The sequence below is a fragment of the Lysinibacillus sp. GJ-1 genome (assembly GCF_021166035.1).
Taxonomy (GTDB): domain Bacteria; phylum Bacillota; class Bacilli; order Bacillales_A; family Planococcaceae; genus Lysinibacillus; species Lysinibacillus sphaericus.
In genome coordinates this window covers 3,571,742-3,629,412 of record NZ_CP088912.1, presented here as the reverse complement: position 1 = coordinate 3,629,412, position 57,671 = coordinate 3,571,742, and the positions used below count along the sequence as shown (strand labels likewise).

The 57,671-nt window shown below is 37.1% G+C and carries 46 protein-coding genes and 3 pseudogenes (1 of these 49 cut by a window edge); 31 read left to right on the top strand and 18 right to left on the bottom strand.

Translation table 11 applies throughout. The features are described from left to right. Positions 1–419 precede the first annotated feature (419 nt). Together LO754_RS17885 and LO754_RS17880 are read left to right on the top strand one after the other, a co-directional pair. The gene (locus LO754_RS17885) at positions 420–941 is read left to right on the top strand and encodes a sigma-70 family RNA polymerase sigma factor (RefSeq protein ID WP_024363713.1); all 522 of its coding nucleotides are present in this window, start codon (positions 420–422) and stop codon (positions 939–941) included. Continuing rightward, the gene (locus LO754_RS17880) at positions 928–1,866 is read left to right on the top strand and encodes a hypothetical protein (RefSeq protein WP_229387428.1); all 939 of its coding nucleotides are present in this window, start codon (positions 928–930) and stop codon (positions 1,864–1,866) included. The genes LO754_RS17885 and LO754_RS17880 overlap by 14 nt, the downstream gene beginning before the upstream one ends. 73 nt (positions 1,867–1,939) lie before the next feature. Here LO754_RS17880 and LO754_RS17875 read toward each other — a convergent pair whose 3' ends face one another. The 7 genes from LO754_RS17875 to nikC are packed head-to-tail and all read right to left on the bottom strand — an operon-like array spanning position 1,940 to position 8,586. After that, positions 1,940–3,205 (bottom strand): cation-translocating P-type ATPase, encoded by a 1,266-nt coding sequence (locus LO754_RS17875; RefSeq protein WP_231784941.1) that lies wholly within the window; start codon positions 3,203–3,205, stop codon positions 1,940–1,942. 5 nt (positions 3,206–3,210) lie between these two features. Continuing rightward, the gene (locus LO754_RS17870) at positions 3,211–3,909 is read right to left on the bottom strand and encodes a response regulator transcription factor (protein ID WP_231784940.1); all 699 of its coding nucleotides are present in this window, start codon (positions 3,907–3,909) and stop codon (positions 3,211–3,213) included. Positions 3,910–3,927: 18 nt separating this feature from the next. Then, the gene (locus LO754_RS17865) at positions 3,928–4,695 is read right to left on the bottom strand and encodes a sensor histidine kinase (protein WP_024363717.1); all 768 of its coding nucleotides are present in this window, start codon (positions 4,693–4,695) and stop codon (positions 3,928–3,930) included. Between the two features lie 36 nt (positions 4,696–4,731). Next, positions 4,732–5,724: an ABC transporter ATP-binding protein gene (locus LO754_RS17860; protein ID WP_024363718.1), complete on the bottom strand. Its 993-nt coding sequence runs from the start codon at positions 5,722–5,724 to the stop codon at positions 4,732–4,734. Then, positions 5,721–6,734 carry an ABC transporter ATP-binding protein gene (locus LO754_RS17855; protein WP_231784939.1) on the bottom strand — a complete coding sequence of 338 codons (1,014 nt, stop codon included), beginning with the start codon at positions 6,732–6,734 and terminating at the stop codon, positions 5,721–5,723. The genes LO754_RS17860 and LO754_RS17855 overlap by 4 nt, the downstream gene beginning before the upstream one ends. Before the next feature lie 13 nt (positions 6,735–6,747). After that, positions 6,748–7,668, bottom strand: coding sequence for a nickel ABC transporter permease (gene nikB, locus LO754_RS17850; protein ID WP_108029988.1), 921 nt, complete (start codon positions 7,666–7,668; stop codon positions 6,748–6,750). Positions 7,669–7,683: 15 nt separating this feature from the next. Next, positions 7,684–8,586: a nickel transporter permease gene (gene nikC / locus LO754_RS17845; protein ID WP_024363721.1), complete on the bottom strand. Its 903-nt coding sequence runs from the start codon at positions 8,584–8,586 to the stop codon at positions 7,684–7,686. Between the two features lie 181 nt (positions 8,587–8,767). Here nikC and LO754_RS17840 point away from each other — a divergent pair, with 181 nt between their 5' ends. The 4 genes and pseudogenes from LO754_RS17840 to LO754_RS17820 all read left to right on the top strand — a co-directional run bounded on the left by LO754_RS17840 (position 8,768) and on the right by LO754_RS17820 (position 13,969). Beyond that, the gene (locus LO754_RS17840) at positions 8,768–10,327 is read left to right on the top strand and encodes a glutathione ABC transporter substrate-binding protein (protein ID WP_029747345.1); all 1,560 of its coding nucleotides are present in this window, start codon (positions 8,768–8,770) and stop codon (positions 10,325–10,327) included. Positions 10,328–10,363: 36 nt separating this feature from the next. Continuing rightward, positions 10,364–11,614, top strand: a pseudogene (locus LO754_RS17835) (amidohydrolase family protein). Then, positions 11,611–12,822 (top strand): amidohydrolase, encoded by a 1,212-nt coding sequence (locus LO754_RS17825; RefSeq protein ID WP_231784936.1) that lies wholly within the window; start codon positions 11,611–11,613, stop codon positions 12,820–12,822. The pseudogene LO754_RS17835 and the gene LO754_RS17825 overlap by 4 nt, the downstream one beginning before the upstream one ends. A 238-nt stretch (positions 12,823–13,060) precedes the next feature. Continuing rightward, the gene (locus tag LO754_RS17820; protein WP_231784935.1) at positions 13,061–13,969 is read left to right on the top strand and encodes a DMT family transporter; all 909 of its coding nucleotides are present in this window, start codon (positions 13,061–13,063) and stop codon (positions 13,967–13,969) included. A 30-nt stretch (positions 13,970–13,999) separates the two neighbouring features. Here the strand turns inward: LO754_RS17820 and LO754_RS17815 are convergent, their stop codons facing one another. The 6 genes from LO754_RS17815 to LO754_RS17790 form a co-directional block, all read right to left on the bottom strand. Next, positions 14,000–15,268: a TRAP transporter large permease subunit gene (locus LO754_RS17815; protein WP_231784934.1), complete on the bottom strand. Its 1,269-nt coding sequence runs from the start codon at positions 15,266–15,268 to the stop codon at positions 14,000–14,002. After that, complete coding sequence (locus LO754_RS17810; protein WP_024363727.1) at positions 15,249–15,746, bottom strand: TRAP transporter small permease; 498 nt, start codon at positions 15,744–15,746, stop codon at positions 15,249–15,251. The genes LO754_RS17815 and LO754_RS17810 overlap by 20 nt, the downstream gene beginning before the upstream one ends. A 153-nt stretch (positions 15,747–15,899) precedes the next feature. Beyond that, positions 15,900–16,946, bottom strand: a complete 1,047-nt coding sequence (locus tag LO754_RS17805; RefSeq protein WP_024363728.1) for a DctP family TRAP transporter solute-binding subunit — start codon at positions 16,944–16,946, stop codon at positions 15,900–15,902. A 56-nt stretch (positions 16,947–17,002) separates the two neighbouring features. Then, a complete protein-coding gene (locus LO754_RS17800; protein ID WP_229387416.1) occupies positions 17,003–18,046 on the bottom strand; it encodes a DctP family TRAP transporter solute-binding subunit in 1,044 nt (347 codons plus the stop codon). A 374-nt stretch (positions 18,047–18,420) separates the two neighbouring features. Beyond that, positions 18,421–19,089, bottom strand: a complete 669-nt coding sequence (locus LO754_RS17795; protein ID WP_024363730.1) for a response regulator — start codon at positions 19,087–19,089, stop codon at positions 18,421–18,423. Continuing rightward, a complete protein-coding gene (locus LO754_RS17790) occupies positions 19,086–20,573 on the bottom strand; it encodes an ATP-binding protein (RefSeq protein ID WP_231784933.1) in 1,488 nt (495 codons plus the stop codon). Before LO754_RS17790 ends, LO754_RS17795 begins: the two co-directional genes overlap by 4 nt. A 981-nt stretch (positions 20,574–21,554) precedes the next feature. Between LO754_RS17790 and LO754_RS17785 the strand changes: the two genes are divergently transcribed. Next, positions 21,555–22,826 (top strand): L-lactate MFS transporter, encoded by a 1,272-nt coding sequence (locus LO754_RS17785; protein ID WP_024363732.1) that lies wholly within the window; start codon positions 21,555–21,557, stop codon positions 22,824–22,826. 354 nt (positions 22,827–23,180) lie between these two features. Next, complete coding sequence (locus LO754_RS17780; protein ID WP_024363733.1) at positions 23,181–23,873, top strand: AIM24 family protein; 693 nt, start codon at positions 23,181–23,183, stop codon at positions 23,871–23,873. Positions 23,874–24,082: 209 nt separating this feature from the next. On the opposite strand, the pseudogene LO754_RS17775 reads toward LO754_RS17780, so the two are convergent. Further along, positions 24,083–25,336, bottom strand: a pseudogene (locus LO754_RS17775) (BaiN/RdsA family NAD(P)/FAD-dependent oxidoreductase). A gap of 197 nt (positions 25,337–25,533) precedes the next feature. Between LO754_RS17775 and asnB the strand changes: the two are divergent. The 4 genes from asnB to LO754_RS17755 all read left to right on the top strand — a co-directional run bounded on the left by asnB (position 25,534) and on the right by LO754_RS17755 (position 31,661). Continuing rightward, positions 25,534–27,381: an asparagine synthase (glutamine-hydrolyzing) gene (asnB, locus tag LO754_RS17770; protein WP_024363735.1), complete on the top strand. Its 1,848-nt coding sequence runs from the start codon at positions 25,534–25,536 to the stop codon at positions 27,379–27,381. A gap of 255 nt (positions 27,382–27,636) precedes the next feature. Next, positions 27,637–29,250 (top strand): putative polysaccharide biosynthesis protein, encoded by a 1,614-nt coding sequence (locus tag LO754_RS17765; protein ID WP_229387414.1) that lies wholly within the window; start codon positions 27,637–27,639, stop codon positions 29,248–29,250. An 8-nt stretch (positions 29,251–29,258) separates the two neighbouring features. Continuing rightward, the gene (locus tag LO754_RS17760) at positions 29,259–29,972 is read left to right on the top strand and encodes a pseudouridine synthase (RefSeq protein WP_231784932.1); all 714 of its coding nucleotides are present in this window, start codon (positions 29,259–29,261) and stop codon (positions 29,970–29,972) included. A 168-nt stretch (positions 29,973–30,140) separates the two neighbouring features. Continuing rightward, positions 30,141–31,661, top strand: coding sequence for a GGDEF domain-containing protein (locus tag LO754_RS17755; protein ID WP_024363738.1), 1,521 nt, complete (start codon positions 30,141–30,143; stop codon positions 31,659–31,661). Positions 31,662–31,723: 62 nt separating this feature from the next. Here LO754_RS17755 and LO754_RS17750 read toward each other — a convergent pair whose 3' ends face one another. Continuing rightward, entirely contained in the window at positions 31,724–32,887 is a 1,164-nt protein-coding gene (locus LO754_RS17750; protein ID WP_231784931.1) for an MDR family MFS transporter, read from the bottom strand. Between the two features lie 140 nt (positions 32,888–33,027). Continuing rightward, entirely contained in the window at positions 33,028–33,249 is a 222-nt protein-coding gene (locus tag LO754_RS17745) for a DeoR family transcriptional regulator (protein ID WP_025220342.1), read from the bottom strand. 358 nt (positions 33,250–33,607) lie between these two features. On the opposite strand from LO754_RS17745, the pseudogene pepV reads away from it, so the two are divergent. The 8 genes and pseudogenes from pepV to LO754_RS17705 all read left to right on the top strand — a co-directional run bounded on the left by pepV (position 33,608) and on the right by LO754_RS17705 (position 42,457). Beyond that, positions 33,608–35,004, top strand: a pseudogene (pepV, locus tag LO754_RS17740) (dipeptidase PepV). Between the two features lie 175 nt (positions 35,005–35,179). Then, complete coding sequence (dat, locus tag LO754_RS17735) at positions 35,180–36,031, top strand: D-amino-acid transaminase (protein WP_108029982.1); 852 nt, start codon at positions 35,180–35,182, stop codon at positions 36,029–36,031. A gap of 209 nt (positions 36,032–36,240) precedes the next feature. Then, positions 36,241–37,248 carry a nuclease-related domain-containing protein gene (locus LO754_RS17730; RefSeq protein ID WP_024363742.1) on the top strand — a complete coding sequence of 336 codons (1,008 nt, stop codon included), beginning with the start codon at positions 36,241–36,243 and terminating at the stop codon, positions 37,246–37,248. 3 nt (positions 37,249–37,251) lie between these two features. After that, positions 37,252–38,205: a diacylglycerol/lipid kinase family protein gene (locus LO754_RS17725; RefSeq protein WP_231784930.1), complete on the top strand. Its 954-nt coding sequence runs from the start codon at positions 37,252–37,254 to the stop codon at positions 38,203–38,205. A 76-nt stretch (positions 38,206–38,281) separates the two neighbouring features. Beyond that, on the top strand, positions 38,282–38,929 hold the full coding sequence (gene trmB, locus LO754_RS17720; protein WP_024363744.1) for a tRNA (guanosine(46)-N7)-methyltransferase TrmB: 648 nt from the start codon (positions 38,282–38,284) through the stop codon (positions 38,927–38,929). A gap of 21 nt (positions 38,930–38,950) precedes the next feature. Further along, positions 38,951–39,814, top strand: a complete 864-nt coding sequence (locus LO754_RS17715) for a YtnP family quorum-quenching lactonase (protein ID WP_025220337.1) — start codon at positions 38,951–38,953, stop codon at positions 39,812–39,814. 288 nt (positions 39,815–40,102) lie between these two features. Then, on the top strand, positions 40,103–41,131 hold the full coding sequence (locus tag LO754_RS17710; protein WP_024363746.1) for a PTS sugar transporter subunit IIC: 1,029 nt from the start codon (positions 40,103–40,105) through the stop codon (positions 41,129–41,131). 99 nt (positions 41,132–41,230) lie between these two features. Beyond that, entirely contained in the window at positions 41,231–42,457 is a 1,227-nt protein-coding gene (locus LO754_RS17705; protein WP_108029979.1) for a carboxylate--amine ligase, read from the top strand. Between the two features lie 440 nt (positions 42,458–42,897). Here LO754_RS17705 and LO754_RS17700 read toward each other — a convergent pair whose 3' ends face one another. Continuing rightward, complete coding sequence (locus LO754_RS17700; RefSeq protein WP_231784929.1) at positions 42,898–43,212, bottom strand: hypothetical protein; 315 nt, start codon at positions 43,210–43,212, stop codon at positions 42,898–42,900. 166 nt (positions 43,213–43,378) lie between these two features. Between LO754_RS17700 and LO754_RS17695 the strand changes: the two genes are divergently transcribed. The 9 genes from LO754_RS17695 (at position 43,379) to LO754_RS17655 (ending at position 53,590) form a co-directional block, all read left to right on the top strand. Then, positions 43,379–44,455 carry a M42 family metallopeptidase gene (locus LO754_RS17695; protein WP_024363749.1) on the top strand — a complete coding sequence of 359 codons (1,077 nt, stop codon included), beginning with the start codon at positions 43,379–43,381 and terminating at the stop codon, positions 44,453–44,455. A gap of 58 nt (positions 44,456–44,513) precedes the next feature. Then, the gene (locus LO754_RS17690) at positions 44,514–45,035 is read left to right on the top strand and encodes a DUF84 family protein (RefSeq protein WP_024363750.1); all 522 of its coding nucleotides are present in this window, start codon (positions 44,514–44,516) and stop codon (positions 45,033–45,035) included. A 94-nt stretch (positions 45,036–45,129) separates the two neighbouring features. Then, entirely contained in the window at positions 45,130–45,648 is a 519-nt protein-coding gene (locus LO754_RS17685; protein ID WP_025220334.1) for a hypothetical protein, read from the top strand. Between the two features lie 70 nt (positions 45,649–45,718). Then, the gene (locus tag LO754_RS17680; protein ID WP_081769926.1) at positions 45,719–46,543 is read left to right on the top strand and encodes a DUF1444 domain-containing protein; all 825 of its coding nucleotides are present in this window, start codon (positions 45,719–45,721) and stop codon (positions 46,541–46,543) included. After that, on the top strand, positions 46,540–47,154 hold the full coding sequence (gene ytpR / locus LO754_RS17675) for a YtpR family tRNA-binding protein (RefSeq protein ID WP_024363753.1): 615 nt from the start codon (positions 46,540–46,542) through the stop codon (positions 47,152–47,154). Before LO754_RS17680 ends, ytpR begins: the two co-directional genes overlap by 4 nt. 207 nt (positions 47,155–47,361) lie before the next feature. After that, positions 47,362–50,793, top strand: coding sequence for a DNA translocase FtsK (locus tag LO754_RS17670; RefSeq protein ID WP_231784928.1), 3,432 nt, complete (start codon positions 47,362–47,364; stop codon positions 50,791–50,793). 222 nt (positions 50,794–51,015) lie between these two features. After that, positions 51,016–52,329: a UDP-N-acetylmuramate--L-alanine ligase gene (gene murC, locus LO754_RS17665; protein WP_024363755.1), complete on the top strand. Its 1,314-nt coding sequence runs from the start codon at positions 51,016–51,018 to the stop codon at positions 52,327–52,329. Positions 52,330–52,442: 113 nt separating this feature from the next. Further along, on the top strand, positions 52,443–52,949 hold the full coding sequence (locus LO754_RS17660) for a DUF948 domain-containing protein (protein WP_025220330.1): 507 nt from the start codon (positions 52,443–52,445) through the stop codon (positions 52,947–52,949). Positions 52,950–53,080: 131 nt separating this feature from the next. Continuing rightward, entirely contained in the window at positions 53,081–53,590 is a 510-nt protein-coding gene (locus LO754_RS17655) for a YtxH domain-containing protein (RefSeq protein WP_024363757.1), read from the top strand. Positions 53,591–53,815: 225 nt separating this feature from the next. Here LO754_RS17655 and LO754_RS17650 read toward each other — a convergent pair whose 3' ends face one another. Beyond that, on the bottom strand, positions 53,816–55,972 hold the full coding sequence (locus LO754_RS17650) for a cell division FtsA domain-containing protein (protein WP_231784927.1): 2,157 nt from the start codon (positions 55,970–55,972) through the stop codon (positions 53,816–53,818). Between the two features lie 172 nt (positions 55,973–56,144). Between LO754_RS17650 and LO754_RS17645 the strand changes: the two genes are divergently transcribed. Together LO754_RS17645 and ccpA are read left to right on the top strand one after the other, a co-directional pair. Beyond that, the gene (locus LO754_RS17645) at positions 56,145–57,230 is read left to right on the top strand and encodes a bifunctional 3-deoxy-7-phosphoheptulonate synthase/chorismate mutase (RefSeq protein WP_024363759.1); all 1,086 of its coding nucleotides are present in this window, start codon (positions 56,145–56,147) and stop codon (positions 57,228–57,230) included. 176 nt (positions 57,231–57,406) lie between these two features. Further along, positions 57,407–57,671, top strand: partial view of a catabolite control protein A gene (gene ccpA / locus LO754_RS17640; RefSeq protein ID WP_024363760.1) — the start only. It continues 740 nt past the right edge of the window; 265 of the gene's 1,005 nt are visible here — the first part of the coding sequence; its start codon is at positions 57,407–57,409; its stop codon lies off the right edge, out of view.

The window sequence follows — 57,671 nt, the reverse complement described above, 5'->3', positions numbered from 1 at the left end:
ACGAGCCACGTATACAGGGATTGAGCGGAAAGGAAGCAAACAGTATCTTGCTAACAATGAAGAGGTCGACACGTAATGGAAGAAATAGTGGCAGGAATTCAAACGTATGGTAGATGCTACATCGAAAGTAGCACAATTATAAAGTACAAGCATCAACGCCAACAGATAAATCATATCGAGCGAAAAATATGGCACAAGCATGTAACCTAAAAGGCAAATGTTTAGGAGTTAATGTTAGTTATGGACGAAATAGAAAACAGCTCTAAGCAAATTAGAATGTAAGAAATAGGGACGATTCTAAAGTTTTAAAACGATGCTACGAAAAAAAGTGTCCGAAGCGGGGGCACTTTTTTTGTTAAAGTGAAACCAACTTTAAAAATTTTACGACTATAGGATGAATGAATAAAGGAGGGGCTCAAGTGAGTGAGCATTTAACAGCCATTATGGAAGAGCACGGCGAGTATTGCCTTCGTGTGGCCTATTTATATGTACGAGATTGGTCGATTGCAGAAGAAATCGTACAAGATGTATTTCTCGCCTACTATTTGCAACAGCATCGCTTTGAACAAAGAGCTTCGCTTAAAACTTATTTAGTAAAAATTACAGTACATAAAAGTCATGATTATTTAAGAAGCTGGAAAAATAAACGTCATCAATTACTTAGCAAATTTCATTTTGGTATTAGTAAAAGAACGCCAGAAAGCGATGTCATTAAAGCGGCGGAACGAGTTACATTGCAAGCGGCATTATTTGAGTTACCTATTACTTATCGGGAAGTATTGATTCTTTATTATTATCAGGAATTAAAAGTACGTGAAATTGCAGATGTACTAGGTAGTACAGAAAATACAGTGAAAACGAGGTTGCGTAGAGCGAGACAACTGTTACAAAACAAACTCGAACGAAGCGATTGGGAGGTGCTAGGCGATGACATCTTTTAAAAAGAAGCTGAATGAGGAAATAGGCGAAACACCACGTTTTACAAAAGGATTAAAGGAGCGCATTGTGCACCAAGCCGCACAACAACAGTACAAACAAATTAGCAAATGGCAATATCCAGCAATAATTGTAGGGATAATGGTGACACTACTTTTTTTGATTGCGAGTGGGCCATGGCAGCAAACGGAATATGTACAGCATGCCTCAATTGTTGAACTAGCGCAAAATGAAGAAATACAGCAATTGTCAATTGCACAAAATTGGTATGAAGATTCATTTAAAGCGGGGAGAACAGGTTGGGTAATAGGGCAACAAGAGTACGTAAAAGGGACTGAGACAAAGCTGTTTGAGAACATGCTTCAAAAGGCAGTGGTAAGACAAAAATCAGAGGAGTATTACTTAATTAATAATTTATGGATAGAATTTAGTAATGGGCAAGTGGTAAAGCTCCAGATGTTTAAAAGTGATGACAAATTTGCCTTTCTCGATCTAAAAACCAATAAATTTTATGAGGTCAATGATGGGGAGGCTATATCCGCATTTACAGACTTTAATTTTAAGAAATTGGACTTTAACTTTTTGGTCTTTCTCGTATGGATTGGTTTCATTTGGCTAGGGGCTTGGGTAGCAGAGAGAGCCGTTCGCTGGAAATTCCATATTCCAAAAGAGCCGAAGTATGTAAGTGACAATCATAAGAAAGTCGTATATCTTAATAAGTTTATCAATGTGATTGTGCTATGTATATTTAACTTAAAATCATGGATTATATTTATTGCTGCTGACTTTGTGCTCATTTTAGTTATATTGTTACCTAATTTAGCAATCGAATATTATTTTGGCAGACATGAAAAAAGACATTACGTAGCATTAACAACTACAACTTACACATCTATTATATTTATCGCTTTCCTTATTTGGATTCAATAAGTAAAAGGATGTTTCGCCTAATTTGCGAAACATCTTTTTTGTAAATGTAAAGTTTGATAGAAAAGTGTTGGTGCTAATCGTCTACTATGGGTATACGATTTGCCTGCTGAAGCGATAATTGAAAGATGCATGATACTGTAAAGCTAACGGCTAAACCATTTAAAAGATTAAACTGTACGCCAACACCAATACCAATCGCAATAGAGAGCAATATTGCTAACCAACTAAGCTTATGAATAGTTCGGTTTACAAATAAAAGAATGATCATAAAAGGTAACATTGTAATATGGATAAAGGCGAAAGTATAAATCACACCTAAAATTGTTATGTTGATTGATACAAATAGACTGAATAAAAGCACCATTAAGCCGATTAAATAGTAATAATAAGGTTTTCTTGTAGAAAAAAAGCGTTTTGTTGCGCGCATCTCTACTAGCAATGTAGTTATAATTGCAAAAAGTGTAATCATAAGAAAAGCGAATGTAAGAAAACCTGGCTGTACTTCATACAAAAAAGTAAGTAATAAAATTTGGAATTCCCCGTAAGAACCACTATATAGCGCAATCATTAGAATGGCTGTAAAGGATAACGTTAATAAGGCTAAAATCACACCTGATGAAAATAAGCTACGGCGTACTTTTTTCGGTTTTACAAAGGCAATCAAATACCATGTAGATTTATCCACCAACACTTGCCCTAAAATAGCTAATTGAATCACAATATAGAACAATAGAATTTCGCTGTTTTTAAAATAAAATAAATAAGGATGGTATAAACGAATTCCTTCATAAACAGTGCTAGCGCCATTTTGCACAAAATAAAAAATAGGAATAAAAATGAGTAGAGAAAATAGCATCATGATAAATAGTGCATCTAACCATAATATCCCTTTTAAAGATATGAATCTATCCAATACTAACATACCGATTAGAAATATAGCTATTGTAATGGGGACTGGTATATTTAACATAATAGTGGATAATACACTAATACTTATTAATTGAATTAACCAAATTTCAATACCAGTTAATAAGTAAAATAACTGTACTACTTTTAAATTCATGCCATTTAATTTTTCTTGCATTTTCATTATTAAAAAGCTTTGTTTGTGTTGGCTTTGTGAATAGCCATTTCTATTTAAAAAGAATCCAATAATGATAAACGATAGGGCTATTGCTACCGTATAACAAATACCAGCCATAAAACCATAAGAAATAAGTGCTGATGGAGAAGATAATAAAAAATTGCCACTAATCCATCTTGCTAGTAGTATGATGACGCCGGCTGTTGTACTTAAACTGGCAAGCGGTACAAGAAGTGAACGTTTGTTAAAATACATAGGTTTTACGATCCTTTATACATTTGTGATACTTTATATTGACGTGGCGACTGATTATATTTTTTCTTAAAAGCGACACTAAAATAATGCTGGCTATTAAAACCACAGCTTTCTGCAATTGTGGACATACTTGCCTCCATGTTTTCATTCATCTTTTTAATCGCCATCTCTAAGCGATAATTATTAATATACTCGTTAATGCCAATCGATTGTTCTTCTAAAAATTTACGGCTTAAATAACTTGGATTTAAATGTATTTTTTCAGCAATGATATTGAGCGTAAGTTTTTCATGATAATTTTCATGAATAAATGAAAGTGCACTTTGTATCGCATCATGGTTGGAACTCCATGCTTTATATTTTTCAACGATATCGTTTAATTCACTAGCAATAACAGGCTTCGTTAAATAATCTGTCACCCCGATGCGCAAAGCTTTTTGTGCATATTCAAAGGTTTGAAATGCAGTCACCATAATAATATCTAATTCATAAAGTTGTTTTAATTCCTTGCTTAACGTAATGCCATCTTTTCCAGGCATTTGAATGTCTAAAAAGGCGATTGTTATGCGATGCTTTTTGGCTAATTGTAATGCTTGAGAAGCATCGAGAGCAGTGTGAAATTTCCAATTTGGAAAATGGGGCTTTAATAAATAAATCATTTGTTCAAGCTCTAAAGGCTCGTCATCGGTGATTAATATATTCATGTTGCTTCATCCTTTCTTTTAGCTTGGATTTACATCTAAAGCATACGCAGGAACATGAATAGTAACGGTATAAAGCTGCTCCTCACTAATAGTTGAAAATATAATATTTTCAAGCCCATAAATCAGTTCAAGACGTTTTTGTACATTTTCAAGGCCATAACCTTGCTGCAATTCATCTTCTATTTGTTTGCGTGCTGTATCGCTGGATTGTGTATTTTTAATTTCAATCTGTAAAACGCTATCTAATTTTTTTATATAAATGGACAGCTCCGCAGGTCCTGCATGCTTCTCAAATCCATGTTTAAAGGCATTTTCAATAATCGTTTGAAAAATAAACGGAGGAATTTTTACAGAAAGAGCTTCTTGGTCTATATATTTGTGTATCGTTAAACGATGTCCGAAACGTAGTTGCTGAATATTTAAATAACTCTCAACAAATTGCATCTCGTTCTTTAAGGCAATTAAAACCTCGTGATTATTGTATTTAAATTTAAAAAATGTTGCTAATGCCTCAATGCCCGCAACTAAATCTTCCTTACGATTAATACGGGCTAGACTTAGCAAAGAATTTAAAGCATTAAAAAAGAAATGCGGCTGTATTTGTTGATTGAGTTGGAGTATATTTGCACGCTGTAAATCTTGTTCTAACTCCAAATGTCTTTTTTCTTCTTCAAGGCTATCAATCTGCTTTTCAAAAATAAATATGAATGTAAGCAGAAAAGCTCCAATAATTGGAGCAATTACACATAGGAGAATATAGATATTGAAAGTTTCTAGTTGTAACATATTGAAAATAATCTCTCCTGTTTTGTTTAAGTTACATTAAACTAAATTTTCTGCAAAATGGCAAGCTACCTTTTGAGTTGTTTTTATTTCCCGTAATGCTGGTACTTCAACTCTACACTTATCAGTTGCAAACGGACAGCGCGTGTGAAAACTACAGCCAGTAGGTGGATTTAGCGGTGATGGGATATCACCTTTTAAAATAATACGTTCCTTACGGTGTTGCTTATCGATAATTGGTATAGATGACAATAATGCTTTTGTATAGGGATGGAGCGGTTGAGAGAATAGGGACTTCTTGTCCGCGATTTCGACTACTTTTCCGAGATACATCACCATGACACGATCAGAGATGTGTCGAACAACACTTAAATCGTGAGAGATAAATAAAAATGTTAAATCCAACTCGCGTTGCAGCTTTTTTAATAAGTTTAATATTTGAGCTTGAATGGAAACGTCTAATGCAGAAACCGATTCATCGCAAATAATAATTTTTGGATTAACGGCGAGTGCTCTTGCTATACCTATTCGCTGTCGCTGTCCACCAGAAAACTCGTGTGGATAGCGCTCGAGATATTCAGGACGTAATCCGACAAGTGCCATTAATTCTAGCATGCGTGATTCCTGTTGCGCAGGTGGTACAATTTTTTGAATAGACATAGCTTCAGAAAGCATTTTGCGAATCGTTCTACGCGGATTAAGTGAAGCGTAAGGGTCCTGAAAAATAATTTGAATATCCTTTCTAGCCACCCGAAGCTCTTTTTTATTCATTTCAACTAAATTTTTTCCGAACAACAATACCTCTCCAGATGTCGGTTCATCCAACCTTAAAATAGCACGACCTGTTGTCGATTTCCCACAGCCTGATTCACCGACGATGCTTAGCGTTTCTCCTGGCATAATTTCAAAAGAAACACCATCTACAGCTTTTACAACTTGCTGCGCACCAAAGAGCTTTTCTTTTTTTAAGAAAAAATGTTGTTTTAAATCGCTTACTTGTAATAATGGCTGCCTGTTGTCTTTGATTGTCATACCATCATCTCCTCCTTCGCTGATTGTCCTTGCCACTCGTCACTATACATCCAACATCTTACTTTCTTATCTTGTTCGACCATAATAAGTTCTGGTTGTTGCTCGCGACAGAGCTCGGTTGCAAATGGACATCGTTCAGCATAACGACAGCCAATTGGGTAATGATAGGGACTCGGTACTGTACCATGGATTGTTGATAGTTCTTCTTGATCTTCGTAGAGCTTTGGTAATGATTGAATTAAGCCATTTGTATAAGGATGGAGCGGCTTTTCAAAAAGACTATCTGTAGAACCTTCTTCTACTACTTGTCCAGCGTACATCACCGCAATTTTATCGCAAATCTCAGCTACTACGCCAAGGTCATGCGTAATAAAAATAATGCTCATTCCTAATTGTTGTTGTAAGTTTCTAATGATATCGATAATCTGTGCTTGTATCGTCACGTCTAGGGCTGTTGTGGGTTCATCAGCAATTAATACATCTGGTTTACAAGCTAAAGCCATGGCAATCATAATACGTTGCCGCATTCCACCACTTAATTGATAGGGCTCCTGTTTTGCTCTTTTTTCTGGCGCGGGTATGCCGACGAGGCGAATCATTTCAACTGCCTGTTGCCAAGCTTCCTTGCGAGATAAGCCTTGATGTAAGCGGATAGTTTCGGCGATTTGTTCTCCAACGGTTAAGACGGGATTTAAACTAGTCATCGGTTCTTGAAATATCATGGATATTTTATTGCCTCTTATTTTCCGTAGTTCTTCATCCGATAGTTTCAGTAAATCTGTATTGTTTAGCAGTATTTCACCATTAATAATTTTACCTGGTGGAGTAGGCACTAATTTCAAAAGGGAGAGAGAAGTCATAGATTTTCCACAGCCTGATTCACCAACAATTCCCAACGTTTCTCCTTTATGAAGTATAAATGACACACCATCTACTGCCTTCGCGACTCCTTCACAGGAATAAAAATAAGTTTGTAAATTTTTTACTTCTAACACTGTATGTCCTTTCATGTTTAATTCCCCCCTAGTTTAAATCAATGCGTTTATTAAATATTCGATATAAAATATCTACAAAAAGATTGATGATAACAAAGATTAAAGAAGCTACTAGTACACCTCCTTGTACAACGGGTATATCCCGTGTACGAATCGCATCAACAATCATACGCCCAAGTCCGTTGACAGCAAAAACGGATTCTACTAATACTGTACCACCAAGTAAAGTACCAAACTGTAAACCTACTACAGTAATAACAGGGATTAAAGCATTGCGTAATGCATGTTTTAAAATAATCACGTAACCTTTTAGGCCTTTTGCTTTTGCTGTGCGAATGTAATCTTGATTAACAACCTCAAGCATACTGGAGCGTGTCATACGAGCAACAATAGCAGCCCCACCAGCCCCAAGCGTTATTGCAGGTAAAATAATGTGTTGTGCGCTTTCCCATCCTGCTACAGGTAGCCATTGTAGCTGAACAGAAAAAACATACATTAATAAAATACCAAGCCAAAAACTAGGTAGTGAAATACCTAAGAGCGCAACAACCATTAAGCCTGCATCTAAAATCGAGTATGGTCGTATTGCTGAAATAATCCCGGCAATCAGGCCTAGCACAATGGTGATGAAAATACTGTATAACGCAAGCTCGATTGTAATCGGTAAACGTGTCGTAATTTCCTCAAGTACGGGCTGTTTATTTTTTAAAGAATGCCCCATATCCCCATGTAAAAGATTGCTAATATATTCACCGTATTGAACGTAAAGAGGTTTGTTTAAACCTAGATTTTCGCGTAACTCTTCAACTGTTTCATTGGAAGCACCTTCACCAGCTAAAATCAATGCAGGGTCACCAGGAATCATCTGCATAATTAAAAATACAACAAGGGTGACACCTAATGTAACGGGGATAATTTGTGCAATTCGTTTTAAAATAAATAGTGTCATTTCGTTCACACTCCTTTAATTTTTCATCCTTGGATCTAGTGCATCGCGTAACCCATCACCAAATAAGTTAAAGCCCAGAACAAGCATGGATATCATGAGGCCAGGAAACATTGCCATATATGGAGCAGTAAAAATAAAGTCCCTACCATTCGATAACATGGCTCCCCATTCAGGAGATGGAGGCTGCGCACCTAAACCTAAAAAAGATAAACCTGCAGCAGATAATATAGCTGTAGCTAAACGCATAGATGCTTGTACAATAATTGGTGATAAAATATTAGGGAAAACATGCTTTGCTAAAATTGTGACATCACTTGCTCCAAGCGTTCTGACAGCATCAATGTATTCCAATTTTTTTACTTCCATTGTGGAACCGCGCACAATACGAGCGAACATCGGGATTGAGAAAAAGCCAACAGCAATTGTGACATTGATAAGACTTGGTCCTAATGCACTGACAATGGCCAAAGCTAGTAATATACCAGGGAAGGCTAACATGATGTCCAATATTCGGCTAATAATGGAGTCAATCCATTTGCCGTAATAGCCTGCAATAAGCCCTAACAATGTGCCAATCGTTCCACCAAAAAGTACGGCTGAAAAACCAACACCAATTGAAAGGCGTGCACCATATAAAATTCGACTAAAAATATCACGTCCTTTATCATCAGTCCCCATTAAATGGGCTAAACTTGGTTCCTGTAATTTTTGTTCCAATTGCACATCGAATGGATCATATGGTGCAATAATTGGCCCAATAAGAAACATAATGAAATAGAGTAGAATAATGATGCCACCTACAACTGCCGCTTTATTTTTTGCCATTTTGTTAAGAAAATTAATTCTATTCTTTTTCCGAGAGGCTTTGCGGGCATCCAATAAGATTGCATGATTCACTGTAGTCGTTACTTTCTCCATAATGATTACTCCTTTTTTATATAGATGTGTTATCAATTTATTGAAAAGAGCATCGAAAGTAAATATTTCAAGGGAGATTAGTCAGAAAATTTAAAAAACAAGTAAAGATTTTAAAAAACAAGTAAATTTTATTTCTTTATAATTCGAATTGTAAGTAACGAACAAACGAGGAGGAGTAGTTATGAGGAAAATGAAAATGTTTTTATTGTTAGCACTAATGACTGTCGTTCTATTGCAAGCTTGTTCCACTGCAAGTAACAATAGTACGGAAGGAGCAAAGGAAGGAGCCAAAAGTGTAGGAGGGGAACTTATTGTGTTAAGGGCTTCAGATGCTACTAGTCTTGATCCTCATTTTATAACGGATATACCTTCAGCAAATATTATTCATGGTAAGGTCTATGAAACATTAGTTGCCTTTGATAGAGATCGAAAAATTGTTCCGTTACTAGCAGCATCATGGGAGCAAAAGGACGAGCTAACTTGGACATTTACATTAAATAAAGGCATCAAGTTTCACGATGGTGAAGACTTTAATGCAGAGGCTGTAAAAGCGACATTTAGTCGTATATTAGATCCAGCGACAGGCTCACCACAACGCGATAAGTTATCTATGATTAGCGAAGTCGTAGTGGATGATCCATATATTGTGACATTGAAACTAAAAAATTCGTATGCACCGCTACTATCTATTTTAGCGAGCCAAGAAAGTAGTATTATTAGTCCGAAAGCTGTAAGTGAATCAGCAGATCAACTTGCCACACATCCAGTTGGGACAGGTCCATTTATTTTTGAATCATGGAAATCAGGTCAAGCAATTACACTAAATACGAATAAAGAATATTGGGGTGCTGTACCAAAGATTGATAACGTGACATTTAAAATCGTACCGGAAGATTCAACACGTTTAGCGATGATTGAAAGCGGAGAAGCGCATATTGCCGATCAAGTACCAGTGACGGATATTGACAGAATTGAAAAATCATCAACAATGAATTTATTCCGAACAGAGGGACTTGCCGTTGAGTTTATTGGCTTTAATGTGAAAGATTCCTTACTATCAAATGTCAAAGTACGTCAAGCGATTAGCTATGCGGTTGATCGTGAAGCTATTATTAGTGGTATCTATAATAATGTAGGCACCCTTGCAAATTCAGCAATGAGTCCAAAAGTAATTGGTTATTCAAGCGAAACGAAGGCTTATGATTATGATGTTGTAAAGGCAAAACAATTGTTAAAAGAGGCTGGCATTAAAGAAGGGACGAAAGTGAAGTTATTAACAAGTGATCGCAAAGAGCGCATTAATATGGCTGAAGTTGTGCAATCACAATTAAAGGGTATTGGCTTAGATGTTGAAATTCAAGTGATGGAATACGGTGCATTTATTTCAGAAATCACAAAAGAACAGCATCAATTGTTCATTAGTGGCTGGGGCAATGCAACAGGTGACGCTGATTATAATCAATACAATCTGTTCCATACAGCTTCCATGGGCGCACCAGGCAATCATTTCTATTATAGTAATCCTGAAATTGATCAGTTAATTGAAGAAGGACGTTCTGAATCAGATCAATCTAAACGCAATGACATCTATAAAAAGGCGATGCAATTAGAGCTAGATGAGGCAGTATATATTCCTGTTCGTAATTATGAGCATTTAGCGGTTTATAGTAATGCTGTAAAGGGCTTTTGGTTGGATGCATCAAATTATACAATGCTTAGTGGTGTAGAGATTGTCCAATAAAGATAGTCATCCAAATACTAATGAGGAGAGTAAACGATGAACACACTATTGCTAAAAAATGTGAGATTAGAAGAAGCTTTTGAACATGAAAAAGAGCATATTGTCGCAACTCGAACAGCTATTTATGATGTCCTAATAGAAAATGGACATGTAAAACAACTAGATAAAAATATACCTGTTACTGATGATATGAAGGTACTGGATGCCCAACAACAATTATTAGTGCCTTCCTTCCGAGAAATGCATATTCATATCGATAAAACGTATTTTGGTGGTGAATGGCAAGCACCAAGACCAATTACTAAAGGAATACTAACACGCATTGAGGAAGAACAACTTCTATTACCGAAGCAATTGCCGACAGCGGCTTATCGCGCTGAGGAGATGGTAAAATGGCTAATTGCACAAGGGCATACACACATTCGCTCCCATTGTAATGTTGATCCGCAAATTGGCACGAAACATATAGAAATTACAAAGCAAGTATTAGAGAAATATAAGGAACAAATTACTTACGACATAGTTGCTTTTCCACAGCACGGCTTTCTTCGCTCCAATGTAGAGGGGTTAATGCGTGAAGCAATGACAATGGGGGCTACGTTAGTGGGTGGTGTTGATCCATCAATTGTTGATCGAAATATTGATAAATCACTCCAAACAACAATGCAAATAGCACAAGACTATCATACTGGTATCGATATTCATATTCATACAGCCAATACATTGGGTGAATTTGAATTTTATAAGTTAATTGATTTGACAAAGCAAGCCAAAAAAGAAGGGCAAGTGACGATTAGTCATGCGATGGCACTAGCTGATTTACCACAGCCTCAACTAGAAAATTTAGTACAAGCAATGGCTTCTGTTCAAATGGATGTGACAACAACAGTACCAATTGCCATCCATCGCGCTACGATACCAATCCCATATTTATATGAAAAAGGGGTCAACGTTTCTGTGGGACACGATAGTTTAACGGATCATTGGTCCCCATATGGAACGGGCAATACGATTACAAAATTAAATGTGATGGCTGAAAGATTCCGTTTTATGGATGAATATTCATTAAGTCGTGCATGGAAATATGCATCTGGCGGCATAACACCATTGAATGATGAGGGTGAGCGTGTATGGTAGAAGGTTGGTGATATGGTCAATATGTTGTTAGTAGATGGCGTTAGTACAGCACATGTTGTAGCTAGAAGATGTCCAATCTCTACTGTTATTTCACAAGGCAACATTATTCACCAGCAAGATGTGGGAGAGTTGAAAGGAGAATTCAGATGAAGCAATGGCTGACAAATGTTCTACTTGAAACAGGAGAGTATGTAAAAGAAAATGATACAGTTGGTACAAAGGTTGAGCTTTTTCATCTTGAAATTATGCAAGGTGTTATCTCGCAGATTATTCCAGCCACACAATCAATTAATGCAACGCAACCTATGACAGATATGAAGGGAAAGCTCCTTTTACCCGCATTTAAAGAAATGCATAATCATTTAGATAAAACATACTTATCATTACCGTGGAAGGCTGTTATACCAGCTAAAAATTTAAAAGATCGATTAGAGCAAGAAGCGAGAGAACTACCTATTTTAGCTAATACAGGGAAACAGCGAGCTGTTGCTATGATTGAAAAAATTATAAGTAACGGCACTAATCATATACGTACGCATGTCAATATTGATCCATACATTGGGTTGAAAAATTTAGAAGGTGTTTTAGCCGCATTAGATGATTATAAAGATATTGTGACAGCAGAGGTTATTGCGTTTCCACAGCATGGTTTACTAAGAGAGCATGTACCGCAGTTACTACGTGAGGCATTACGCCATGGTGCTACAATGATTGGGGGACTTGATCCTGCGGGCATTGATAATACTATAGAGCGTTCTTTATATGAGACGATGGATATTGCTAATGAGTTTAATGTCGATGTAGATATTCACTTACATGATGGCGGGCATGTGGGCTACTATACAATTGATAAATGGCTAGATATTGTCCAAGAAGCCGGTTATCAAGGGAGAACAGCCATAAGTCATGCATTTGCATTAGGTGATGTATCTGTAATGGAACAACATGCTATAGCAACTCGACTAGCGGAACAACGAGTGAAAATCATGTCGACAGTGCCTTATAATCTTAATCGTGTGATGCCACCAATTGATTTGTTAGCAGAGCATGGGGTTGATGTTCATTTTGGTTGTGATGGATTTTATGATTCCTGGAGTCCGTATGGTTCTGGAGATGTTCTAGAAAAAGCGACTACTTTTGCAGAAGTTTCAAGAAAGTTAGATGAACGTTCTATTCGCCAAACATTAAAATATATTACTAATGGTATTACTCCGTTAGATACTAATGGTCAGAAGGTTTGGTCAAATATCAATGATGAAGCGAGCTTTGTGTTTTTTGATGCGGTATCAAGTGCCGAAGTTATTGCAAGAAGACCTTTAGATCGGACGGTCATGTCTAAAGGAAAATTTATTCGTTAATTTGTGGGAGCGGCATACTTAATGCCGTTCTCATCTTGAAATGGTCTCCCTTTATCTAAACAAAAATCCGCCTGACATTCCTATGCTTACGTAATGCATTTTGTTAGAGATGCTTTGCAAAAGGAAGCAAAGCGGTTTTTTTATTGTAGTGCGGCTGCGGATTTTTATAGGAGGGCTTTCGAACATGCTTGTAAAAGCTATTATCGGACATTTTTAATTATGTGAGAAGGTGCTACTAATGAAACAACTAACAACGTACATGATTTTATTTAGCTGTGTATTTTTTTGGGCTAGTAATTTTATCATCGGCTCTATACTCGTTCATCATTGGGACCCTCTAGCAATTGCCATTTACAGGCTTTTAGTTATAGTTCTTTTTTTAACTTGTATTAGTTGGCAATCCATTGTACATGTATCAGTTACACGAAAGGATATTTTATTATTATTTGCTGCTGGCATTTTAGGTGTTGCGATAAATCATTATAGTTTTTATGCAAGCCTTCAGCATACAACGCCGATTACAGCAGCGCTTATCTTAGCCTGTGCACCCATTGTTACGTCACTTCTTAATAAACTCATCTTTAATGAATATCGTAATGGCATATTTTGGGTAGGTGCTATTATCTCATTAGTAGGGGTTTCTATGATTATTACCAAAGGAGCATACGGAAGCATTTCGATTGGTAAAGGTGAAATACTAAGCTTAATAACAATGTTAAGTTTTGCCTTGTTCCTCATAATAGTCAATGACCTAAGTGTCAGAATATCTGCTGAGGTAATTACCTTTTATACAAATATAATTGGTCTACTTGTTTTGTTGCCGTTTGGAACTTCTGTATTGTCTCAAAAGAATAGCCAAGTGGGTTTTCCAATGTGGTTACTTTTAATTGTTTCAGCAATTATTATTCATGGAATTAGCAATTTAATGTGGAATAGAAAAATGAAAGAAGTAGGGTCGACAAATGCATCGCTATTATTAAATTTTGAACCAGCTATTGCGATGATTTTAAGTGCGATGGTTTTACATCAGCTTCCGACAAGCATTCAAATTTATGGTTCGTTGTTGATTCTTTTAGGAATTATCCTTTGTATTTATTATAAAGAAATAAAAGCTCTTTTTAAGTGGCAGGCACCGAAACGAATGTGAATATTCAGAATAATTTCGGTGCCTGGCACGTTATTTCATTTGTTCTGGTAGCCAAAGTGATAATTGTGGAAGTACGATAACGAGTGCTAAGAACACAATCATTAAAATAATAAATGGAATAACTCCTTTGACTACTTCTCCGAGTTTTTCCTTCGCAATACCACTTACTACAAAGAGATTTAGACCTACAGGAGGTGTAATCATACCAAGCTCCATATTGATTGTCATAATAATCGCAAAGTGAATAAGGTTGATATCAAAATGAACAAGGATTGGTAACAAGATTGGTAGCGTTATGAGAATAATGGATACTGCTTCTAAGAACATCCCCATGATAAAGAATAAAATATTGACGATAATCATGAAAATCCATTTGTTCAAGTCACTTTCCGCAATCCAAGCACCAACTTGTTGAGGAACTTGTGCGTTCGTTAAATATAAACCGAATAAAGACGCAGCACCGATAATTAAGAAAATCATCGCAGTAATATTAATAGACTCAACTAATACTTCACGGAAGTCTTTTAACTTCATTTCACGATAGATAAATAGTGACACGACTAATCCGTAAAATACTGCAATCACAGCCGATTCAGTAGGTGTGACAACGCCAGAATAGATCGTTCCTAAAATTAAAAACGGTAAGAAGCCACCCCAAATGGCATTTAGTGATTTCCGCCAGCGAACTTCCCAAGATGCCGGCTCATCGCCATGAAACCCATTGCGTTTTGCATAGAAGATAGCAGCAACGATTAAAATACCAGTTAACGCAAGACCTGGAATAACCCCAGCCATAAATAATTCACCGATAGATTGCTCGGAAGTTATACCATAAATGATTAAAGGAACACTTGGAGGAATTAAAATGCCGAGTGTACCACCAGCAGCTACAAGTCCCATAGAGTAGCGCTTTTTATAGCCAGCTGAAATCATGGCAGGAATCATAATGGAACCGATAGCAGCAGCCGTAGCAGGGGAAGAACCCGAAATGGCTGCGAATATCGCACAGGCAACAATGGTTACAACTGCGAGACCGCCAGGGAGATGTCCAATCCAAGCGCGTAATGCTTCTATTAAATACTTAGAAATGCCCCCACGTGCCATAAGTACACCTGCAAGAACGAATCCCGGAATAGCCATCATCGGGAATGAATCGAGAGCTGTGAAAATACGCTGTGGAATCATATTCATATTGAAATCAATTTGGAAGAACACTAGAATCGTTGAAAGCGCTAAGCTGACTGCGACAGGTACACGTAAAAATAATAAAATAAAGAAACTAAGTAAGAGGATTAGCATATTCTTCGTCCTTTCCTCTTAAAATATTGACTAATCTTTCTACAAATCGTAGTAAAAATAACACACCTGAAATTGGCAGTACTAAGTAGACAACCCACATAGGAATGCCGATGTCTAGTGATACCATACCTGATGTATAGCGGTTTTCAACTAAAATAAATCCATAGTACGTATAAATGAAACAAAAGACGATGCTTAAGCATGTTGCTACTAAATCTAAAATTCGTTTCTGGGATGGTTTTAATTTATCGTATAAAATATCTACTTGGATGTGCTGATTGTGACGAAGTGCTAAACCAAAGCCAAGAAATGTTCCCCAAATAATGGCGTAACGTGCTAATTCTTCTACCCAAGCTTGGGGTTCATTAAAAATATAACGCATCATTACACCGTAGAAAATCAGTGCAATACCAGCTACGAAAAAGAATCCAGCAAGGATTTCCTCTAGATACCCCCATAGTTTATGTAAAATATTCATGCGGATGCCTCCTTAAAATATGATGATTGTATTTTCCGATTTAAAGTAAAATGAGAATGCATTCTGTCTATCAATTTTTCGAAATATTGTAAGCGATTTACTTTAAGAAAAAGAGTGAGTGTCGATAAGTCATCGACACTCAATTTAAAGCGCTTATTTTAAATCACGAATACCATTAATTAAATCTTCAGTAATCGCTTTGCCAAACTCTTCGTAAACGGGCTCAAGTTCAGCTTTGATAGCCTCTTTTTGAGCAGCTGTTAATTCAACTACTTCAATGCCAGAGTTCTTAATGTTTTCATACGATTTGGCGTTTTCTTCAGCAGCTAAATCCCAAGCTAACGTTGTAGCCTCATTTAAAGAATCTTCAACCGCTTTTAATAAATCGCTAGGAATTTTATCCCAGAAAGGTTTGTTCACAAAGATAGCGTAGTCAAGACGACCGTGTTCAGATACAGAAAAGTACTTTTGAACTTCTTGGTATTTTTGAGTATCGAAGTTGTTGAACGTATTTTCTTGACCATCTACAGTTCCTTGTTGCAGAGCAGCGTATGTTTCACCGAATGAAATCGTTGCTGAGCCAGCATGTAAAGCTTTAAATTGTGCTTCAAGAACTTTCCCTGCTTGTGCACGGAATTTTAAACCTTTAAAATCTTCAACATTTACAAGTGGGTGTTTGTTATTTGAAAAATGTTTAAAGCCGTTTTCCCAGAATACTAAACCTTTAATATCATTTGCGGCTAATTGATCGGATTCAAGAATGGTTTTTGCTACGTCAGAATCAAAGAATTTACGAACATGCTCTTCGTTTTCAAAAAGGTAAGGCATGTCTACGTATTGCCAACGAGGGTCAATTTTCACCATTTTTGTAACAGATGGAGCAATCATATGTACGTTTCCAGATACTAATGCATCCAGTTCATCATTATCGCCATATAATTGAGAAGAAGGATAAACTTCAACTTTCACTTTACCGTCAGTTTTCTCCTCAACTAATTTTGCAAAAGCATCGGCAGCTTTTCCTTTAACACTGTCAATTGATGTAACGTGAGAAAATTTAATAACAAGCGGTTTATCTTTTGTATAACCACCATCTCCTTCAGCTGCTGGAGCAGAGGCTGTTTCTTTTTTGTCGCCACCACACGCGGCTAATGCTAGTACAAGCACAGCCATCAGTGACATAAGAAGCCATTTTTTCATGTCAAATCCCCCTTAAAGTTTTGATTATAGTTAAAAGGATCCCCTTTAAACCCAAGTTAATGACGTGATTGGTTTTTTGGCAGTGCCAGTATATATTTCTTGTTATAGTTATTTGCGTAATACTCATACACTGGGTCAAATGCAGATTCCCATTGCTGAACATCTTCATCTGTAAAGTAATGAATATTGATACAACTACAAGCTTCCATTTCTTGCAAACGTTCTGCTGTAAGATTTTCTGCCAGTTGCCATTCCCATTCTTGTACTTCTGCAAGCGTTTCAATAAGCAATGTTTGAACATCCTTCGGTAAGGATTGCCAGAACTCATTGTTCATCAGTAGCAAATAACCTAAATAACCATGATTACTAATAGTTAAGTAGTCTTGTAAGGAATGGAGGTTTTTACTTGTAATATTTGTTAAAGTATTTTCCTGTCCATCTACATTGCCTTTTTGTAGTTGATGGAAGACCGTGTTGAAATCTATGCGTTTTGGATAGGCACCAACACTTAAAAATTGTTCTGCTAAAATATCACTTGGCATGATGCGCATGCGTAAGTCTTTTAAGTCAGAGACATCTTGGATAGGGCGGATACTATTACTCAATTGTTTGAATCCACTATCCCAAACACCCATTGAAAACAGATTGTGGTCATTTAATTTCTTCATTAATGATTGACCCACTTCACTATCAATGTATGAATGTACTTCCTCAGCATTTTTAAATGCATAGGGTAAGTCCATCACTGACCATTCGGGAACGAGTGTAGTAATTTTTGAAATGGCTGGTGCAATCATTTGAATATCGCCACGTAAAAGCGCATTCATTTCTTCACCGTCTTTATAAAGAACACCATTTGGAAAGACTTGAATTTCTACATGACCATTACTTCGTTGTTTAATGAGCTCGGCAAACTTTACTGCCGCCATTCCCTTTGGTGTGTTTTCACCAACTACATGTGAAAAGCGAATAACAATTTGTTCTTCATGACTTAATTGCTCATTGTCTGTAGGGTAGTCTTGTTGCTGACAGGAAACTAACAGCACTGTCAGTAAAATGAGAACGCTCACAAATTGTTTAAGAATACGATTGCGCCACATATAAATTCACCTCTAATCTATTGAAGATGTGAACGCTTTTTATTGTATTGTATTTATTGAAATACTCAATATTATGGTATTAATGAACATTTTGGTATTTATGGTATATAACAATTTATTATTTTAATAAACTGTTACAAAACAGATTGCGTGCTTTTTTTCTTATGTGTAAGTAAGTGAATTGAAATGCTTTAATGCTAAAAAACTTCTCAAAAGAAAAGAATCTGCACGTCTTGTATGGGAAACGATAGCATAGCAAAATCCTGAAGAGAACGTGGATATTGCTATGCTTGTTGCTTACCCACAAAAAGCGAGCAGATTCTTATTTCTTGCTATTAGTAATCGCAAACGTGGAGAAATTACGCAGGATGCCATTATTTAATGGAATAGTATTTTGTAGGCCGTCCAACAGCTCCGTATTTTAATTCGATTTGCACAGTACCTTTTGTTGCTAAAAAGTCTAGGTACTTGCGGACAGTTACTCTCGCCATGCCAACATTTTGCGCAAGCTGTTCAGAAGTAATAGGTGCCTGAAGTGTTGTTAAGTAACCTAAAATTTGTTCCATTGTAATGTTGTTTAAGCCTTTAGGCAGTTCAAGCATTTCGTGCTGGATGCCTAACCACTGATCAATATCCTCTTGGTTAATTGTCGCGGTGCTTAGTAAACTTTTTGTAGCGTTTCGATATTGTTGTAAAGCTTTTTCGAAGCGATCAAAACGAAATGGTTTTATGAGATAATCCATTGCACCAAGTCGAAGGGATTCTTGTACAGTAGGTGCATCACGAGCGGCTGTAATCATAATAATATCGGATGGAATACGCTGCGCCCGAATTTTTAAAAACAATTCCATTCCCGTCATATCTGGTAAGAACATATCAAGTAAAATGAGATTAGGTTTTTGAATAATGATTTTTTCGTAGGCATCACGTCCGTTGACAGCCTCTCCGATAAGCTGAAAACCAGTCATTTTATTTAAAAACCCTTTGTTAACCTCAAGCACCATTGGATCATCTTCTACGATAAAAACTGTGAGTTTGCTCATTGTTCGTCCATCACCCCTATATTAATTGTAATTGTTGTACCAACATGAACAGTGGATTCTACTTGAATCGTCCCCTTATTGGATTCGACAATTTGTTTGACAAGTGCAAGTCCAATACCGTGTCCATCTTTTTGTTTCGTACTAAATCCGTATTCAAAAATACGCTGTGGTATGCCTTCTATTCCTTTCCCACTGTCCTGCACTTCTATAATTAAAAAGTGCTTATCCCCAATAATCGTTAAGTGAACATCTTTATGTGGACATTCGAAGCAAGCTTCCATTGCATTGTCCAGTAAGTTGCCGATAATGGTAATAATGTCACCACACGATAAACCACTCATAAAATCTACAAGGTTGGAATCTTCATCAATTGTTAGTTCAACGCCTAGTTCCTTGGCACGTGAGTATTTGCCAAGCAATAAGCCTTGAATTGAATAGTCTTGAAATTTATCATGCAAGCTTTGAATGATTTCCTCTTCATCTGTAATTTCATCGATAATGAGGCTTAATGCATCATCATTTCGTTCCAATTGGATAAGCCCTGCAATACTATGGAGACGGTTCATATATTCGTGTTGCTGTGCACGCAAAGAATCGACAAGCATTTTAATACCCGTTAATTCTTCGGCAAGCATATTTGCTTCTTTGCGGTCGGTTAACATGATGAGATATCCGGCATTTTGCTCCATAATCCGAATTGGAAATGTTCGAACTAAATACATTTGGTCGAACATTAACAGTGGTCGATAGATTTCGTGCTGTTGAATAGTATCCTCTGCCAGCCAAGTGTTTTTAAATAATGCTTTTCTGGAAACTTTATGCCCAAAGAAATGCGTATATTGCCTAGCTAATCGGTTAATAAATGTTACATTCCCGCTTTCGTCAGTCGCCAAAATACCAATATCCATCGCTTGAATAATGCCTGAGCGTTCTTCTACTAGCCGAGCGATTTCATAAGGTTCCAAATTCAATGTTTGGCGTTTTAAATGGTTAGCAACCCATACAGACCCACCTAAACCAATTACGAGCCCCCAAAAAAGAGAGACTAAAATATCAAATTGATATTGGTCTAAAAGGTTGTACCATTTTGGTGCCAGTAGCCCAACAGTAATAACGCCAACTTGTTTTGTACCTTCCTCATTCATTATTGGTACGAATGCTCGTATGGAATAGCCAAGGACACCGTGCGCCTTTGATATGTACTCATGCTGTGAAAAAGCTTCTATTTCATCGCCACCTTCAAAAACGGTACCTAGCTTACTTTCAGATGGATGGGAGTATCGAATACGTTTCATATCAATGATCACAATGTAATCAACATCCGTTGTTAATCGGATACGTTCCGCAATGGGTTGAATAACTTCAAACCCCTCTTTTGTGCCTACATTTTTTTGTACGTCTGTCAGCTGCGAAACCGTTCGTGCTATAGCTATTGCACGGGCACCGAATTCTTTTTCCAAAGCGCCAGCTAGATTATGAATCATAATTGCACCACTCGTCGTGATAGAAAAAATAACAATTATGAACGAAAAGATAAACATTTTTAGTCGCAACGATATGTTTTTCATAAGTATGTAAAAGGAATGCTAAAATGGCAGCCTTTTATCATTTCATCACCTCTGTTATTGAAGATTTCGCTAAGTAAGCGCAGTGATTATGTAGAGTAGCACACCTATTTTTCTAACTAGAACTAGGACTATCATTCTATAATAAAGTAACATAAAAGAATAGCTTGTTGTAATACAATTCAGCTTAAAAGTATTCATTTCAATGGTGTACTATAACAATTTACATATACGTTCTCTGAGAAAAAATGAAAAAAGTGGGAAGTGCTATGAAGGTTTTGTTGTTCTATTATTTGTAACGTGTTTTCGGTAAATCAAAAAATTTATATTTGAATAATAAAAAATAATAGGTAATTTATCTTGAAAAGGTCGTTATACAAATCGTTTGTGTAAATTAATTTACATTTTAAATGCTTACTGGAGGAGTTTACATATGTTGTGATAGCTTGATTTCTTTTGCGCAAAGAAAATTTGCTTCGATAAGGTTTTAAAATTCTCTTTTGTTCTTAATATTTCTGTCTATCAATTATTTGTATTTTCTAACCCTTTACGTCTAGTGGTTTTGAATCTAGTGGCAGCGTAGGAGAATACATGGCTTAATATGTGAAAATATGCACAAATTTAGCTATTTTAAAATAATTTATTTAGCGTAAATAAGTACGGTAGAAAAATAATAATAGCTAAAATATGTTGGTGAAATTGTTTGATAAACGCCTTTTTTCTTAGGGACTGTAAGGATTTCGATGTTTTTGATATGCATTGACTAGTCGAAAACTTTTTGGAGAAATAATATTTTTTAGAAAAACATCTTGCATTCGAATAATTATAAGTGGTAAATTGTTTTACATGGACGTTCATAGAATTTTCACAGGTAGCAAAAGAGGGGAGAAATGAGAATTTATGAATAAAAATAGATGGTTAATTGCATTATCTGCAATCGCTATTCACCTTTCCATTGGTGGAGCCTATGCATACAGTGTATACAAGCTGCCGATTGTCACAGAAATGGGATGGAGTGAAACGAAGGTTACGATAGCCTTTACAATAATGATGGGGCTTGCTGGTTTTTCAGCAGCGCTATTTGGTAGTTTAGTAGAAAAAATGGGTCCGCGTAAATCGGCTATGGTAGCAGCAGTGCTGTTTGGAGCAGGACAAGCTGGTGCAGGTGTGGCAATCTCTATGGATTCTGTCACTTTATACTGGTTAACTTACGGCTTACTTAGTGGTTTAGGTATGGGGATTGGTTATATCGCACCTGTCTCTACATTAGTAAAATGGTTCCCAGACCGTCGCGGTTTAGCTACAGGTATGGCTGTATTAGGATTTGGATCGGGAGCATTAATTACTGCACCGGTAGCAGCAAACTTAATGGAAGCAGTCGGAATTTCTACAACTTACTTTATTTTAGGGGCAAGTTACTTCACGTTAATGATTTTAGGGGCTTCTTATATAGCGCCGCCAAAACCAGGTTTTATGCCTGCGAATATGAAAGCGGCAGCAGAAAAAGGCAAGGATGTAGTGAAAAAAGATTTAGCAGTAATGTCAGCTCGTGAAGCTGTGAAAACAAAGCATTTCTGGATGTTATGGTCCATGCATTTAGTCAATGTAACTGCGGGTATTATGATGATTTCTGTTGCATCTCCGATGGCGCAGGAAATTGTAGGTTTATCAGTTGCAGGTGCTGCAGCAATGGTAGGCGTTATGGGATTATTCAATGGTGGTGGTCGCTTAATTTGGGCTGCTGTGTCAGATTATATTGGTCGTTCAAACGTCTTTGTAATATTCTTTACAGCACAACTTATTACATTTATCGTATTGCCACATACGACAAACGTTATTATTTTCCAAGCACTTATTTTCTTAGTAGTTAGTTGTTATGGTGGCGGTTTCTCAAACTTACCTGCATTCGCAAGTGATCTATTTGGTACGAAGCAACTTGGTGTTATCCACGGTTATTTACTAACAACTTGGTCTTTAGGTGGCGTTTTTGGTCCACTTCTAGTGAGCGCTATTAAAAATGCTTATGATAGTTACATTCCTGTATTCTATGTATTTGCAGGTTTAATTGCCATTTCCTTAATTATTTCGTTAACGCTACGTGCAGATGTGCGTAAACAAACTGCGTTAAAAACAGCAGAGCAAAAGGTTGGAGACGTCTCCGCTACACGATAATTTTTACTTTCAATTCGCACTTGAAAAGTATAGCCGTATTAGTGTCATTTCGCATATGACGCTAATGCGGTTTTTTATTTGTAGCAATTGTTATACAACACTTGATTAATCTTCGTCTAACATATAACAGCTCATGTTTGATGTCAATAAGATTATGGTAAATAAAGTGATTTTGCTACTAAAAGAGAAATTTTGCAACGTTATTCTATTTATAAGTGACAGCAATTTACTATAAAAATAATCAAAATAATAGTATATAAAGTGCTATATGTCTGTAGTGGTGGACTGTGACAAAGAATGGTGAATCTTTTCATGGCAATTAACGTATATAAGGGTATAAAGGAGGCGGACGATATGGGAAAGTATTCATTAAATGAATTCATTAAGAAAACGCAACAAGATGATTATGAGAACGAATATTTTGAGTTAGAAACAGAGCGTGTATTAGAGGTTAATTTAGATGGTGAAGTCTGGTCAAAAATGGGGGCTATGATTTCATACATAGGCGACATTAAGTTTGAGCGGGAACGTGTTTTAGAGCATGGCCTTTCCAAAATGTTTAAAAAAGCATTAACAGGCGAAGGGACGCAACTTATGAAAGCAAAAGGAAAAGGGCGTCTCTATTTAGCTGATCAAGGGAAAAAAGTGACTATTTTTGATTTAAAGGATGAAAGTATTTGTGTCAACGGGAATGACTTGCTGGCATTTGAACCAAGTATTAATTGGGACATTCAATTAATGCGTAAAATGGCTGGTATTATGTCTGGCGGACTGTTTAATGTAACGCTACAAGGAAGCGGTAAAGTAGCTATTACAACACATTTTGAGCCGTTGACGTTATTGGTGAAGCCTGGTGAAACGGTTTATACAGATCCTCATGCTACAGTTGCATGGTCAGGTAATTTAACACCTGAATTTAAAACAGACATTAGCTTCCGTACATTTATTGGACGTGGCAGCGGTGAATCGATTCAAATGGCTTTCTCCGGCGAAGGGTTTGTCATTATCCAACCGTATGAAGAGGTTTATTTGTCTAACGAAAGTTAAAATAAAGTAGGGACAAAAATGCAAAAGTGTTAGATTGACTGCTATCAATCTAACACTTTTTTGTTATGCCCCGTTGATGTCCGCTTCGGCGGTGCTTTCCGCTTAGCAACTCTCGCTAACGCGCGGCTTACTTTGTGTGCTGTTCCCACAAAAGTCCTACCATTGCTACTATCAACTCGTCTATTCTAAGTTGTTCAAAGTGAATCGGGTCATTCGAATGCGGCGTTCATTCCTGCAATTCGTCCTGTCACAAGTGCAGACGTAATATTATAGCCACCTGTGTAACCATGAATATCTAATATTTCTCCGCAGAAAAACAAACCAGCCTTTTTCTTAGACGCCATCGTTTTTGGTTCGATTTCTTTCACAGAAACGCCTCCACCTGTAACGAATGCTTTGTCGAGTGATTGCGTACCGCTAACCGTCATTGTGAAATTGACTAGTAAATGTGCTAGCGCGCGAATTTTTTCTTGCGATAATTCAATGCCAGTCATTTGAACATCAATATTTGCACGGTCACATAAAAATAGCAGCCAGCGTTCTGGTGCGACGCCTTTCCAAACATTTTTCACTGCTTTTTTAGGTTCTTCTTTTATAAGCTTATTTAAATATTGCAGACATGTTTCCTCATTGAAATCTACAAGCGTTTGGATACGCATTGTGACAGGTTCATAACCCGTTTTCATTAACTCCTTGACGACAAACTGACTACAGCGTAATACAGCAGGGCCGCTTAATCCGAAATGCGTAAAGAGCATGTCCATTTGATGTGTTATTAGTGGTTTACCTTTTTTATTGAGAACGGATACCGCGACATCTCGTAATGCTAGTCCTTGTAGCTCTCTCGTTTGAATAAACTCCTCTTTTGATAAAACGGGCACTTCTGTTGGAAAGAGTGTTGTCACATTATGTCCAGCACGCTCGGCTCAAGGGTAGCCATCACCTGTTGAACCTGTTTGTGGCACTGCCTTGCCTCCAACTGCTACAATAACAGCATTACAGCGTACTTCTGTTCCATCTTCTAAGCGCACACCAAGAATCTTTTCATCATCCATCAATAACTTGTTAACGGGTGTATTTAACCTTACTTCAACATGTAGTCGTTGCAATTGACGAATTAATGCATCGACTACATCTTGCGCTCGGTTGGACATAGGGAACATACGACCATGGTCTTCTTCTTTTAATGCAACACCTAGACCTTCGAAAAAGGCAATAATATCCTCATTGTTGTAAACAGTAAAGGGGCTATATAAAAAACGACCGTTGCCAGGAATATGTTTAACAATTTCTTCAACAGGTAGTCTGTTTGTTACGTTACATCGACCACCACCAGAGATTGCAAGCTTTTTCCCAAGCTTTGTCCCTTTTTCGAGAAGTAAAACTTTCTTTTTTCGTTCTCCAGCTGCGATGGCGGCCATTAATCCAGAGGGGCCACCACCGATAACGATTACATCATACATATATGTGAACTCACTTTCTTTTCATTATTAGGAACTTTTCCTATTATACATGAAGTCTATATAGAGGGCGGCTAGTTTACATTGAAAATTATAATAAAGTGCTTTATAATTTTTTATCTATAATGACAGCATGAAATGAACGGCTTTTCGTGCTATGATGATAGAGGTTATGCACTAAATTATGAGGTGAAAAATAGATGTGCGGATTTATTGGCTATATTAATGGAACAAATGTGATTGATCATCACCAAACAATTGAAAATATGATGAATACAATTATTCACCGTGGGCCAGATAGTGGTGGTATTCATAGTGACGATAAAGTAACGTTAGGTTTCCGTCGTTTAAGCATTATTGACTTATCAGACGTGGCAAATCAACCTCTTTATAGCCCAGATGGCAACATTGTGCTTGTTTTCAATGGGGAGATATATAATTTCCAAGAGTTGCGTAAGGACCTACAAGAAAAGGGTCATACATTTAAAACGAAATCGGATAGTGAAGTGTTAATTTTCGGCTATCTGCAGTATGGTGTAGAATTTGTCAAACAGCTTCGCGGTATGTTCGCATTCTGTATTTGGGACAAAAAGAATGATTTACAATTTATCGCGCGTGATGGCTTTGGTATTAAGCCTTTGTACTACACTGAAAACACAACGGATGGAACATTTATTTTTGGGTCAGAAATTAAATCTTTCTTGCCTCATCCAGCATTCATTAAAGAATTAAACAAAAATGCATTACGTCCTTATTTAACGTTCCAATATTCTTCAATGGACGAAACATTCTTTAAAGGTGTATTTAAATTACCACCAGCGCACTATATGGTCATTAAAAATGGACAAAAACAAATTGTCCAATATTGGGATAAAAAATTCCATGCGAAAGAAGCGCCGATTGAAAAATATGTGGAAGATATTCGTTCAACAGTAAAAGAGTCAGTAGATGCCCACCAAATTAGTGATGTAAAGGTTGGTTCTTTCCTGTCTGGCGGTATTGATTCTAGTTATATTACATCATTGCTACGTCCTGATAAATCATTCTCTGTTGGTTTTTCTGACTATGAAGATATGTTCAATGAGACAAACTTAGCAAAGGATTTATCGGATACATTAAATATTCAAAACGAGCGTAAATATATTACAGCGGATGAGTGTTTTGAAGCTTTACCGAAAATTCAATGGCATATGGATGAGCCACAGTCGAACCCATCTTCTGTACCGCTTTACTTCCTATCGGAGCTAGCGGCGAAGGATGTAACAGTAGTACTTTCTGGTGAAGGTGCGGATGAGATTTTTGGAGGCTATTCGTGGTACCAAAACTCTGGTCGAATGAAAAAATACGAGAAAGTACCATTTGGTCTACGTAAAGCATTACGAGGTATAGCAGAAGCATTACCTAAAAACCAATATACGCATTTCTTAGTAAAAGGCGGGCAAACGGTAGAGGAACGCTTTATTGGTGAAGCGGTTGTATGGGATGAAGATGACGCATTAAATGTCTTAAAACCAGCATACAAAAACGGACCATCTGTTCAAACAATTACGAAACGTATTTATGATGAAGTACCTGGTGATGATGATGTTACGAAAATGCAGTATTTAGATTTGAATTTATGGATGCCTGGAGATATTTTGTTAAAGGCAGATAAAATGAGTATGGCGCACTCTATCGAATTACGTGTACCATTTTTAGACAAAGAAGTAATGGAGCTAGCTAAAAATATTCCATCAAGATATCGTGTCAATGATATTGATACGAAATATGTCCTTCGTCAAGCGGCACATCAGGAATTACCAGAAGAGTGGGCAAAGCGTCCGAAGCTTGGCTTCCCAGTGCCAATTCGCCACTGGTTGCGTGAAGAAAAGTACTATAATATGGTGAAGGACATGTTTACAACTGACTTTGCCAACGAATTTTTCGATACGAAGCAACTAGTTGGTTATTTAGATGAACATTATGAAGGCAAAGCTAATCGTGGTCGCTATATTTGGACAGCGTATGTGTTCTTAGTATGGTATAAACAATTCTTTGTTGATATGTAACACAGAAGTAGCAGTTCAAAGAATCTAGTAGATTTTTTGAACCGCTATTTTTTTGGAAATATACTAGACAATGAATATCAATTTGTTCTAATATACGGAGAATTGAGGATTTCAAAAACTTTTCAGTGTTTTTTACATCTGTTCTCTTGTAAATATGTTAAGATAACAGTTGGTTTACTTGTTTTAATGTTTGAAAAGTGATGCTGTTACATCACTTATAAAAAGCTTGATTTTACTAATGAATGGATGGATACGATGTCCAATTTAATGAAAGGTACTGCGATATTAACATTAGGGATGTTTTTATCTAAGGTGCTTGGATTAATTTATATTTTTCCCTTTTATGCGATTGTTGGGCAGGAAAATATTGCGCTGTATCAATATGCATATATTCCTTACTCAATCATGCTCGCAATAGCCATTTCAGGTGCACCGATTGCTGTATCGAAATTTGTTTCTAAATATAATGCATTAGGAGACTATCAATCAGGACGCAAGCTGATGAAGTCGGGCATCCTTATTATGATGATAACGGGTATGGTGTCCTTTGCTGCTCTTTTTATATTGGCAACACCGATTGGTGAACTTGTTATTAAAAGCGATGAACAGAAATTTACTGTCGAGCAAATTGCTTCTGTAATTCGTTGGGTAAGCTTTGCGCTTATTGTTGTCCCATTTATGAGTTTATGGCGTGGCTTTTTTCAAGGCTATGACAAAATGGAACCAACAGCAGTTTCGCAGTTGGTGGAACAAATTGTCCGAATTGTTGTTTTATTAGGTGGTTCTTTCTTAGTGGTTGTTGTTTTTAAGGGTAAACCTGAAACAGCAGTGTCTTTTGCGGTATTTGCAGCATTTATCGGGGCAATTGGTGGTTTAATGGTGCTCTATTACTACTGGAAAAAATATCAACCTGAATTTAATTTATTACGTAGTCAAAGTATTACGTCTACCCAGCTACCAATGTCGGATATTTATAAAGAAGTGATAACGTATTCCATTCCGATGGTATTTGTAGGGGTGGCTAATCCATTATTTCAATTAGTGGATATGTTAACATTTAATGGCGCTATGAGTTCCATTGGTTTAGCCAAAGTAACAGATGAATATTTATCGATGATTAACTTTACAACACATAAAGTAGTCATTATTCCAGTTATGTTAGCAACAAGTTTTTCAATGGCGTTAGTACCAACGATAACAAAATATTTTACACAAGGTGAGTATTTATCGTTACGTCATGCGATGGATAAAACGTATCAAATTTTAATTTTCATTACATTACCAGCAGTTGTGGGCATTTCATTATTAGCGAATGAAATTTACTTTATGCTTTACTCTGAAAGCGAAATGGGTGCAACGATTTTAGCTCATTATGCACCAGTGGCAATTTTATTTGCGTTGTTCCAAGTTACTGCCGCGCTGCTACAAGGTATTGACTTCCAAAAGTGGATTGTCTTCAGTCTACTATCAGGTATTTTAGTAAAGCTAGCCCTTAACATAACGTTTATTCGTTGGCTAGAAGCGGACGGAGCTATTTTAGCAACAGCGATTGGTTATAGTGTATCAATTATTATTAATTTGCTAGTGCTTCGAAAAACGCTTAATTATAAATCAGAAATGGTTATACGTCGTGTTATGCTTATTTCACTTTTAACAGCTGCAATGGCTGTCAGCGTTTTAATCGTTCACAAGCTATTAGAACTTGTAATGGGTCCAGTGGATGGTAAATTCTCGGCGCTTGTCTATTCTGTTATTTGTGCAGCAGTGGGTGCTGCTGTTTATGGCTATTTGTCGTTACGCTTAGGTTTAGCACAAAAACTACTTGGTGAGCGCATAACACGAATTACAAGTAAATTAGGGTTTAAATAGGAGGAACAATGCGTTTAGATAAATTATTAGCCAATATGGGCTATGGCTCACGAAAGGAAGTTAAGCAACTCCTAAAACAAAAGGCCTTTTCTGTTGATGGCACGTATGTAAAAGATGCGGCAATGCATGTTGATCCAGAACAGCAAAGTGTTGTCGTATTCGGTGAACGTGTTGTATATACAGAGTTTGTGTATTACATGATGAATAAGCCACCAGGTGTTATTTCTGCCACAGAAGATTTACGAGATGAAACTGTCATTGACTTATTAGACCCACTACATCAACATTTTCAACCATTCCCAGTCGGTCGTTTAGATAAAGATACAGAGGGCTTGTTACTATTAACGAATGATGGTGTTTTGGCTCATAACTTACTTTCTCCAAAGAAGCATGTACCTAAGGTGTACTATGCTAAAATAGAGGGGATTGTTACGCAAGATGATGGAGAACAATTTGCGCGTGGTGTCGAACTAGATGATGGCTACGTAACAAAGCCAGGCAAGCTTGTTATTCTGAAATCTGCTCCGCAATCAGAAATTGAATTGACGATTCAAGAAGGTAAATTCCATCAGGTAAAACGGATGTTTGAAGCAGTAGGTAAACGTGTCATCTACTTAAAACGCCTTTCTATGGGGAGCTTACAACTTGATGAAAACTTAGCATTAGGTGAATATCGCGAGTTAACGCCAGAAGAATTAGCAGGCTTACAAAATAGAGAGTAAAGAAAATCCTCGATGCTATACTTTTAGTATCGAGGATTTTTTTTATACATGTTTGTCCCATTAACTGTATAATATGATATATCAATAAAATAACGTGGGAGAGGCTTGACGTACCGGAAATATTTTTTGTTCAAAAAAAGATAGTGAAGATGAGTAGAGGACATGTTAATGAAAAAACTACGGATTAAATTATTAATATCTTTAATTGCCTTTGCATTAATACTTGTTGCTGTAATTTCTTATGTCAACAGACAAATTCTTGTGACAAATATTGAAACACAAGAAGCTCGTAATCGAACATTAATTGAAAATCATATTCTTGCAGATATGCAAACTGTAGATAATGCGCACTTTTATTTTGATAAAAACATTTCGGATCAGATGGAAAAAGAGTTAAGAGCATTAGCTACTTATTATAAGCAAAATCCAAAAATAGACACTTGGAACTTACAACAAATGAAAAGTCAACATGGTATGGATATATACATATTGGATCAAACAAATACGGTAATTTATACTACATTTCCAAAAGATTTAGGTCTAAATTTTTCGCTTTGCTGTAAAAATTTTTCGGCATTATTGGATGAACGTAGAGAGAGTGGGCAATTATTTACAGATGGGATAGATATTTCGACCACTACTGGTGAGTACCGTAAATTTAGTTATTTAGCAACGCCTGATAAAAAATACTTATTAGAGCTCGGTTTGGAATTAAATGAAGTCCCTGTCTTTCAAACATTTAACTTTGGAAAAACCGCTGCGTATTTAGTTGAAAAGTATAATGACTTACTGGATGTTCGAACGATTAGTGCAAACGGTGTTTTTTTCTCGGACACCGAATCCACTCGGGTAACTGTGAAAAATCAAACAAAAAAATTCCAGGATCATTTTAAGACTGCACTACAAACGATGAAGCCTGCTGAATATCAGCAAATATTAGACGATGGCTATATTGAAACCTATCGTTTTTTACCGTACGAAGCAGAGACGGTGCGTGGTGCCTCAACAAAACGGGTAGTCTATGTTAAATATGGCAATCGTACAGAGTTAACTGCACTTGCCAATAACACAAAACAGTTTTGGTATGTTTTAATGATTGCATTAGTAACAGCGTTAATTATGTTAGTTGTTATTAATAGGCTATTTTCTAAAACGATACATCTTGCAACCTATGATCCACTAACAAATGTATATAATCGTGCTACATACATTAGCAAAATGGATAAATTATTGAAAAAAAGAAAAGCCAATACGCCTGGTTTATTATTAATAGATTTAGATAACTTTAAGCAAGTAAATGATCGATTTGGACATGCTGAAGGAGATAGGATTCTTATTGAAACAGCTAAAATTTTAAAAGACGTCGTAAGAACAGAAGGTTTCGTTGTAAGATTTGGTGGAGATGAATTTGCAATTGTCCTATATGATACGAACAATGAACATATGGTACAAGTAGCAAGTGCGATTTTGGAGAAAATCCGTAGATTAAAAAATGTAGAGAATCATAAATGGTCGGTTATTTCTGTTAGTATGGGTGGCGTAATTTGTGAAAAGTCAAATGAATCCGAGTTAAGTTTATTTGAACGAGCAGATAAGGCTTTATATCAGTCGAAAAAAGCAGGTAAGGACCAATATTCTAGTTATCATGAAGTAGCTTCAACAGAAGAAAAATACAATCAATCAACGTAGTTTTACAACGGTTATAAGTAAAAGCACGAGTCCAGTAGGTAGCCTACTTGTCTCGTGCTTCTTTATTGTGTTTTGGGTCGATAAAATAGGGAACTACATAAAACAAGGGCAGCAATGACGATAAACATTGTATCAATATAATGTGTTAACAGCCAGCCACCTATAATAGGACCAATAAAACCGCCTAAATTTTTAAATTGTGACGCACCTAAATATGTAGCTTTTTGGGTCTCTGGCGCAATTTCATCAATCATGACATTCATTGTTGGGAAAGTAAATATTTCACCAATTGTAAAAAGAACCATTGCACAAATAAACAACGGATAGTTTGTAGATACGCCAAATAATATAAGCCCAACAGCAAAGAATAAAATACCGATAAGCAGTATTGTTGTTGATGTGAAGCGCTCTGAAAAAATACTAATCGGTAATTGCAGTAAAAGTACAACCGCAGCATTTAACGAAATCAGTAGCGAATAGAGCTTGGCTCCATCTTCAATTTTGAGCTCAATAAGCTGAGGAAGTGTTGAGTCGAATTGCGAGTAGCCAATATTTATTAAGATTGCGCCGAAAATAAAGCTTAGCAGTACACGGTTTGTTAAAAGAATTGTAAAGGTTTGTAGCACTTTTGTATGAACCATCGCCTTTTGCTGTTGCATTTTGTAACGATTCAACACGAAAAATAAAAATATGGCATAAACAATGTACATAGCGCCTGTCAACATAAACGGCACGCTAGGACTAGATAATGTCGCAATATATACACCAATAAGTGGTCCTATGACTGCGGCAATATTAATGGCTGTGTAACGCAATGAAAACAATCGTTTTCGTTTATCAGCAGGAGTAAAGTCAATCATTAAAGCCTGTGTAGAAGGTTCAAAGAAGGAGCGACATAACCCGTTCAATGCATTTAGAATGACGAAAAACCAAATTGTATGCGCTGTTGCAAAACCAAAGAACACAATACTCCATACGAGGATCGTAAGTAAAATAATACTTTTTCGACCAAAGCGATCTGTTAAGTAACCGCCGAAAAATCCACCTACTGTAGAAATAAGTGGCGCGATACCAATGGTTAATCCTATTTGTAAAGGGGAGGCATCAATTTCGTTATGTAAATAGATAGCTAAAAAAGGCATTGCCATAAAGCTTGCAACGCGTGTGAAAATCGTTCCACCTAAAATAATCCAAACAAGTGGATGAAACATTTTGGGAAGTTTCATAGAATTATCCTCCTCTCAACATGTAGAATGTTTCGAGTGTAACGGATAATAAAGTGCTTTGTAAATAGAAAAAAAGAATGACCCCGACGAAAGGTCATTCTTTTTCCATACAAAAATGCTTTACGCAAAGTGCGCAAAAACTAAGACGTCAATTTTACTTTTTTACTCGTCGTTGTCCATTTGCCTCGACTTGGACTCATCACCAAATCGTTAAAGGCTAACACGTTCAAATCTCTTTGAACGGTGCGAGGAGTGATGCTAAACTCTTCGACTAAATCCTGTGTAGACACGGTTCCTTTGTCTAAAATAAACATGTACACATCTTTAATACGATTAAGCATTCGATCAGTAGTTGGTTTCATAAATGAACCACTCCTTCATCTTAATTCACTTGGCAAAGACTAGCGGACGACAATATGTGCGGAGTGCACTGAGGCTATTAAGTAGCTGCCTTAGACATCCCCTTTTCTAATTTTATGTTCAGAACAAATAATTCTGATAACTCTATTATATAGAATAATGATGTGATTTTCTAGTGAATGGCGTGGAAATTTACAATTAATTCATAAAGTTTGCGCTGTATTTTGTGGAGATTAGTGAAAAAGATGCTATATGTGGTAGTGTAAAGGAAAGATAAGAAAATGATAGTTAGAAAGATGATTGAATTTTTTTTAGTAAAGAGTAGAATAATCTTATTATAAAATGGAGGAGGTACATAGGATGGATTGGTTACAGGTTGCAAAAGAAAGACAAGATGAATTAATTCAAGAGTTGCAAGAGCTTGTGCAAATTAATAGTGTACTGGATGAAAAAACAATAACTGCGGATGTGCCTTTTGGTGAAGGACCGTTAAAGGCATTGGAATGGTTGTTAGCGAAAGGGGAAGCACAAGGGTTACAAACAAAAAATGTTGATAATTATGCTGGACATATTGAAATGGAAAGGTGAAGAGTTACTGGGTATTTTATGTCACGTAGATGTTGTCCCTGTAGGTGATGAATCAAACTGGACGTACCCACCTTTTAGCGGCACGATTGCAGATGGAAAATTATTTGCGCGCGGTGCTATTGACGATAACAACAGTTGCTGCATGGATGGCAATGAAACTTGTAAAAGATGCAGGTATTCAATTAAACAAACGTGTGCGTATGATTATCGGAACAGATGAAGAAACAGGCTTCCGCTGTGTCGACCACTATTTTAAAAACGAGGAAATGCCCACAATCGGTTTCGCTCCTGATGCGGATTTCCCACTGATTAATGCCGAAAAAGGCATTGCTGCGCTTGTGTTGTCCCAAAAGCAGATTGGGGATGCAACGAAAGAACAGCTACTACTATTTAATGCTGGAAAGCGTTCAAATATGGTACCTGATTTTGCGAAAGCGACAGTTCAATTCGTATCTTCACCGTTCGAACAGAATTTTCAAACATTTTTAAGTAAAAATCAGCTAGAAGGCTCTTTATTAATGGAGGGTTCTCACTATATAATAACTATCAAAGGAAAAGCAGCCCATGCAATGGAACCTGAAAAAGGTGTCAATGCAGCTGTTTACCTTGCAGCATTTTTACAACAAGAGTTAACGACTGAAGGAAGTAAGCAATTTGTCGATTTTATCGTTGATGTATTCCATCAGGATCATTATGGTCATGCACTAGCATTACAATATGAAGATGACATGTCCGGACAAACAACATTAAATCCTGGTATTGTAACGTATGATGCAGCGCAAGGCGGCAACATTGTTATTAGTTTCCGCTACTCTGTAACGTATCCATTTGATGACAAAATAACAGAAGCACAACGATTAGCTGCAGACAAAGGATTTTCACTTGATATTCAAGAAAACTCAAAACCTCATTATGTCAGTGAGGATGATCCGTTAATCCAAACGTTAGCTGGTGTTTATCGCCGACAAACGGGCGATAACGAAACACCTTTACTTTCAACAGGCGGTGGAACGTATGCACGCGTCTTGAAAAAAGGTGTGGCATTTGGCATGCTTTTCCCTGGTGATCCAGATGTCATGCATCGTGCGGATGAATATGTAATTGTTGATAAATTAGTACAAGCTGCTGCTATTTATGCAGAATCCATTGCAGAACTGGCTGGGAAGTAAGTGTCATTAAGAGCGTAATGTTTTCTTGCCAAAGAGATCACGAAGCTTCACACGCCAAGCACTTCACTGAAAAGTTTACTTTGATTTACTGCATCTGGTCTTACTTGATTGTGTAGTGGGAATCATTGTACTTAAAAATGTGAAAATAACTTAAAAATGAAAAGGATGTATAAACATGGCATACTCATTATGGAATGACCAAATCGTTGAAGAAGGATCTATTACAATTTCACCAGAAGACCGTGGTTATCAATTTGGTGATGGTATTTACGAAGTAATCAAAGTATATAACGGGCATATGTTTACAGCACAAGAGCACATCGATCGTTTCTATGCTAGTGCCGAAAAAATTCGCCTTGTTATTCCTTATACAAAAGATGTATTACACAAATTATTGCATGATTTAATCGAAAAAAATAATTTAAATACAGGTCATGTTTACTTCCAAATTACACGTGGAACAACTTCTCGTAACCACATTTTCCCGGATGCAAGCGTGCCAGCAGTGCTAACAGGTAATGTTAAAACTGGTGAACGTTCTATTGAAAATTTCGAAAAAGGCGTAAAAGCGACATTGGTTGAAGATGTTCGTTGGTTACGTTGTGATATTAAATCTTTAAATTTACTTGGCGCGGTACTTGCGAAACAAGAAGCATCTGAAAAAGGTTGCTACGAAGCCATTTTACACCGTGGAGATATTATCACAGAATGTTCTTCTGCTAATGTCTATGGTATTAAAGATGGTAAACTTTATACGCACCCAGCAAATAACTACATCTTAAATGGTATTACACGCCAAGTTATATTAAAATGTGCCGCTGAAATAAATTTACCAGTGATTGAAGAGCCGATGACAAAAGGCGATTTATTAGCAATGGATGAAATTATTGTGTCTTCTGTTTCATCTGAAGTGACACCGGTTATCGATGTGGATGGTCAGCAAATTGGTGCAGGTGTTCCTGGTGAATGGACTCGTAAATTGCAAAAAGCATTTGAGGCAAAATTACCAATTTCAATTAATGCCTAAACTGTATAAATGATTAAAAAGAGCTACCTAAAACTTGGTTATTCGCCAAGTTAGGAGGGTAGCTCTTTTTTATAGAACAAAATATGCATGTATTCTCCTGAAACGTCATGTAAAATAAAAAAGATAGCGCCTTTAGTCGATATCACGGTGATACCGACTAGTAACGAGGCGAATTTGATATGGGGCAGTAAGATTGGAGTGACCTAAACATGGCACAATTAGTGAAAATACAAGATTATATTTCACGTTATCAAATTGATTTAGCTAGATATCCAACTCAATTTGTACGTTTAAAGAAAAGCCAATGGGATCGAATTAAACGTCAATGGGAATTGGGCGAAGATATTACCGAGTGGCAGCATACTGCGAATGAAAAAGACAATGATGTATTGGAAGAAAAAGAGCGCTTCTCACTCTTTAAAAAGATTTTTGCAGGGCGACACAAAGAAGATGTGCAAGAAGATATTGAGCAAATCGACGTTACAAACGAATTGACAAATGACGAAGATATGATCCCAGAAGAAGAAACAACTTTATCATTTGAACCGAATATAGTGTACGCACCTCAGTCTATTCATGAGTTGAAGCGAATGTTTATAGATCAGTTTTTTCATTTCCAAATGAAGTGGGCGAGTTCCACTTTGCGAGAAAAATCATATGTTGATCCTCGATTTTTACGTGATTCTTTGTTACGAACATTGCTACAAAAATTACCAGATAATTATTTAGTTTTTTACTATCCTATTTTGCAAGTGAGAAAGGCACCAATTGAGCTAGATGTTGTGTTAATGTCACCTACAGAATGTATTTGTATTACTGTACTTGAGGCAGAGAATCAAGCAGTGTATGTAGGTGGAAGTGACCGTTTTTGGGAGAAAAAAGTGGGCACAAAAGATTCGAAAGTACTGAATCCAATGATTAATTTAAGTAGAATGGAATCTGTGTTAACTCAATTATTTAAGCAAGATCAAGTCGACATGCCGATTCGCAAAGTTATTTTAACACGCAATGGCTATTTCGATTATCCAGGCTCATCTTTTAACGTTCGATTAGTGGATCGTCGTAATTATAATGAATGGTTGCATGCTTTAAGAAATGTATCATCTCCTATGAAGCATATGCAAATCCGCGCTGCACAAACAATTTTAAATAACGTCCAAACGACTTCATTTAATCGTGATATTTGGCAACAGACACCTTCAAAAGCTGAGGACTAACAGATGCATGTATTATTTATTGTCAATGAGCGTGCAGGGAATGGCAAAGGGAAAATTGTTTGGAATAGACTACAACGACATTTAACGATTGATTATCAAGTCGCTCTGACACAATATGAGGGGCATGGTCAAGAAATTGCGAGCGAATGGGCACAAAACGGGCAAATAAAAAAGTTAATTATTGTTGTTGGTGGAGATGGCACCGTTCATGAGGTAGTTAGTGGCATTGTACATAATGATTTTGTTGTGATTGGTGTTATTAGTGCAGGCTCTGGTAACGACTTTGCACGTTATTTTCCAACATTTCAAAATGCAACACAAATTGAAGCTTACGTCAAAACGGAAATGCTTGAGCGTTCGATAGATATAGGAAAGATTCAACTAGGAACCATGTACGATGAAATATTCGTCAATAATGCAGGGCTTGGCTTTGATGCCTATGTCACAAAGCATATTAATAAGTCGCGTCTAAAATACTATTTTAATAAAATTGGATTAGGAAAACTATCTTATGCTGCCGCAGTAGTTAGAAGTATGTTTCGTTTTACCTGTTTCGATGTAACGGTTTATGCAAACAATCAAACACATCAATTTCAGAATGTATGGTTTGTAGCAACGAGCAATCAACCGTATTTTGGTGGAGGAATGAAAATTTCACCTATGTCTAATGCATTGGACGGCAAAATTGAATTAACCATTGTTCATAATATTGCAAGATGGAAGCTACTACTAGTTTTTGCTACTGTTTTTTTTGAGAAGCATACAACATTCCGAGAAATAACTTTTTTACAAAGTAATCAATTTGAGATTGTTGTACATGCACAGAGCGTTGATTGTCATACAGATGGTAACTACATTGGTGCAATTGGACAGGATACAATTGTGCGCTGTACAATCCAACAGCAAGCATGGAAATGTATAAAATTAGAAAAAACAAAAAACGTCATTTCGCAATAATATCATGCGAATATGACGTTTTTACGTTATACTATAAAAAATCAATAATTTCACTATTAAGAAATGAGGAAGAAAATTGAGATTACGAAATAAGCCTTGGGCAGAGGAAATGATTACAAATCATCCAGAGGTGATTATTCCAAATCCTGAAGACTTTAAAGGGAATTGGCAAGCGGTTTTTGGCAACAATCACCCATTACACATTGAAGTAGGTACTGGGAAGGGTCAATTTGTAACCGGAATGGCTCTGCAAAATCCAGATATTAATTATATCGGTATTGAGCTTTATGATAGTGTCATCGTTTGCGCATTAGAAAACATTCTTGAAGCTAAATCTCCAGCGAATTTACGTTTGTTAAAAGTAAATGGCGCAGATTTAAATAAATTCTTTGAAAAAAATGATGTAGACCGCGTGTATTTGAATTTCTCAGATCCTTGGCCAAAATTACGCCATGCAAAGCGTCGTTTAACGCATGAGGGTTTTTTGAAATTATATGAGTCGATTCTAGTGGATAACGGGGAAGTTCATTTTAAAACGGACAACCGTGGACTGTTCGAGTATTCGTTAGTTAGTATGTCTGAATATGGTATGTTACTGAAGTATGTATCACTCGACCTACATGCAAATATGCCAGAAGATAATATTATGACAGAATACGAGCAGAAATTTTCTGCTAAAGGTCAGCCGATTTATCGCTTAGAATCGCAATTTATTACAAAATAATAGATAGCAGGGGGAGTAAGGATGGATCAGTTAAAGTTTCACAATATGACATTATCATGGCTAAACGGGGGTGTCACTTGCCTTGATGGCGGTGCAATGTTTGGCGTAGTACCAAAACCACTTTGGTCACGTAAATATCCAGTAAACGAAAACAATCAAATTGAATTACCAACAGAGCCTATTTTAATTCAATATGGTGAAAAAAATTACCTTATTGATACGGGTGTCGGTTTTAACAAATTAAATGAAAAGCAACTACGAAACTATGGCGTAACAGAGGAATCGACGCTAGCTGATAGTTTACAAGAGCTTGGTCTAACAACCGCTGATATCGATGCAATCTTAATGACACATTTACATTTTGATCATGCGGGTGGTCTGACGCAATGGGAAGGTGAAGTTTTAGTTCCTACATTCCCAAATGCTAAAATCTATGTAACACAAATTGAATGGGATGAAATGCGTGAGCCAAATATTCGCTCAAAAAATACGTATTGGAAAGAAAACTGGGAGCCTGTACAGCATTTAGTTGAAACGTACGAAAGCTCTTTAGAGGTAGCTCCTGGCATTGAAATGATCCACACAGGTGGTCATAGTGATGGACATGCCATCATTAAGTTGTCACAAAATGGTGAGGTCATGATACATATGGCCGATATTATGCCAACGCATGCGCATCAAAATCCTTTATGGGTGTTAGCATATGATGATTATCCGATGACGAGTGTATTTGCCAAGGAACGAATGATGAAAGAAGCTTTAGCAAACGGCTACAGTTTTATTTTCTACCATGATGCGTATTATCGAATGGTGAAATGGAATGAAACAGGTAAGGAAATGGTTGCTAAGTTAGAACGCAGTAGACAAGCGGTTATAACATTTTAATCATAGGACACACATGTGAACTAGACTATAGGCAAGCGAAAGATTTGACGCTTGCCTGTAGTCTTTTTTATTTATCTTGCTGTAATTGTTTATGTGCCTGGCACCGATATTTTTTGTGCAGTTTTCAGCTAGTTGTAAACGACTACTTTCTGACTATGGATGGAATATGCTGTTTACCGATATTGGTATACAATATTCTGAATATTTTATATTGACCGATTAGTCTAATATTAATATACTGAGATAACATCAACGAGCGTTATATTGTCAGAAGGGAAATGAACTACAATGAAAAATTTTATTAATAATGTACTAACCGGTATGAGTATGGGGATTGTCGTTTGTTTAATTCCAAACGCATTAGTTGGAGAAATATTAAAATTAATTATTCCCTACGTACCTCAGTTAGAAATTATTTTAAATACATCGGTTTTAGCTATGAGTCTATTGCCAGTTGTAATAGGTGTAATGACAGGTATTTGCTTTAAATTAACGCCTGTTCAAACATGTAGCGTTGGACTAGCTGCATTTGTCGGTAGCGGTGTCTATACAATTGATCCGGATGCAGGCATTACCATCGCCGGTATTGGTGTGGTAATTAATATCGGGATTACGACAGCTTTGGCTGTACTGTTTGTGCAATTTTTAGGAAATAAGCTGAAAGATTTTACACTTCTTTTAATGCCTGCACTTGCTATGTTCGTACCTGGTTTAATCGGAAATGCCATTTTACCGTATGTGCGTACAGGCTCAGGCTATGTTGGTCTGATAATTGAGCATTTAACGACATTACAACCTGTTGTAATGGGCTCGCTAATTGCCATGATCTTCTCTATCTTAATCATTTCACCAATCTCTACAATCGGTGTTGCGACAGTTATTATGTTATCAGGCATCGGTGCAGGTGCAGCAAATCTCGGTGTTTGTGCATCTGGCGTCGGAATGTGTATTGCCAGTTATAAAGCAAATAATATTGGGACAGCCATTGCCCATGTTGCGTCAGCAAAAATTCAAATGCGTAATTTTTTCATGAAACCTAAAATAGCATTTCCGATGATTATTACTGCGGGAATATTAGGGGCATTAGCAGGTCTGTTTGAAATCGTAGGTACCCCATACAGTGCAGGTTTCGGTTTAGGTGGTTTTGTGGGACCGTTGAAATATTTAAGTTTAGTCGGATGGACACCTTATACAATCACTGTAGCTGTTACATTATTTATCGCCTTACCAATTATATTAAATGTCATCTTACTGCGAATCTTCTCGATGAAATTGAAATGGATTACATCCAATGATTACAAAGTACATTATGAATAATGGAAAAGTCTCCGTATGGGGGCTTTTTTTTCGTGAACATTTTGGAAAATGTGATACACTAAAAGCTATACTAAAACACAAAAGAGAGTTGAAATAACGATGGCAACGGAGCAACCATTTTTACCAGTATTATTAGGATCAGATATGAATGCATACGGCATGGCCCGAGCATTTTATGAAGCATATGGCATTAAGCCACTTGTATTAGGACGTTCACATTTAACAGCAACACAGGATAGCCATATATTGGAGTTCCAAGAAATCGATCGTTTAAATGAACAAGACGTATTTGCACCAGCCCTTGCACAAGTTGCAAAACAATACGCTGATAAAAAATTACTGCTACTTGCTTGTGGCGATGATTATGCAAAACTAATTATTAAAAACAAACCGGCTCTACAGGAGCACTTTACAGTACCTTATATTGATGAGTCATTAATGGATGAAATATTATTGAAAGAAAATTTTTATAAAATGTGTGAGAAGTACGACTTTAAGTATCCAGGTACAACAACAGTTACAGCTAAAAACTATCAAGACTTTACACCACCATTTGACTATCCAATTATTTTAAAAGCGTCCAATTCAGTGGAATATTGGGCTTGTAAATTCCCAGGAAAGAAAAAGGTCTTCGTTGCACATGATGAAGCGGAAAAAACGGCTATCTTAAAAGCGATTTATAGCTCTACTTACCAAGATACAATGATTATTCAAGAATTCATCCCTGGTGATGATTCGTATATGCGCGTGTTAAATGCATATGTAGGAAAAGACGGGAAAGTGAAGCTAATGTGCCTAGGTAACCCAATTTTAGAAGAGCATTCACCTGAAGGAATTGGTAGTTATGCAGCAATCGTAACGACATATGATAAAGCGCTGATGGATCAAGTGCGCCACTTTTTAGAGGATATCGGCTATACGGGCTTTGCTAACTTCGATATGAAGTATGATATTCGCGATAAACAATATAAGTTATTTGAAATTAATTTACGTAACGGTCGCTCAAGCTATTATGTAACCGCAAGTGGTCATAACTTAATGAAATATGTAGCGGATGACCATATGTTAAATATTGAGCAACAGTTAACATATGTTGAGGATAAACATTTATGGATGATTATTCCGAAAGGTGTGCTATTTAAATACGCATCAAACGAAAAGCTTAAACTAGAAGCGCAAAAATTGATTCGTGAAGGAAAGTGCACCAATTCACTTTACTTCAATCAAGATATGAATCCAAAGCGATGGGTAAAGCTTACGCTAAATAATCTAAACTATTACCGAAAATATAAAAAGTATTTTAATAATAAAGGTCTAGAAGAATAAGATTACGTAAAAGGAGGTATAACACATATACCTCCTTTTATTTGATTTGTCTCGGAGTAAGGTGATTTACTCGCGGAAGGGTGAGGAATACCCGCGGAGTGAGGTGATTTACCCGCGAAAGCGAGGAATACCCGCGGAGTAAGGTGATTTACCCGCGAAAGGGAGAAGAATACCCGCGGAGTAAGAAGATTTACCCGCGAAAGCGAGGAATACCCGCGGAGTGAGGTGATTTACCCGCGAAAAGAGAAGAAATACCCGCGGAGCAAGAAGATTTACCCGCGAAAGCGAGAGAAATACCCGCGGAGTAAGAAGATTTACCCGCGAAACAACGAAAAACAACTTGAGCAGCATCGTTCATCCTTCACTACATATATGTAGTTATAAAGAAAATAGCATATGGACGTATCACAATGTCCACATGCTATTGTAAAAGATTATGTTTAGACTTCGATTAGTTCTACGACAACGCCAGAGCGAGCGTCGGCAGCGAACTCGAATGTTTGCATTTCACCCTCGTGCATGCGAGAAATCCCACCACGATAAACGGGAATTGTCATAAAACCATTTGTGAAATTATCTGTTTTCATAAAGATCCAAGAACCGTCTATTGGCGCATCTTTTTTAAATTCCTTTTTTATGTTTTCAAGTACTTGTCCTGCTGGCACATACGGAGAAACTTTTTCACTGGCTTCTTTAATAATGACTGCCGCGGCGAGGCCTATTGCAACACCAATTAAAAAATCACGTAATTTCATGGGTTTTTTCCTCCTTTTCCTATAGCTCTATTTTAGCATAGCACAAAGAGTGAATGCACGTTCATTGCAAAGGACTTTTATGAAATATATCAATATTTCGACTTCTGAAATAATTATGATACAATAAGCAAGGAAGAAAATTCTACTTCGTGGGGAGAGAGTCATCATGAATGAGGAAACATTACAATTATTTAAAACTTTAACGGAATTACCGGGTGCACCAGGCAATGAACATGCAGTACGTGCATTTATGCGTTCAGAGCTACAGAAGTACTCAGATGAGGTTATCCAAGATCATTTAGGTGGTATTTTTGGTGTCAAGCATAGTGAAGTAGCAGATGCCCCTAAAATACTTGTAGCAGGTCATATGGACGAAGTAGCATTTATGGTTACATCTATTACTGATAATGGGTTAATTCGTTTTCAAACACTTGGAGGCTGGTGGAACCAAGTGATGCTTGCACAACGTGTAGAAGTATATACTAAAAACGGTGCAATTCCAGGTGTAATTTCATCCATTCCACCGCATTTACTTACAGATGCAGAACGTGCAAAACCAATGGAAATCAAAAATATGCTGATTGATGTCGGCGCGGACAATAAAGAAGATGCGATTGCTCTTGGCGTTCGCCCAGGACAGTCAATCATCCCAGTATGTCCATTTACGCCGATGGCCAATCCGAAAAAAATAATGGCAAAAGCGTGGGATAATCGCTACGGCTGTGGACTGGCGATTGAATTAATGAAAGAAGTGAAAGATGAAAAATTAGCTTCTCATTTATATTCAGGTGCCAATGTTATGGAAGAAGTTGGATTGCGTGGCGCTCAAGTGTCAGCAAATATGATTCAACCTGATTTATTTTTCGCGTTAGATGCATCACCTGCGAACGATATGTCTGGAGATAAAAATCAATTTGGTCAACTTGGTAAAGGGACATTATTACGAATACTTGACCGTACAATGGTCACACACCGTGGTATGCGTGAGTTTATTTTAGATACGGCAGAATCTAATCATATTCCATATCAGTATTTTGTATCTCAAGGCGGCACCGATGCTGGTCGTGTACATACATCAAATGACGGTGTACCAAGTGCTGTGATTGGTGTGTGCTCGCGTTATATCCATACGTCAGCATCGATCATTCATATTGATGACTATGCAGCAGCTAAAGCATTAATCGTAGAATTAGTGAAAAAAGCAGATCGTTCGACATTAGAAACGATTCGCGCTAATGTATAAGTAACAGAAAAGATGCCTTTAGGGCATCTTTTTTCTATGTAAAGAAAGAGGGATATCAATGGAAATAGCGATTGGGACAACGAATAAAGCAAAAATCCAAGCAGTGCAAGCGATTGTTAATCAATATTTTGAAAAAGTAAATTTTACATATTTTAAAGCCGCCTCACAAGTATCAGAGCAACCTTTAACTACGGAAGAAACAAGATTAGGGGCCATCAATCGGGCGAAAAATACAGCCCTTGCGACCGATGCAGCACTATCCTTTGGACTTGAAGGTGGCGTCACTGAAATAGATGGTGTGATGTATGTCTGCAATTGGGGAGCACTAACATTAGCTGATGGGACAACGTTTACAGCAGCAGGTGCACAAATTATTTTGCCAGAAGAAATTGCCCAGGAAATAAGGGGTGGCAGGGAGCTTGGTCCTGTAATGGAACAATATACGCAACGTCTAGATATTCGTCAAGGCGCAGGGGCTGTAGGTATTTTTACGCAAGGGATAGTGAGTAGACAGACAATGTTTGAGCATATTGTCGCGCTGCTTGTTGGACAATATTTGTTCACATTAGCACAAAGATAGTGTCTTAGAACTAGTGAGAACGAAGCAGTGAAGTTGCAACTTATCTAGAATTTTTTTAAAATAGAAAAAAGTTAGCAATGAAAGGGAGATTGAAATGTCTTATGCAAGGCTTCAAGCATTAGGTTTACTGCTATTACTTTTGGGGCTTTCGGGTTGTAATCAATCGGTTGATGAACAAATTGCTAGTGGACTTCAAATGACAGAAAAGGTATTTGCAGAAGAGCCAGAAGCGTATACCGACAAAATTGGTCAAATTCAACTTTTTTTACCGTCAAAGTTCAAAATTGAGGATAGTTCAGATGCCTATAATATTTTAATATCAAAAGGAACGAATTCCTATATTCTTTTTATCAATGATCGTGAACAAGACGATAGTAAGCTTTATTATAATCTGCTAAAAGAAGATCGTTCAAAGAAAGTCATTAATGAAACTACATATGACAAGGATGGTATTTTCGGCTTCTCTGCGGTGTCTAAAACAGATAATAAAGATGAATTTGAGTTAATTGTCAGCAGTGGTGGTGTAAAAATGACGACTATTTCACCAGCAAATAATATTGAAAATAATCTTCATGAGATGACGAAAATCGTTCATTCGGTTAAGATTAAATAATTGCATCGTTTGAAGAGCGGTTCACAAATCTATGTGAGCCGCTTCATTATGAAGAAAGGACGTGAGCGAATTGAAACAAATAAAATCAGAGCAACTTGTGTCCCTATTAAAAAAACAGTTAAATGAGCAAAAGTTTGATTTTCAATTTGATAAAAAGCAAGATAAATTACGCTTAAATCATAAAAAACTAGACAAAGGGATGGAGCTTTCTTTACCAGGTATTTTAGCAAAATATAATGAAAAGCAAGAAGCGGCGATTGCAGAAGTTGTCTATACGATTGAGCAAACTTTTTTAGCAATGGAACAGGAGCAGGAGCAAGGCTTTAAACAATCTGGGCAAATCTATCCGGTTATTCGTGCCACATCTTATCCGAAAGCTTCGAAAGAAGGACATGCTTTTATCACAACGGAGCATACTGCCGAAACACGTATTTTCTATGCACTCGATTTAGGAAAAACGTATCGCTTTATTGATGAATCCATGTTAGAAACGTTAAAATTAACTGTAGAGCAAATCCGAGAAATGGCGCGTTTTTCTGTTAAGCAACTACCAACCAATTATAAGAAAGACGAAGTAGCTGGCAATGTCTTTTATTTTATTAATGCCAATGATGGCTATGATGCCAGTCGTATTTTAAATGAAAGCTTTTTAAAAGATATGCGCTCAAAAATTGAAGGGGATATGACTGTATCTGTACCTCATCAAGATGTATTAATACTAGGTGATATTCGCAATGAAACAGGGTATGATGTATTAGCACAGATGACGATGCATTTCTTTACGGTAGGAACAGTACCGATTACGTCATTATCATTTATTTATGAAGATGGAGAGCTAGAACCAATCTTTATACTAGCAAAAAACAGAGTAAAGAAGGAGCAAGAAAAACAATGAATGTATTTTACAACAAAGAACATGTGGGAGATGTCCTATTAGTACAATTAGCAACAGAGGCAATTGTGAAAACAGAGGTAGAACGTGCTGGTGATATTGCCATTTTAAAAGAAGCACAAACAGGGGAAATAAAAGCATTTAACTTATTTAATGCAAGTAAGTATGTGCAAGTTGAGGCGCAGGGGAATGTAGAGATTACACCAGAATTTGTTGCACAGCTTGAAGCTGCTATTACGAACAATGGAGCTACAATTAGCCTGGATGTAGATTTTTCACCTAAATTTGTTGTGGGCTATGTAGAAACAAAAGAAAAGCATCCAAATGCTGATAAATTAAGTATTTGTACTGTCAATGTAGGAGAAGAAACGCTACAAATTGTATGTGGTGCACCAAACGTTGATGCTGGTCAAAAAGTAGTCGTTGCTAAAATTGGAGCTGTTATGCCATCAGGTATGCTGATTAAAGAAGGCAATTTACGTGGTGTTGACTCTTTTGGTATGTTATGCTCAGCGCGTGAATTAGCCATTCCTAATGCACCATCTGAAAAAGGTATTTTAATTTTACCTGAAGATGCTGTAGTAGGTAGTGCATTTGAAACACCAAGCCGTTAAACGAATAAGTTTTAAGCAAAAATCGTTATGCTACCAATAGCTGGTGGTATAACGATTTTTTGTCTAGATTGAGCCTATAAATACGAGTTTCTATATCATTTTTATGGTATGCTTTTTGATGTGGACATTGAACATAGTTTTAGTACCCGATTTTAATAGTCTTAGACAATGCTATAAAAGAAGTGTAAGAGAAATGAGTGAAACAACGTGAATTGGTTTAAAAGAAAATTAGATAAAATTTTAAATAGAGATGACTATGAATATGAAGAATATTACGAAGAGTATGAGGAGCAACCGCAGCAGCAACAGCCGATAAAGGAGACGCAAGCACCTTCACAAAAAGCTTTTCGTTTCCCTTTAATTGACGATGAACCAGAGTTGCCGCAACCTGCTTCACAACCAAAAGAAATGTTTAATCAAATGGACGATGTATATGGCCAAATTGAAGATTTATCTTTACCAAAACATTTAAATCATCAAGTTGTAGATTCCCGTGTATATGACATAGAAGTTTCTGGAATTCGTGAGCTTTTAGAAAATCGTTCGAAACGAACTGGCCGAACGACAATTTCACGTGTTCAACCTAAGCAAGAATATCCGACAAAAGCGAGTATGGTTTTTCGTGATGCACAAGTTGAAGCAACACCTGTTATAAAAGAACCACAAGTGAAACAGGAAAATACTGCCGAAATTATGGCGCAAAATCGTAAACGTTTTGTACCAACGGATGTTCCTTCGCCAGTTTATGGTTTTGCAAAACCAAGTCCAATCGAGCAATTATTAAATAAACGCAAGGAGGAACATGAAGCGGAAAAGCCCTCCATTGCTATGATTGCAAAAGAAGCGACAACAAATAAGCCTATTGAAAATATACTAGAAGAAAAAGAGCCTACCATTACGCCAAATGATTTACATGAACAGCTTGAGATATCAAGCTTAAAGGAAGTGCCAGCGAAGCATTCAAGTGAATTTGAGGATGTTGAAGTGATAGAGCAAAGTCAAGCAATCGTTGATGCGAATAGCAAAGCTACTTCGAAGCAACCAATTACTTTTGAAGAAGTTGAAGTGACAGAGTCAAGCAAAGTAGCTTTTGAAGCTTCTACTGAAGCAACACCAAAGCAGCCGATTACATTTGAAGAGCTTGAAATTCCAGAGAAAAGCGAACTGACAGATAAAGCAGATATAGAGCTACCTATACCACAAACAACATCTTTTGCTGTAAATTTTGAAGCTCAAATTAAAGATGCTGTGCAACAAGAACTAGCTGTTGAACAGCTATCAGCAGATCAATCCGAAATTCATGTAAAAGAAGTCGTTGTGGAACAATTACAAATAGAGAATTCCACAATCCATATTGGAGAAGTGACGGTTGTTCAGCCGACGAGTGAAGAAAATGAACAGCAGGTAGTCGAGGAGTCATCTTTAAAGCAAGAAAAGAGTCGCATTCCATTTAATGTCTTAATGTTAAAAACAGATAAAGAAAAATGGCGCATTTCACAACAATTAAAATCGAAAGTGCCAGCGACTACAGAAAAAATACAAAGCGAGATAGCGGTTACTTCCGATGATGACAAAATCGACGATGGAGCATTGTTAGAAAATGTAAATACATCTTCAATAGAGACATCATCCCAAGAACCTTTTTCCAAAATGACAGAATCTAATAGTAATCCTGTTATCACGATGTCTCCTGTTGCAACAATGACGCGGATGCCAACTGAAAAACAGTCAATTGAAGCGGATGCAAATGAAGTAAAACCAGTATCACCGATTATCACAAATGAAATGCGCCAAGCAGAGCAGCTAGCGATTGAAGTGGATACTGTTGCTGTTGAAGAAAATCCAGTATCACCGATTGTCACAAATGAAGTAAGCCAAGCAGAACAGTCAGCAGGTGAAGCGGATGCACATGAAGCAAATCCAGTATCACCGATTGTTCCAAATGCAATTCATCAAGCAGAACAGTTAGCAAGTGAAGCGGATACACTTGAAGAAAATACACCACCGTTTGTTGCAAATGCTTTACGCCAAGCAGAACAACCAGCAATTACAGTGGATGCAAGTGAAGAAGTTTCTGCAACGCTTTTTGTCGAAACGGATTTATTACATGAAAAAACTATCGCACAATCAAATGATAATCAAAACATCATTGAGGAGAAACTTAATGATTCACTGGAAATTTTAAATATAGAGCCTGAAAAAGAAATAACACCTCAAAAGCCTATTCATGTGTACCAAAAGCCAACGGATGAATTTTTGGAGCCACCTGAGGAGAAAACACAAGATACAGAGTGGATGGAGCAACAAGGGGATACACTAGTTGAAGCACTATCTTATTTCCAAGTGTCAGCACAAATAGAATCGATTATGCAAGGTCCTGCCGTTACTCAATTTGAAATTACAGTTAGTCATGGTACAAAGGTAAGTAAAATTCGTAATTTAGCAGATGACTTAAAACTGGCTTTAGCGGCAAAAGACATTCGAATACAGGCGCCGATTCCTGGAAAGAGTTCGATCGGAATAGAAATTCCTAACCGTGTATCTCGTGCTGTTCGTTTATCGGAAGTGACAAATAGTGCGTCATTCCTCGATTCTGATTCACCACTTGAAGCGGCACTTGGTCTCGATTTAACAGGGAAGCCAGTGACAATTGATTTACGAAAAATGCCACATGGCTTAATTGCTGGGGCGACTGGTTCAGGAAAGTCTGTTTGTATCAATTCCATTTTGGTTAGTTTATTATATAAAGCTGCACCGCATGAATTAAAACTTATGCTGATTGACCCAAAAATGGTAGAGCTTGCGCCATTCAATCATATTCCCCATTTAGTCAGTCCGGTTATTACGGATGTAAAGGCTGCAACAGCAGCGTTAAAATGGGCTGTAGAGGAGATGGAGCGTCGTTATCAGCTATTTGCACATGCAGGTGCGCGTGATATTACACGTTATAACGCTTTAGCAGATAAAAACAATGAGCATAGTTTAAAATTACCCTATATTTTAATTGTTATTGATGAGTTAGCAGACTTAATGATGATGTCGCCAGCAGATGTTGAGGAAGCGATTTGTCGGATTGCGCAGAAGGCACGTGCTTGTGGTATTCATTTAATTGTTGCCACGCAAAGACCTTCTGTCGATGTTATTACAGGTCTAATTAAATCTAATATCCCTACCCGTATTGCCTTTGCGGTATCTTCACAAATCGATTCACGTACAATATTAGATGGGCAAGGGGCAGAGCGCTTACTAGGACGAGGCGATATGTTATATCTAGGTAATGGCATGTCGGCACCTGTACGTTTGCAAGGGACGTTTGTAACAGATGATGAAATAGAAGCGATTATCGATCATGTTCGTGAGCAAGGTGAACCAGATTATATATTCGATCAAGAGGAACTTTTAAAGAAATCAGAAGTTACTGCAGAGCAAGATGATTTGTTTGAGGATGTTTGTCGCTTTGTTTATGAAGCAGGTGGAGCTTCGACTTCTCTTATTCAACGCAAGTATCATATCGGTTATAATCGTGCTGCACGTTTAATTGATATGCTGGAATCACATGGTTTTGTGTCAGAAGCACGAGGTAGTAAACCGCGTGAAAGTTATATTACTGAGCAAGATTTAATTGCTATGTTTGAATAAGAATTGCGGTGTTTTCGTCAAGATTATCTGACTTTCGTCAAAATTAGTTTTTTTAGAAAAGTTGCACATTTATCCTTGTGCATAAATAGTGCTATAATAGACAAGATGTTTTAACATAGTACGTATTTTTCTGTACGTGTAAAGGTATTAATACCTAGTACAAAATACGATACACCTAATAGATGATAGATGGGATATTGTATTTCCCGGGGGGTTTAATTAATGACAGTTTTTCATTTCACAGGCATTAAAGGTTCTGGCATGAGTTCGCTTGCACAAATCTTATTTGATGCTGGTGAACAAGTACAGGGCTCAGATATTGATAAGTATTTCTTTACGGAACAACCGTTACGTGAACGAAATATTCCAATTTTTACTTTTAATGCGGATAATATTAAAGAAGGTATGACAATAATCGCAGGGAATGCTTTTCCTGATGACCATCCTGAATTAGTGCGAGCACGTGAAATCGGTGTAGAAATTATTCGTTATCACAAATTTCTTGGTGAGTATATTGGCAATTACACATCCATTGCCATTACAGGTGCGCATGGCAAAACCTCTACAACGGGCTTAATGGCGCATGTTGTTGGCGGATATAAACCAACATCGTATTTAATTGGTGATGGTACTGGTGCAGGACATGAAAATGCAAACTTCTTTGTGATGGAAGCATGTGAGTATCGTCGACACTTTTTAGCCTATAATCCTGATTATGCAGTAATGACGAATATTGACTTTGACCATCCGGATTACTTCGCGAACATTGAAGATGTATATGCAGCCTTTCAATCACTTGCCTTACAAGTGAAAAAAGCAATTATTGCATGTGGTGATGATGAGCATTTGCAACGTATTCAAGCGAAAGTGCCTGTTGTTTATTATGGGTTCGGAGCTGAAAATGACTTCGAAGCACGTAATGTTGAAAAAACAACAGAAGGCACAACATTTGATGTATTTGTTCGCAATGAATTTTATAGCACTTTCTTTATTCCGCTATTTGGCGACCATGCAGTGTTGAATACATTAGCTGTTATTACACTTTGCCAATACGAGGGTATTTCATCAGAAATTATTCAAGAACGTTTAAACACATATAAAGGTGTAAAAAGACGTTTTACGGAATCGAAAATCGGGGATCATGTGTTAATTGATGATTACGCACATCACCCAACAGAAATACGTGCAACGATTCAATCGGCTAGACAAAAATATCCAGAACGTGAATTAGTAGCTATATTCCAGCCACACACATTCACACGTACGCAAGCATTTTTACAGGACTTTGCTGATAGCCTTAGTTTGGCAGATGCAGCATACCTTTGCGATATTTTTGGTTCAGCAAGGGAAACGCAAGGTGCACTGTCAATTCAAGATTTAGCCTCTCTTATTGAAGGAAGTGCTGTAATTACTACAGAAGGTATTGATGTTTTAACAAAGCATAAAGGCGCAGTGTTTTTATTTATGGGCGCAGGCGATGTTCATAAGTTCCAAGATGCCTTTGAAGATGTACTAAAAAACAACGAAACAGCTTAATCCGTAAGGAATAAGCTGTTTTTCTAAAATTTGAGAAGGATTTAAGTTTTATTTGTCGAAGATAAGGTAAGTAATAGTATAGAGAGAATTCTTACTAGCAGGAGGTCTATTTTATGGAAGTCATTTTGTATATCGCAGCAATTATTGCAGCAATCGGTTTTTTATTTTTGTGTGTCAGCGTCGGTATGACGTTATTTTCGCTCAAATCCATTCTTAGCAGTTTATCAGGCACATTATCAGGCATTGAGAAACAAATGGAAGGCATTACACGTGAAACGACTTCTTTGTTAATTAAAACAAATAGCTTAGCCGAAGATATTCAACAAAAATCGGAGCAGTTAAATTCTGTTGTTCATGCAGTGAAAGGTATGGGTGAGTCTGTAAATGGTTTAAATGCATCCGTACAGCAAATTACATCATCTATTTCTAAAAGCGTTGAACAGAACGAAGAAAAAATTGCGCAAGTTGTACAGTGGAGTAATGTTGCAATGGGTATTGCAGATAAATGGAAGAAGCGTAAAATTATTGAGCAGGCACCAGAAATAATGCCTGAGGACGTATATAATTTTGAACAAGTTCAATCGGACAAGCCGAAAAGAAAATGGGGTCGCAAAAAATAATTATTATTGAGCAGGTGCTTTATTGACACCTGCTGAATATAAATAAAGCCTTAGGCGATTTTCATGTGTTGCTCGCAAGTAGTAATACAGACGTCTAGGCGCATTAGATTATAAAATGGGAGGAATTGTCCATGACTACACAAAAGCCAAACTTTAACGAAGTGAAAGAACAACAACTTGAAAGTACATTACCACAGCTTTATAATTCGCAGGAATCGATCTATGAAGAGGAGCGTGTAAACATGAAAGATTTCGTCATTGGCGCTTTAGTTGGAGGTATAGTGGGGGCAGCAGCAGGGTTATTATTAGCTCCAAAATCAGGGAAAGATTTACGTAGTGATGTGGCAGTGCAAGCCGTTAATTTAAAAGATAAAAGTGCAGACTTCTCGTCAACAGCGAAGGATAAAACAGTGCAACTATCAAAACAAATTCAAGAGCAATCTTCACAATTGGTAGAGAAAGTTAAAACGCTTAAGTCTGCAAAAGCACCAACTGTTTTTGATGATGGAACGGTTTCTTTTGAAGGGGAAGAGCCACTTGATGAATTTATCGATGGTGGTGAAGTAAAACAAGAGGACGTAGTAGAAGCAACTGAACAAACTGTTGAAAAGCAAGAGAAAGCACAAGAGGTTCGAGCGTAAACTAAAGGGGAATTTAGGATTTCCTATAGAACACTACACTAGTACTAGTTGATGAAAACGGTGGTGGTGACTCCTGTGAGCATGTGGAATGTACCGTAAAGCACGCATATAAGATGGCACAAACCGCGCAGGAAGCCCTCGCCGTAGCCTAACATCAACAACATAGCAAAAAGTGTTAGATTGATTACAGTCAATCTAACACTTTTTCTTTTTGCACCTACTTTTTTACAATGATAAAGGTGCTTCTTCGAGTACAATTTCTAATTGATCGCCACCGAAAATTTCTGTATCAAAGGTTGCGGGCTGTCCGTTACGTAAAATCGTAAAGTTGCCTTTAAATGTTGTAGGGAGCTGCCAATTCGAGAAACGGAACACATCCTGATAAATCCAAGGACTTCGATCTTTCTCTTGAATGCTAACCGTCGCTCCATTAGGAACCGTAGAGAGCGGTGAAACAACAGCTTGATTAACAAGCACTTCATTCGTCGTTTTTTTCAACTCTAACAGTTCCTGTTGAAAATGGACAATGATTTTGTCCTCCAACAACACATTCATATGATCAGCGATTTTTTGTACAGTTGGTAACGATGGTTGGGAAAAAGTAATAATATCGTTATGTTGAACAGCATAAGACAGCTTTCCTGGTTTTCCGTTAATTAGTAAATTCGCAGAAAACGCTGGTAAATATAATGGCTTGCCATCGACGTAAATAACATATGATTCAAATTGTTTCAGTAAATTGGTATTGTTCGTCGATGTAAAAACGTCTTCTACTGTTTCCGCTATTTCATATGCGATAATATCACGATCGTTTACGAGAGCATCCATTGAAACGGATGAACCGTTAACCGTAATTTTAGGTTCAATGACATATTTTGTTCCTTGAATTGTAATCGTTTTAATGACTGCTTGATCTACTATATCTCTTATTGTAGCAGTAGCTGGAAGACCATCTTGTCCTTCTATTAGCTGAATGGCATCCCCCGTTTTAATAATTGTTTTTGTAGAGGATTGTTGTCCATTCACTAAAATTTGTGCTGGTTGACCGTGGCCACCAGGTATAAAAATATCTTGTCCGTTCACACTAATGGATAAACCATGACCTGGCTTGCCATATAATTGTTTAGCACGAATATTGGCAGCTAAAAAGGCATCGCCAACAGTCATTTCTTTTAATTCAAACAGGCGTACAATTTGTTCATTTACCGTTAAACTCATATATTGAATCGGCATTTTCTTTGCAGCAATAGCTATGCCGATAGGTGTTACTAATTCAGGGGATGCTTTAATGTGCGCTTCCTTTGTTAAATTTTGAATGGCATCGACACCGCGAACGGCAATACGATTTGCTGGTAAATCAAGTACTAGACCGATTTCAGTTGTAAGGTTAGGTGTTAAACTACCTCCACCAACGAGCATTACGGCTTTAGGAGCAGTTCGATTATTAAGACGTAATATTTCTTCTCCAATCGCCTTGGCGAGTTGTTTAACAGCTGGTTCAATTGCAGAAAGCACTTCTTCTTTAGGATAATATTGATCGAATCCTAAAATATCTTGAATTAATATCTCCTCTGAACAATGCAGTTGGCGCTTTGCCTCCTCGGCAACAGGAAAATCAAGCAAATAATGGTCACTAAGCGCTTCGGTTATTTCATCTCCTGCTGTCGGCACCATACCATAGGCAACAACTGTACTTTTATCGGTAATGGCGATATCTGAAGTACCAGCACCAATATCGACAAGTGCAACATTTAAACGGCGCATCGTAGGTGGAATAAGAACATTAATGGCAGCAATGGGCTCTAATGTTAGTGCATCCATCTCTAAATTTGCCCGTTTTAATGCAGCAATCAGTGATTCCACTACAACACGAGGAAGGAAAGTGGCAATCACTTCGATTTGTGCCTCGTCACCTTGCTGATCAAGAAGGCTACCAATTTCTTCACCATCTAGACGATAATAAAGGACTGAATAACCAACGCAATAATAGTGACTCGTTTTCGTATCCTCTTTATGTTGTAGGAGCTGTTGCTGGGCTTGTTGAACGGCCTGTAATTCTAAGCGACTAATATCTTCTTCAGTAAAGATAGGACGGTTACGAATATTAATGGTCACACTTGCCTGCTCGGTTTTTAATGAACGACCTGCAGCAGCAACGCTTACTTTTGATAAAGGTCCGTGCTTTTCTTCTAGCTCTTGTTTTATCTCATTTATTAACTCTGCCACGTACATGACATTATGTATTTGACCATCTACCATGGCCCGTTCTTTATGCTCTTTTACTAAAATATCTTGTACATGAAAATGATCATTATCTTCTTCTAAAATAATGCCAACAACAGAACGTGTACCGATATCAAGCGCAAATAATTTTGAACTCAATGTAATCGCTTCCTTCCTCGAAATATCTCAAAATAATTTAGCGAGTTGAAGCGCTAAATTAAAAATGCGTGACATTCTGAACAACTTTGATTATAATGATGCTAATATCTAAAAATGTAACATACATTTCAGAGTTCTGAAAGTGTCTGTCATAGGGAGAGGAGCAAGAAGTATGAGCCAAAAGGATTTAGAAAGCTTACGTAGTCAGATTGATGGATTAAACTTAGAAATTCTTCGTCTAATTAACGAACGTGCAGCTGTAGTAGATGAAATCGGTAAAATTAAAGAAAAACAAGGTGTTAACCGCTATGATCCATTGCGCGAACGACATATGCTTGATCTTATTAAAGAGCACAATCACGGTCCATTAAACCAAATGACGGTAGATTATATTTTTAAACAAATCTTTAAAACAGCTTTAAAACAACTTGAAGCGGATAAAAAGAAAGAATTACTTGTATCACGCAAGAAAAAATCAGAAGATACTGTCATTAATGTTAATGGTGAACTAATCGGCCAAGGAAAACCATCTTTTGTATTTGGTCCATGTGCTGTTGAATCATATGAGCAAGTAGCAGCCGTTGCGGCATCTATTAAAGCTAAAGGTGAAAAGTTAATCCGTGGTGGAGCATACAAACCTCGTACTTCTCCATATGACTTCCAAGGTCTTGGATTAGAAGGGCTTAAAATTTTAAAGCGTGTATCTGAAGAATATGGTTTAGGTGTTATTACAGAAATTGTGACACCAGGTCATTTAGAAGAAGCACTTGATTACATTGATGTAATCCAAATTGGTGCACGTAATATGCAAAACTTCGAATTATTAAAAGCAGCAGGTGCTACAAATAAACCGGTACTATTAAAACGTGGTTTAGCAGCAACGATTGACGAGTTCATTCATGCAGCAGAATACATTATGTCTAAAGGAAATGAGAACATCATCCTTTGTGAACGTGGTATTCGTACGTACGAAAAAGCAACACGTAACACATTAGATATTTCAGCAGTACCAATTTTAAAACAAGAAACACATTTACCAGTATTCGTCGATGTAACACATTCAACTGGTCGACGTGACTTATTATTACCATGTGCGAAAGCAGCAATTGCCATTGGAGCAGATGGTGTAATGGCAGAGGTGCATCCAGATCCATCTGTAGCACTTTCTGATTCACAACAACAAATGGATATTCCAACATTCGATGCATTCTACGAAACGCTACAAAAATTCATGAAGAATCATGAAATTCATGCATAATGATTTCACACCGCTTGCGCATTAAGCAGGCGGTGTTTATTATATCGTGACAATTTAATGTCTAGAGCAGTACTATTTGTACTTGGTATTTCTGTTCATGTACGTACTTCTTCTTGAAAATGATGCGAAAATTATCGTATGATAAGGCTATAAAAGGAAAAAGGGAGGCACGTACGATGACTGTTACAATTTATGATGTTGCACGAGAAGCAAATGTTTCGATGGCAACCGTTTCTCGTGTAGTTAATGGTAACCAAAATGTAAAACCAGCAACACGAAAAAAAGTATTAGAAGTAATTGAACGATTAGAATATCGTCCGAACGCAGTAGCGCGAGGGTTAGCGAGTAAGAAAACAACAACAGTTGGCGTGATTATCCCAGATATTGCAAATAACGTTTATGCGGAGCTGGCACGTGGTGTGGAGGATATTGCGACAATGT

Excerpts from the sequence above, each read along its gene's own strand:
- LO754_RS17750 (WP_231784931.1), bottom strand. The coding sequence starts at position 32,887 with ATGAAACTTCCCAAAATGTTTCATCCACTTGTTTGGATTATTTTAGGT.
- LO754_RS17710 (WP_024363746.1), top strand. The coding sequence starts at position 40,103 with ATGAAAAATTTTATTAATAATGTACTAACCGGTATGAGTATGGGGATT.
- LO754_RS17800 (WP_229387416.1), bottom strand. The coding sequence starts at position 18,046 with ATGTGGCGCAATCGTATTCTTAAACAATTTGTGAGCGTTCTCATTTTA.
- LO754_RS17855 (WP_231784939.1), bottom strand. The coding sequence starts at position 6,734 with ATGAAAGGACATACAGTGTTAGAAGTAAAAAATTTACAAACTTATTTT.
- LO754_RS17820 (WP_231784935.1), top strand. The coding sequence starts at position 13,061 with ATGAAACAACTAACAACGTACATGATTTTATTTAGCTGTGTATTTTTT.
- nikB (WP_108029988.1), bottom strand. The coding sequence starts at position 7,668 with ATGACACTATTTATTTTAAAACGAATTGCACAAATTATCCCCGTTACA.
- LO754_RS17690 (WP_024363750.1), top strand. The coding sequence starts at position 44,514 with ATGGAAATAGCGATTGGGACAACGAATAAAGCAAAAATCCAAGCAGTG.
- LO754_RS17875 (WP_231784941.1), bottom strand. The coding sequence starts at position 3,205 with ATGTATTTTAACAAACGTTCACTTCTTGTACCGCTTGCCAGTTTAAGT.
- LO754_RS17840 (WP_029747345.1), top strand. The coding sequence starts at position 8,768 with ATGAGGAAAATGAAAATGTTTTTATTGTTAGCACTAATGACTGTCGTT.
- nikC (WP_024363721.1), bottom strand. The coding sequence starts at position 8,586 with ATGGAGAAAGTAACGACTACAGTGAATCATGCAATCTTATTGGATGCC.
- asnB (WP_024363735.1), top strand. The coding sequence starts at position 25,534 with ATGTGCGGATTTATTGGCTATATTAATGGAACAAATGTGATTGATCAT.
- LO754_RS17880 (WP_229387428.1), top strand. The coding sequence starts at position 928 with ATGACATCTTTTAAAAAGAAGCTGAATGAGGAAATAGGCGAAACACCA.
- LO754_RS17715 (WP_025220337.1), top strand. The coding sequence starts at position 38,951 with ATGGATCAGTTAAAGTTTCACAATATGACATTATCATGGCTAAACGGG.
- LO754_RS17865 (WP_024363717.1), bottom strand. The coding sequence starts at position 4,695 with ATGTTACAACTAGAAACTTTCAATATCTATATTCTCCTATGTGTAATT.
- LO754_RS17745 (WP_025220342.1), bottom strand. The coding sequence starts at position 33,249 with ATGAAACCAACTACTGATCGAATGCTTAATCGTATTAAAGATGTGTAC.
- LO754_RS17780 (WP_024363733.1), top strand. The coding sequence starts at position 23,181 with ATGGGAAAGTATTCATTAAATGAATTCATTAAGAAAACGCAACAAGAT.
- LO754_RS17765 (WP_229387414.1), top strand. The coding sequence starts at position 27,637 with ATGTCCAATTTAATGAAAGGTACTGCGATATTAACATTAGGGATGTTT.
- LO754_RS17660 (WP_025220330.1), top strand. The coding sequence starts at position 52,443 with ATGGAAGTCATTTTGTATATCGCAGCAATTATTGCAGCAATCGGTTTT.
- LO754_RS17705 (WP_108029979.1), top strand. The coding sequence starts at position 41,231 with ATGGCAACGGAGCAACCATTTTTACCAGTATTATTAGGATCAGATATG.
- LO754_RS17760 (WP_231784932.1), top strand. The coding sequence starts at position 29,259 with ATGCGTTTAGATAAATTATTAGCCAATATGGGCTATGGCTCACGAAAG.
- LO754_RS17685 (WP_025220334.1), top strand. The coding sequence starts at position 45,130 with ATGTCTTATGCAAGGCTTCAAGCATTAGGTTTACTGCTATTACTTTTG.
- LO754_RS17730 (WP_024363742.1), top strand. The coding sequence starts at position 36,241 with ATGGCACAATTAGTGAAAATACAAGATTATATTTCACGTTATCAAATT.
- murC (WP_024363755.1), top strand. The coding sequence starts at position 51,016 with ATGACAGTTTTTCATTTCACAGGCATTAAAGGTTCTGGCATGAGTTCG.
- LO754_RS17825 (WP_231784936.1), top strand. The coding sequence starts at position 11,611 with ATGAAGCAATGGCTGACAAATGTTCTACTTGAAACAGGAGAGTATGTA.
- LO754_RS17870 (WP_231784940.1), bottom strand. The coding sequence starts at position 3,909 with ATGAATATATTAATCACCGATGACGAGCCTTTAGAGCTTGAACAAATG.
- ytpR (WP_024363753.1), top strand. The coding sequence starts at position 46,540 with ATGAATGTATTTTACAACAAAGAACATGTGGGAGATGTCCTATTAGTA.
- LO754_RS17700 (WP_231784929.1), bottom strand. The coding sequence starts at position 43,212 with ATGAAATTACGTGATTTTTTAATTGGTGTTGCAATAGGCCTCGCCGCG.
- LO754_RS17815 (WP_231784934.1), bottom strand. The coding sequence starts at position 15,268 with ATGCTAATCCTCTTACTTAGTTTCTTTATTTTATTATTTTTACGTGTA.
- LO754_RS17805 (WP_024363728.1), bottom strand. The coding sequence starts at position 16,946 with ATGAAAAAATGGCTTCTTATGTCACTGATGGCTGTGCTTGTACTAGCA.
- LO754_RS17795 (WP_024363730.1), bottom strand. The coding sequence starts at position 19,089 with ATGAGCAAACTCACAGTTTTTATCGTAGAAGATGATCCAATGGTGCTT.
- LO754_RS17755 (WP_024363738.1), top strand. The coding sequence starts at position 30,141 with ATGAAAAAACTACGGATTAAATTATTAATATCTTTAATTGCCTTTGCA.
- LO754_RS17655 (WP_024363757.1), top strand. The coding sequence starts at position 53,081 with ATGACTACACAAAAGCCAAACTTTAACGAAGTGAAAGAACAACAACTT.
- LO754_RS17695 (WP_024363749.1), top strand. The coding sequence starts at position 43,379 with ATGAATGAGGAAACATTACAATTATTTAAAACTTTAACGGAATTACCG.
- LO754_RS17725 (WP_231784930.1), top strand. The coding sequence starts at position 37,252 with ATGCATGTATTATTTATTGTCAATGAGCGTGCAGGGAATGGCAAAGGG.
- LO754_RS17860 (WP_024363718.1), bottom strand. The coding sequence starts at position 5,724 with ATGACAATCAAAGACAACAGGCAGCCATTATTACAAGTAAGCGATTTA.
- dat (WP_108029982.1), top strand. The coding sequence starts at position 35,180 with ATGGCATACTCATTATGGAATGACCAAATCGTTGAAGAAGGATCTATT.
- LO754_RS17645 (WP_024363759.1), top strand. The coding sequence starts at position 56,145 with ATGAGCCAAAAGGATTTAGAAAGCTTACGTAGTCAGATTGATGGATTA.
- LO754_RS17810 (WP_024363727.1), bottom strand. The coding sequence starts at position 15,746 with ATGAATATTTTACATAAACTATGGGGGTATCTAGAGGAAATCCTTGCT.
- LO754_RS17785 (WP_024363732.1), top strand. The coding sequence starts at position 21,555 with ATGAATAAAAATAGATGGTTAATTGCATTATCTGCAATCGCTATTCAC.
- LO754_RS17790 (WP_231784933.1), bottom strand. The coding sequence starts at position 20,573 with ATGATTCATAATCTAGCTGGCGCTTTGGAAAAAGAATTCGGTGCCCGT.